This is a genomic window from Mucilaginibacter sp. P4_D1 (assembly GCF_056401935.1).
On sequence record NZ_JBFUIJ010000043.1, the window covers coordinates 1 to 56,519 of the forward strand.

Sequence of the window (56,519 nt, forward strand, 5' to 3'; positions counted from 1 at the left end):
TATTAATGCTTCGGCAGCATCATTTATGCCCAATAAATTTACGCCTGCCTTATTCACGTAAGTAACATCGGTAGCGATGCCGCTGAGTACAATAGCATCGGCGGTGTTTTCAACCAGGGCTATTAACTTTTGTTGCTCCTGCCTATCCAGTTGTTCGCGGGTAGCGTCCCTTATGATGCCGGCAAAACGCCAAAGCTCATTATCAAGCCCGAAATACGCCTTGCCCTTACATTGAATCCAATGTTTCAGGCTGCCATCCCGGTTAATTGTTCTGAATGTTATATCATAATTTCCATCCGACAGTGGATTATATGCATTCTGGACAGCTTCCCTAACCCGAAACTCATCTTCGGGATGAATGTGCCTGAAAATATCGTTGTACGTTACTTCCTCGCCAGCCGAAAAGCCGCACAATTCTTTGCAGCGATCATCCCAAATCACAACTCTTTGGGGTGGATAAAGATCCCAGGTGCCTATTTCGGCAGCATGTAAGGTAAATTGTTTACGTTCTTCGCTTTCTTTTAATTTTAACCGGGTTAATACCAGCTCGGTAACATCTGCGGCTGTATTTAAAACTCCCCAAACCTGGCCCTCGCTATTCTTTATTGGCGTAAATACAAAGTTAAAGTAAAACGTTTCAAGGTTTCCATTTACAACTATGTCAACGCGTGCTTCTGTGGCCTCGTAAGCTACCCCTGTATGGTAAACGTTGTTCAGGATATCAAAAACCGGTTGTGTTTTTAGTTCGGGCAACAATTCAAAATAACGTTTGCCAACAACGTCATCGCCTTTTGCAAATATTTTGATGATGGATTTGTTGGCAATTTTTATCAACATATCTTGCCCTATATATAAACCAACCGGGCTCGGCGACTCTTCTATGAGGATACGAAAGATATTTTCGTTGTTTAGAAAACTTTGTTCTGTAGCGTTGGTCATTTACCTGGGAAAGTGTATAAATATACTCCTTTAATTTACATGGTAATAAACTAAATACCCAGCCTTATGTTTTAATAAATCGCCGATTCGGGCTGTTGAATAACATCTTTAAGATAGTTATTTTCAGCGGCGGGATTCTTTATTTTATAAAACGATTAATTATCACGGTAATGGCCATAAAGTATTATAGCTAAGCAAGGTCGTTGCCTTATCTTCCACGTAAAAAAACAGCTACAAACCAATAAATAAATTTCTCATGATAAAACAAAGTGGGCCTGTATTGCATTATTAACCAATTAAATTGCAGATGCAGGTACGTTGATAGCACGTATAAAATAAAACGCTGTTCACAATGAGTAAAGAAAAAAAAGAAGAAAAGCCAAATTTCCCCTCGTTACCTAAAAGTCAAACGGGCATAACGGGTTTAGATGAAATAACCGGTGGTGGGCTGCCCCAGGGCAGGCCTACCTTAATATGCGGCGAAGCTGGCTGCGGTAAGACTTTAATGTCGCTTGAGTTTATCGTTCGCGGCGCAACGGAGTTTAATGAACCAGGTATTTTTATGGCATTTGAGGAGAAGGCCGAAGAATTGGCAATGAATGTAGCTTCATTAGGTTTTGATCTGATAAAGCTGCAAACCGATAATATGGTAAAGATTGATCATGTTCACATTGACCGCAGCGAGATTGAGGAAACCGGCGAATATGACCTGGAAGGCCTGTTCATTAGGCTGGGTTACTCCATTGATTCAATTGGGGCAAAAAGGGTAGTGTTAGATACACTTGAGAATTTATTTTCGGGCCTAACGGATCAAACTATCCTTCGGGCAGAACTGCGCCGGCTATTTAACTTTTTAAAAGATAAAGGTGTTACAGCCATAATAACCGGCGAAAAAGGTGAAGGACCATCTTTAACCCGTCAGGGCCTGGAAGAGTATGTTTCTGACTGCGTTATCCTGCTTGACCATCGCGTTATCAACCAAATTTCTACCCGGAGGTTACGGGTGATAAAATATCGCGGTTCGCAACATGGAACTAATGAATATCCTTTTTTAATCGACGAGGACGGTATTTCTGTATTGCCGGTTACGTCTTTAAAACTTGGAAAAGATGTGTCCTCGAGTAGGGTGTCTTCGGGTATTCCGGCACTTGATAGTATGCTTGGCGGGCACGGTTTTTTTAAGGGGAGCAGCGTTTTAGTTTCGGGCACAGCAGGCACCGGTAAAACCAGTATAGCGGCATACTTTGCCAATGAAACCTGTAATGGCGGCAACAGATGCCTGTACTTTGCTTTTGAGGAGTCGCCAAAACAGATTATCAGGAATATGAAATCTATCAATGTGGATATGCAAAAACACATTGACAATAACTTGCTGCAATTTTATGCATCCCGGCCCACTTTGTATGGCCTTGAAATGCACCTTGTGGCTATTTATAAACTTATAAAAAAATTTAAACCTGCCGCGGTTGTGCTCGATCCCATAACCAACCTTATCACTGTTGGTTCGGTAAGCGAAGTAAAATCAATGCTCATAAGGCTGATAGATTTTTTGCAGGAAGAACAAATTACAGTAATGTTTACGGCGTTAACCCTTAATACAATTATAAGCGACCAAACCGACGAAGGTGTTTCTTCGCTTGTTGATGCCTGGCTATTGGTGCGGGATATCGAGTACAATGGTGAACGGAACAGGGGTATGTATATCATGAAATCGCGCGGTATGAAACATAGTAACCAGGTGCGTGAATTTGTTATTACAGACAACGGACTAGACCTGGTTGACGTATATCTTGGGCCCGAGGGCGTACTTACCGGATCGGCGCGTGAGGCTGAGAAACTAAAAGAAAAAACCGGGCTTGCGCTACGGGACTTTGCCGTATCGCGTAAAGACAAAGAGATTATGCGTAAACGAATGATGCTGGAATCAAAAATAACCAACCTAAAAGCAGAATTTGAATCCGTTGAAGATGAGCTGAATAAAATTTATTTAGAAGAAGAATTAAAACAACAGATAATAGAAAAGAACCGGGATGAGATTACAAGGATGCGCCGGGGTACTACTGATGCTGATAAAAATAAAAGTTAAATGAAATGGAAGACGAAACAGTAAAATATGAATTGAGGTTGTACGTTGCCGGTAAAACAGCTAAATCTGTTGCCGCGCTTGCCAACCTTAAAAAATATTGCGAAGAATATTTAAAAGGCCAGTATACCATCGAGGTAATAGATTTATTGGTGCAACCCCAACTTGCAGAGGGTGACCAAATATTTGCAATACCCACCCTGGTAAGAAAGGTGCCTGAGCCTATCAGGAAAATAATTGGCGATTTATCCAACGAAGAAAAAGTGCTGGTGGGTTTAAATATCAGGCCACGCTAAAGAAAATATAATGTCTGAACAAGATCAACTGCCACCTTTGGCCCAGAATTTAAATTTTGATGACGGGAGTGTTTTTCAGTTACGCTTGTTTGTAGCCGGAGCCTCGCCAAATTCAACGCGTGCCATATCCAATTTAAAGGGTATTTGCGAACAGTATTTAACCGGTAATTATGAATTGGAAATTATAGATGTTTACCAACAACCTTTAATTGCCGAAAGTGAACAGATTATTGCCCTGCCGCTGCTAATTAAAAAAGCGCCGGGGACCGAGCGCCGGTTAATAGGCGATATGAGCAATGTCGCAAAGGTACTTCGTGGGCTTGGTTTATATACTGATTATTAATATGAATCATGCTAAATTAACATACGACGAGCTAGTACAAGGATTTCGGGAGCTTCAGTTTAAATTAGACGAAGCAAACGATACTATTGATGCTATACGGAATGGCCAGGTTGATGCACTTATTGTTAAAGACAATACCGGGCATCAATTATATACACTTAAAACAGCCGACCAGACCTACCGTGTTTTTATTGAAAAAATGAACGAGGGGGCCGTCACCCTAAATACGGAAGGTATAATTCTGTATAGCAATTCGCGTTTTGCAACCATGATGAATATGCCTTTAGAGCGGGTAATAGGATTAAGGTTTGAAACTTTTATACCCGAAATTTCTACAGAAAGATTTAATTACATGATTAATAATGGCTGGGAAGAAGATTGCAAAGGGGAGATTTTGTTGGTAGATAAAAAGGGCCATTTAACACCTTGTTTGTTGTCATGCACAACCCTCAGTCTTGACGAAGGTTTATCGCTTAGTTTGATACTTACCGATTTAACAATGCAAAAAGAAGCCGAATGGGAACTTAAAGTAAAAAATGACCAGCTTGTTGCGGCGCAGGCAGAAACTAAAAAGCTGAATAACGAACTTGAGGACACGGTAAAAGAGCGTACGAAAGACCTCCTGATAAGCAGGGAGCATTTTAAGCTGCTAAGCGATAATATTCCGCAGATGAGCTGGACAAACCTGCCCGACGGTGAAATTGATTTTTTTAACCAGCAATGGTATAATTATACCGGCTTACGTTTTAGCGAAACCGCAGGTTGGGGCTGGCGGCGCGTAGTCCATCCGGATGACCTGGCGGTAACCATAGATAAATACATACACTCATTGAAAACCGGAGATATTTTTGAAGTGGAAAACCGTTACCTGCGCTGGGACGGAAAATACCGCTGGCATTTAAACCGGGCCATGCCGTTGAAAGGTGATAACGGCGAAATTATTTTTTGGGTAGGCACCGCTACTGATATTGAAGATCAGAAACAGGAAATGGAGCGTAAAGATGAATTTATAGGTGTGGCCAGTCATGAACTTAAAACACCGTTAACCAGCTTAAAAGGCTACATTCAGCTCATCAGTGGTTATAACAAGGAACATGTGCCGCCGGTTGTTAAACAATATATTGAAAAAGCTGGGGTTGCTGTAAATAAACTACAACGCCTGGTAAATGATTTACTCGATGTAAGCAAAATACACGCGGGCAGGCTTGAATACGCTATCGAAGAAGTTAACCTGCGCGATTTGGTTTTAACATCGCTGGAGAACGCGGAGCACATGTATCCCCAGCATGAATTTGAAAACCAAGCTACCGCCCCGTTTAAAATTATCGGAAATGCTGAAAGGTTGGAACAAGTAGTTATGAATTTTATAAATAACGCTGTAAAATACTCGCAGGTAAACAAAAAAATAATCATTAAAACCGAAATCAATGAAAGCGTAGTACGCCTATCTGTTACCGATTTTGGAATCGGGTTATCTGCCGGGCAGATTGAGCGTATATTTGAACGTTTTTACCGGGTTGAAGATCAAAAATTCATGGCTAGCGGCCTGGGTATGGGGCTTTATATCAGCACCGAAATTATAAATAATCATAATGGTAAAATTGGGGTAGAGAGCGAATTGGCCAAAGGCGCAACCTTTTATTTTGAGTTGCCAATTATAGCAGGACAAACGCACGTAAATAGCTAATGGAATGAGCTTATGGCGTCGGGAAGATATAAGTATCAAACGAAACCTTGCTTTTATTGGCAGATCGTGGTTAAATGATCGAGGTACCAAAGGAACTTTTATTGGCCAACAACAGRCACAAATATTTGGATGCGACTAAATTGCGCGATCAGTTTAGTGTTAACCATGATAAAATATAAAATATTGATTATTAAATACTTATAAATTTTTTATCCAAAATGTGTTAAGTTATGTTAACCCAATTTGATGCGTTTGCGCTTAATTATTTTAGGCTAAAATTGCAGTTAACTAAAATACTTCTGATATTGGACGTGCGTTGGTTTGGTTAACAAACCAATTTATATACCCATAAACATGTCGTCCATCGATAACGGAAATGTATCAAGCATAACAAGCACCAATGGTACGGCTACCATTAGTTTCTATCATCCATCTCAAAATTCTCTTCCATCTCATTTACTGCAAAAACTTGCTAAAAGCATTCAGGAAGCAGGCGCCGATGATGCCGTAAAAATTATTGTATTAAAAAGCGGGGGCGATCGTACATTTTGTGCCGGCGCCAGCTTTGACGAATTGATGCAGATAAAAGATAAGGAACAGGGAAGTAAATTTTTTTCGGGCTTTGCCGATGTGATAAATGCATGCCGCAAATCCACTAAAATAATTATTGCACGTGTGCAGGGGAAAGCCGTTGGGGGCGGAGTAGGCCTTGCCGCGGTTGCCGATTATTGCCTGGCTACTCAATTTGCTGCAATAAAGCTAAGTGAGCTGGCGATAGGGATAGGACCATTTGTAATTTCGCCGGCGGTGGTGCGTAAAATTGGCTTACCCGCGTTTTCGCAGCTGACTATCCGGGCAACTGAATTCCAAACTGCGCAATGGGCAAAAGAAAAGGGCTTGTATAACGAAGTTTATGAAGATATAGCCGCTCTCGACTTTGCTGTTGAGGAGTTGGTAAACAAACTTGTGTCATATAATCCCGCGGCCTTAACTGCCCTTAAACAATTATTATGGGAAGGAACCAACAACTGGGATTCGTTATTAGCCGATAGGGCAGCAATTAGCGGCGAATTGGTATTATCTGATTTTACCCAGCAGGCCCTTCGTGCTTTTTTAACCCCAAAAAAATGAGTAGCTGCTGGTTTAATCAACTGGTTTTGATTTTTTTTGTTGATTAATTAAAGTGGTTATTACCCACTGAAGCCATTGTTTGTTAAAATTAGCTAAGGGCTTATTTTATTATAACTTTATCAGGATAAATTTACTTCACAAACCATATCGTCATAAAGGCATAATATTTTGGTAAATTATATAGATTGCAAGAATATTTTATTTTAAATGTACCAACCTCAAAAAAGCAAATTTATAAGCCTTGTTAGCTTATTCACCATATTGGCAGGTGTACTGGTTGTGTGCGGATGGCTTTTGAATATAGATGCACTTAAAACACTCATACCTCAATATGTAGCGGTAAAATTTAGCACGGCACTTTGCCTGAGTTTCCTGGGCTTAACTACTTTACTCATCCAACAACCTCCAAAAAAAAATATCAACCACGCTGTTATTGTTCTATCAATAATCGTTGCCTTAATTGGCCTGTTTGGGCTACTCCAATATCTGCTGCAGTTTCATATACTTACCGATAATTTTTTTGTTAATGGTGTTGATATCATAACTGGTGCCAACTATACTTATAATAGTTATACAACCATCAATACTTCCATTTGCACTTTATTGTTAGGTTTTGCCTTTGTGTTTATTGTTACTAAGCGAAAAAAAATGCAGTTGACGGGGCAATACATGCTCCATGCTGTCACCCTTATTTCAACCGTTGCTATTATCGGTTACGTATACGGTTTGTCTCTTTTTTATAACTTCAGTTATGTGAGCTCGATGCCGGTGCATACAGCATTATTGTTTTTTGGAATTTCAATAGCTGCTTCGCTTTTGCATCCTCAATACGGGCTTACTAATGTGTTTACCGGTAGCAGGGTGGGTAATCAAATGGCCCGTAAGTTGTTTTTACCGTTGGAATTGATATTTATTGTTTTAGGTTTTCTGAGGTTTAAAACACAGTATAATCACCTGGTTACACTTGAAGTTAGTATTTATATGCTAACGCTCATTATGCTTGGCATTTGCCTTACCGTAGTTGCTGTTACTGCAATATGGCTTAACCGAATCGATGAAAAACGTTCGACCGCAGAAAATGAAGTTATTTCAATTAACAGTTCGCTTGAAAAAAGGGTAGCAGAACGATCTGTTGAACTAACGGCGCTTGTAGATAAACTGGGTGAAAGCGAACGCAGGTACCGTTTACTTATTGAACATGCTTCAGATGCCATATATGTACTTAATTTCGACAACAATTTCACCGAAGTTAATGCCAGCATGTGCAAAATGACGGGCTACGCGCGCGAAGAGCTTTTGCAACTCAATTTAATAAACTTGCTTGAGCCCGAGCATCTGAAAATTGACCCTATCATATTGCGCCCTGATGACTTAACAGAAGCTACTATTAAAGAACGCCGCTTTTTGAAGAAAGACGGTACTATTTTCGACGTAGAAGTAAACGTAAAGAAATTCTCAGACGACCGTATTTTGGTTATAGCGCGTGACATTACCGCCCGTAAAGCAATGGAAACTGAATTACGACTTGCCGAGTTGAAATTCAGAACACTGGCCGAAAAATCAATGGTAGGCATTTACATCATTCAGAAAGCTAAATTTACCTACGTAAACCCTCGTTTTGCCCAGGTTTTTGGTTATAGTCAGGACGAGCTTATTAATGCCCCATCTGCAGCAATGGTTGTTAGCGAGCAACATAGGGACATCGCGTTAGAGCACATCCGTGCCCGGTTAGAAGGAGAGATTGACAGTATCGATTACGAGGCAATTGGCCAACGGGCGGATGGGTCATTGAACTGGGTAGAGTTTTATGGTAACATGGTAACAATTAATGGCGAGCCCACCATTATCGGATCAATGATAGATATAACAGAAAGGAAGGAAGCCGAGGAACTACTGCGCCAATCTGAACTGAAATATAAATTATTGTTTGATAGCAATCCATTGCCTATGTGGATGATATCGAAAGACGATCTTTCGATAATTGCAGCAAATAAAGCTGCGGCAAGACACTACGGTTATACCATTAATGAGTTTTTACAGATGAATGCCCGGGATATTAGAATTGAAGAAGATTGGGGCGCATTGGTTGATAGCTTTAATAAAAACACTTCCGACTCCGGAGATCAGGGCATTTTTAAACACCAGAAAAAAGACGGATCGATAATTAATGTTCAGATTATTACCCAGGATATTGTATTTAATGGCCGGCCGGTACGGCTGTCATTGGCAAATGATATTACCGAAAAAATTAAGTCGGAAGAGTTACTGCGGAAATCAGAAGCTAACTTGCAGACAATTTTAAACACCACCGATTCTGCTTACGCGTTGTTTGATAAAAACCTGCGTGTACTGGCATACAACACAATGGCTGCAAAATTTGCAAAAACGCAATATAATCACGGGCCGGATGACGCCAATTTGCCGGCAGATTACTTTCCCATTGAACGGTTTCCTCAGCTTGAAAGGTTTGCTGGGCAGGTGCTAACCGGGCATCATGTAAGCTATGAAATTGATTACCAGCAGCCCAACGGTGATATGATGTGGTATTACGTAAGGCTATTGCCAATTATTGACAGCAATGACCTGATATTGGGGCTGATGATATCGCTTTACGACATTACCGAGAGAAAGAATGCCGAAAGCGACTTGAAGGCTGCTTATGAACGAATTCATGATCAGATAAATAGCATAAAAACAATGGCTTGGAAACAATCTCACTTTATGCGCAGCCCTATAGCCAATTTAAAGGGACTTGCAGCCATGCTTAAAGATGACCCGGGGGATGCCACCGCTTTGGCATATATTATGGTAGAACTTGACCGCCTTGATACTGTAATAATTGAAATGGCAAACGACGCAGCTATTCATGAGGATTAAATGGTTTTAACATTCAAAATAAAAGCCCATCCGTTAATGCAGGATGGGCTTTTATGACATATTATCATTTACCTATTACCAACGGCGGTGGCCATGAAATGACCTGTAATATGTTCTGTGATAGTACGGCCTGCAATAGCTTCGGGAAGCGTAGTATCTTGGTCTTTCGTAATAAACACTGCGGTCGTAGTAAACGGGTTCAGCGTAGTAAGGGCGATAATCGTCGGCCACGATAACCTTGTGATGAGGATAACGATATCCAAAAGATGCGCCAATGGAGATACTTTGAGCTTTGGCAAATTGAAATGAAAATAATATAGCCAGGGTTATTATCGAAATTTTAATCAGTTTCATCGCTTTAAAAATTTATTAGTTAATAACTTTGTTTACATTTATATTGACTGGAAAATAAACCACGGGTTTAAATCTTTTATATTCTTTTAAGCATGTATTATATCATTTTTACGGTACTAATTTTGTCTATTGTACTAACAATTTCATACATAGTATCTTACTTTGGAAAATTACGGGCTAAAGAAAAAAACCTGGAAAAAATCAAAAACAAATGGGCAAAACCGGTAAACTCGAGGCGCAATTTTGATTTGATAAAAATTTACCTGGATGCGGATGCGGCCGCGGGCAAAATATCATCAGTAACCGCAGATGACCTCGACCTTAAAAATGTTTTCAACTATATAGACAGAACTAATTCAAAACCCGGAAAGCAGCTATTATATAAGAAATTGCATTTTCCGGAAACATCACTTGATAATTTGTCGAAACTTGATGCCAAGGTAACAGCCCTCAATGCGGATGCACCCAATCGTGAATTTTTAGAACTCGAGCTTTCAAAGCTCAGCCATAGTAATGCCTATCAAATTCCCAACTTGTTTTTAAAAACGCATACGCCATTATTTGCCCCTGTTATGGCTTTGTATGTTAAAATTGTGCCGTATTTAATTTTAGCAGCGCTTGTGTCACTTATTGTTATACCTAACCCAGTCAGCCTGATCATATTGGGCGTTCTGTTGGGTTACAACACTATATTTCATTTTGCCAGCAAGAAAAAAACAGCTGAATATTCAGATTCGCTACCACAACTGTTAATAATGCATAAAGTGGCAGTTTGGTTAGTTAGATATGCAGATATTGGCGATACCAGCGACATCAAAAAATGCCTCCTAAACCTGGCCGGTTTAAAAAGATCTTTAAGTATTGTGAATTTCGAAAGTCACCTGGTGGTTGATTCTGGCTCTCCGGGGTATGCAGTATTTCAGCTTTTTAAAGTGCTTTTTCTGCTCGAGCCACATATTTATACCAATTCAATAAACCACATCGGCAAATTCCGCGAAGACATTGAAAAGGTATACAATTTTGTTGCCGAAGTTGATGTACTGATAACCATTCAATCGGTAAGAGAAGGTTTGCCATTTTACAATAAGCCCGAATTTATCAGCCAGGATGCAAAAATGGAAATTACCGATCTATTCCATCCTTTGGTAGATAAATGCGTGCCTAATTCATTGTATACCCGGGCAGATAGGGGCGCATTGATAACCGGCTCAAACATGTCGGGCAAAACAACATTCATTAAGGCAATAGCAGTTAATACTTTGCTGGCTCAAACTATATTTACCAGCTGCGCCAAGGCTTATAAAGCACCATTCCTAAAAATACAAACCAGTATTAAAATAACCGATAGTATTGAAGAGCAGCAAAGTTTTTTCCAGGCACAGGCGCTGGCCATATTAAATATTGTTGATAGCAGCAGTGCTGCCGAAGAAATTAAAAGCCTGGTTATTATAGATGAAATATTCAGGGGTACAAATACCATTGAACGTATCGCCGCCGCAAAATCGGTTTTATCATATATCACAGCCAACGATAATTTTGTTTTTGTATCTACCCACGACCTTGAACTGGCCGAACTGCTGGATGAAGATTTTGCCATTTACTCGTTTGAAGACTCCAAATCGGGCAAAACGCTTGTATTCGATTACAAATTAAAAGAAGGCCTGCTTAAAAGCAAAAATGGTATCGCGATATTAGCATCAATGGGCTACCCGGAGTCTGTAATTGATGACGCCAATATTGTAAGCGAACGCATGATGTTGAAGTATATGGAGTAGGCAACTTACTCTCCCTCATACATCTTCAGCTTATTGCGCAGCCCGCGCATATTTTCCTGCATTTGTTCAATCCTGTCAAGCATATGTGTTATCGCCTCGATGCCGGCGATATTGATATCTAACTCGTGTAAGCTAACTATTTTCTGAAGCTTTTTTAATTCCGATTCGGGAATGAATATGGTTTGGTCAACTTCTTTAACATCAACAAGCCCTGCTTGCTGCAACGAATTTATAAACGTGAACTCCACGTTATGGTAGATACAAAATTCATTGACTGTAATTAGATTCTCCGTTTTCATAATAATCAGGATTTTGACAGTTCTTCAAACAGTTGCTTTTGTTTATCGGTAAGGTTGGTTGGTATTTTTATGTTATAGGTAAGATATAAGTCGCCAAACTCATTCTCTTTTTTATAAACCGGCATACCCTTGCCTTTCAACTTTACCTTGGCGCCATTTTGAGTTTCGGGCTTTACTTTAACTTTTACTTTTCCGGTTGGTGTTTCGGCCATAATCTCGCCACCTAATACAGCCGTATATAAATCAAGATCAATAGTATTATAAAGGTTAGCGCCATCACGTTTAAAACGGGCATCCGCCGGGATATTAAATTTAATAAACAGATCGCCGGCAGGGCCTCCATTTACGCCAGCGCCCCCATGGCCGGCAATTTTAATGGTTTGGCCATTTTCAATTCCAGCCGGGATTGTAATTCGTATGTTTTTTCCGTTAACGGTAAGCGTTTGCTTATGTGTTTGCAGAGTGTCCTGCAGGTTCAATTGAAATTCGGCATTCAAATCCTGTCCGCGGTAACCCGTGCGGCGCCCGCCACCCGCACCTCCGGCGCCACCAAACATCGATTGGAAGAAATCGGAAAAATCTTCGCCGCCGCCAAAACCACCTCCAAATCCTTCGAAACCGCCCGCCCCACTACCACGTTGCCTGTTTTGTTGCTGCCTGTTTTGCTGTTCATATGCTTCGCTATGTTGCCAGTTTTCGCCGTATTTATCGTACTTTTTGCGTTTTTCGGCATCGCTCAATACTTCATTAGCCTCGTTTATTTCCTGGAATTTTTTATTCGCTTCAGCGTCGTTGGGATTTAAGTCGGGATGATATTTGCGGGCCAGCTTGCGGTAAGCATTTTTGACGTCTTTATCCGAAGCTGCCTTGTCTATCCCTAATATTTTATAATAATCAATAAAAGCCATGATTGGTTGATGTGTAACTTATCTAATAACCGTATAAAGATAAGATGGTTTTCWAATATTGCGGCATTATAAACGGTCAACATTTGGTTATATATTTTAATTAATCAGGTGGTTGTTTTACCCCAATCACAATCCCGTCAAACACCGGGATTGTTTTACCCGGGAGACAATAGCAGTTAAAGAAAAGATACAAAGTTTAAAATAGTAGTGTAAATTTGATGCATGCAAAACCAATTTTTTCACCTGTTTAGCGATATCAAAACCAAAGAGATTGCGCCCGGCTATTTTTCAAAACTAATCCACACCGATGCCAACACCATCAATTTTATTGAGGTAAAGGCAGGGATATCTTTACCGATGCATAAACACGTACACGAACAGTCTTCGTTTGTGCTGGAGGGGAAATTTGAGCTTACTGTTGGCGGTATTCCGCAGGTATTGGATTCCGGGATGTTTGCAATCATCCCATCAAATATTGTGCATGGCGGTACCGCTGTTACTGATTGTAAACTGATTGATATTTTTAGCCCGGCCCGCGAGGATTATAAATTATTGTAAACGGTTAATTTTTTTGTTAGGGATTTATTGCTGTAAATACTAAGTTTGCCCTCCCAAAAACAAGATACTATGCCAATAACCAAAGCAACGCTTACCGATGTAGCCGAACTAAATATATTGATTAACAGTGCCTACCGGGGCGAAGAATCAAAAAAAGGCTGGACTACAGAAACCGACCTGGTTGATGGTATCAGGATAGATGAGCCGATGTTAATTGATTACCTGAATAACGATGCCATCACCATTTTAAAGTATACCAACACCGCTGGTAACATCATAGGTACTGTATACCTTGAAGTTAAAGAGGATAAGTTATATCTGGGTATGTTTAGCGTATCGCCGGCGTTGCAAAACGGGGGAGTAGGCCGAGCTTTAATTGAGGAAGCCGAAGTTATTGCAAAGCAACTTAGCCTGCACACAATCAGCATGACGGTAATCCGCAGCCGTAAGGAGTTGGTTAGCTGGTATGAACGGCGTGGGTATGTATTTACGGGCGAAATTCAACCATTTCATGATCATGGCCGTTTTGGAGCACCAAAAGAATTAATAGAACTTATTGTAATGGAAAAAACGGTTTAAACCCCGTTATTCATTAGTTGCTGAAAACTATCAATAAACCGGCCCACGTGTAGGCCATCTACCAGGGCATGGTGTACGTGTATAGATACCGGCATTGATCGTTCGCCATTCTCATGTACTGTCATTTTACCAAAAGAGATTTTGGGGCAGCTATCTTCAATACCAAACATCCGGGCGTGGGATATACTGGTAAAATCAATCCACGGTAATGATGAAAAACGGATGATGTTGGTGGCCGATGAGCGTACCAGTTCATTGGATTGTTCCACCTGCTCAACCTCTTGATTGGCGGTAACTATAAATTCATCAAGTGAAGGCGCGTATGGAAACGATCCGAAGCCAAATGTGCCATTGGCTCGCCCAACGGTCGATCCTCCGTCTACCTGATCGTGGACGTACACTTCATCGCCTTCGATACGATAAGTAAATTCAGCTATTTTTTGCGAAGCAGCTAAGGCGAGGTACATGGTGTATAAAAAGAATGATACCTTCTTTTCTTTGGCAAATGCATACGCGGCTGTACAAGTCATAGTTACGGTTACGCCGTAATAAGGCTCGTCAAATTGCTTAAAGAAAAGGAAATGTTCTTTGCGTACCCAGGTATCAAGATCTAATTTTTTCCTCATCCTTGTACCGATGATAAAATATCTGTAAGCTTATCTGCCTGCATAAATTTTTCATGACTTAAACTGGTCTCCACATGCTCATGTGCCCAGGTGGTATGGTAAGGTACATGTATAGCATATCCACCAATATTTAACACCGGCATTACATCCGATTTAAGGGAATTGCCCACCATCATAAACTCTTCAGGATTAATATCCAGGTGTTTTATAAGTTTAATATAATCATCTTCTTTTTTATCGCTCATAATCTCGATATGGTGAAAATAATGCGCCAGACCCGATTTTTTTAGTTTGCGTTCCTGGTCAAGCAGATCGCCTTTTGTGGCTACCACCAGGCGATAATCAGTTTTTAGTGTTGATAACACGTGCTCCACACCATCCAGCAGTTCAATAGGCTCATTGAGCATCTCCCGCCCATATTGTAAAATAATGTTGATGGTATCGATACCGATCTTATTGTCTGATATTTTTAAGGCGGCTTCAATCATGCTCAGGATATAGCCTTTTATGCCATAACCATAAAGGGGGAGGTTATCAACCTCCACCTTAAAAAGCTCTTTTGAGATATCATGTTCGGGCAAAAAGTCTTCCAGCAGGCTGCAAAACTTTTTCTCTGTATTCTGAAAATAAGGTTCATTAACCCAAAGGGTATCATCGGCATCAAAAGCTATAACTTTTAGKTTCATGGGATATGATAAACTAATTGCAATAATAACGATACCGCTTGAATTATTTGGCAAAATTGCATTAATGGTAGTGCAAACGCATCTAAGTTGGGTTAACATAACTTAACACATTTCAGGAAAAATATTTATAACTATTTAATAATCAGTGATTTTTAGATTTATCAAGGTTAACATTAAACTGATGTTTTGCGAAATTTAAGCGCACCTAAATTTTTGAGCCTGTTGTTGGCCCAAATAGGTACCGAACAGATTTAGATCTTTTAATAAGAAGCTGCCAATAAACGCAAAATATCGTTTTATGGTGATAAATCCCGGCTTCATGAGTTTATCCACCTTTCTGTTATTTAATTGAAGACCAGCGTTGATAAATATTTAGATACTGATGCCCTCGCGTTAAGGGCATCAGCAATATCTTTTTTAATAATATGGTAACCTTTTTTTCAAAAATAGGTCTCCATGATGCAACCTTTGTTTTTAAAACAACGTCCTATAACCAACATGATCAAAACTATTCAATTAATGGAAGAGATACTGCCCCCTTTAAAAGAATTTATTGTTGATTATTGCAGCCGCTACAAAATTCGCAGTGTAGATCCTGGCAGTCTTTGCCTTGAAACCAGCCTGGACCTCGACCTGGATATTTTCGACATTGAAATAGACCTCTTCCTGGCCGATTTTACCGATCAGTTTAAAATAGACCAATCTAAATTTACCTGGTACAAATATGGGTATCCTAAAGGATCAACCAGGGTAAGGATGATAAAAATGGTATTTGGGTATAACAGTACCTGGGTAAAACAACTGGCACACTACTGTTATAAGCCCAAGTTTAAAGTGCGTAATTTACAGGATGCTGTTATTACCGGTATGTTGGTATAGTACCTAAAACTTGCTACGTTAATTGTTTTTATGTTGAGAACAAGCTATCATCAAGCCTCGGGGAAGTAATTAGGCTGAGATTAAGATAAGATTGATAAGTCCGCTATTTTAAACAAATCCTGTAAAACCCTTAAAATCGCGTTAAAGATCAGTAGCCCTGGTGTGCGTACGCTTTACGAATTTACGGATATCGAGTACGATGCCGGCGAAGAAATAAAATATAAGTGGGAAACCTACTGCTAAAAAGGAAGAGTAAATAAAAAACAAACGGATTTTGGCTATCGAAATGTTAAATTTTTCGCCCAGGTACGTACATACACCAAAGGAGTAGCGTTCAAAAAAAGTTAATATTCTTTGTAGCATGTCAGCTGAGCTTTAATATTTTATTACCAACACCGCATTGCAGGCATTTCTTGTAATTACAATAGTTATTTTTTAGTTCGATCAGTGCCTGCGATTCAAATGCATTAGTAATTTTCACCCCTAAGTTAACAAAATCTGCGGTAATATTGTTCTTTTCGGCCGGTAAATTTTCTAAAAGTTTTAGTGCGCGGCTAATATAATATTGCTGCTGGTGGTGTTTGCCATAGCTAAACAAGAACAGGGCGAGGGTATTAATAAGCAATATATCAACGGAAGCCGCCCCCATAACTTTAGGCAATGGTTTTGAAGCTACATCAAAACGGTAATGATTGTCCCAATACTCGTTTGTTTTATTGGATGCAAAAAGGTTGCGTAAGGCATCAATATCTTTTATCTCCAATATCTTCGAGAACAGGTGATTGGCGCTAACAATCAAGGCTGCAAATTGGGCAAGCCTAATGGTTGGGAAATTGGGCGGCCTTAAGCGCATAAATTTCCATAGATGGCTTTCTATTGGTTTAAGACCGTACTTCTTTCGGAGGTAATCGTATTCTTTTTTTAGCTTAACAGGATATTCATCGTTCAGGTCGCCCTCTAAAAAACCTGCCTGGCCAAATATGAGCGCTTCAATTTGCATCGGGTTATTTTTGTTTTTGGCCAGTGTAAGCTGCGGCAGCGATTTTGCCAGCAGTTCAAAGGGCAGGGCATTTGTTTTAAACCCGAAATTGGCAGCTAAAAATTGGTAAAACGTTTCTTCCCAATCGCCCCGGTTAATGGCAAGGGCGGCTATTACTGCAGCCGATTTTTTTTCCAGCCGTTCCACCAAGACGCGGGTAAGCCAATTGTGCATAATTAATCCGTCAACTGTGYCGATACTGGCCTCGCATGGTATGATAGTTTGATTGCCGAATATCATCTGGTGATAACGGCCATATAATTCGGCCGGAACCCTGTTATTCAATTGCAGCGTTGGTACTTTTCGCCCATTGTTTAGTTTTAACGGTAAATCGTTGTTGTAAACAACATGCAAAATCACATTATTATAGGCTTCATCGGTGGTATGTCCGTGCTTTTGCCAATCGGAAGCCGAAAGATGTACCTCAACATTTCCAGCCCAAAGTGTTTCGCCGATTTTAATTCGGGCGTTATGAAAATCGGGGCCTGAATCGCTGTTGTGAACTCCGGTAGAGAATATGTCCAGCGTTTCGCCGTCTTCCGTTCTGAGATCTGAACGGTCAAACAGGCGGAATTTCCATACATAATGCAAAAAGTCTTCGGTAAAAAGCATGCTTTAAATATAGTGAGTAGTTGATTTAGTTAGATTAGGCTGATTAAGTTTTTTGTACGCTAATTTGATTATGGTACATTTATGCGTTTATCTTTTTAAGCAAAATATGACTAATACATCTCACGTTACCGTTAAAACAACAGGAGGCCGTATCAAATCAATAATTGGCGGCTCGTTAGGCAATTTGGTTGAATGGTATGATTGGTATGTATATTCGGCATTTTCACTTTATTTTTCCAATTCTTTTTTTCCTGACTCCAACGAGACGGCCCAGTTGTTAAAAAGTGCAGGTGTATTTGCACTCGGCTTTTTAATGCGGCCAATAGGTGGGTGGCTAATGGGTACATATGCCGATAAACACGGTCGTAAAAAGGCGCTAACCATATCAGTGCTCCTCATGAGCCTTGGCTCATTAATTATTACTATAACACCCGGTTATAAAACTATTGGCGTTGCGGCACCGCTGCTGCTGGTGTTGGCCCGGGTTATACAGGGCCTGAGCGTAGGCGGCGAATATGGCACAAGCGCGACTTATTTAAGCGAAATGGCCGGTCGCAAGCACCGGGGGTTTTATTCCAGCTTTCAATACGTAACCCTCATTATGGGGCAGTTACTTGCCCTGGGCTTGTTGGTTTTACTGCAAAGGATATTCTTAACTGAGCAACAGTTACATGACTGGGGTTGGCGCATCGCCTTCGGCATCGGCGCTTTCCTGGCTGTGATTACGATGTACCTGCGCCGTAGTTTGCAGGAATCGGCCTCATTCTCCGTTGAAAAAAATAAAACCAGCACAACACACGGCACTATTACCGAATTGGCCAAACACCCAAGGGCTGTGCTTACAGTTATAGGCCTCACAGCAGGAGGGACATTGGCATTTTACACCTTTACAACGTATATGCAAAAGTTCCTGGTAGATACATCTGGATTTAGCAAAGCCGAAGCTACCTTAATTTCAAGCCTTACTTTGCTGGTCTTTATGCTGATACAGCCACTTTTTGGATTGTTATCTGATAACATCGGGCGCAAACCGTTGTTGATAGGCTTTGGCGTTTTAGGTACAATAACCACTATCCCGATACTCACATTGCTGGGAGGCACAAAAGACGGCTGGATTGCCTTCGGCCTTATTTTGGCAGCGCTTATCATCGTAAGTGGGTACACTTCTATTAATGCTGTTGTAAAGGCCGAACTTTTCCCTGCAAACATACGTGCGCTTGGGGTTGGTTTTCCATACGCCATAGCGGTTTCTATATTTGGCGGCTCGGCAGAATACATTGCTTTAGGCTTTAAAACGGTGCATCACGCCCAATGGTTTTACTGGTATGTAACCGTGTGTATCGCTTTATCGCTGGTGCTTTATGTTACCATGAGGGATACACGGAAACACTCGAAGATGGAGGAGGATTAATTGATTTGAGAATTTGAAGATTTGAAAATTATTTGTCTGAACTCGAATTTAACGAATTAAGGAATTTTCCAAAATTTAAAAATTCAAATAATTCCTTAATTCATTAAAATTCCGGTTCAGACTAATTCTGTATATTCTAAGAATCCTGATTCAGACAGTTGGATTAGCTGAATAATCTTTCCACAACTCATCCAGGGTTTTACCTGTTTGTTGTTTCCATGTGTCGTCGGTAAATGTATGGTCGCGCATTTTGCTATCGAAAGTTTTCACTATTCCGGGTTTGCTTTTTTCAAGCCAGGCCAGGAAACGCGCCGTAACCCGGTAGCTATTATCATAGTTTTGAGTGGCCTTGTAAGCCGGTAACGACCAGTTTGCTGCCGGGTTATTAACGCCAAATTTGAATCGCGCATAATCGGCAATACCTTCTGTTAGCCAGCCCGGACCGGTGCTTTGGCCATAATCCTGTACAATATGCATTACTTCGTGCGTTACCACATCGATGTCCTGGGGGCGTTGGTGCATCCAGCGCGAGCTTATGGTGACAATACCGTTTGCAGTTTCGGCAACGCCTTTGTAACTGGTATCTATAATCATGGTAACTGCCTTCAGCGTTTTTTTATTGTAAGCATTTGCCAGCTCAGGATATACTTTATAAAATGTGTTTATTAGTTTGGTTTTCAGCGCAGTATCAAGTGTATTGTCATAGTTGATAAAAGTTAACTTGTAACCGTTTTTGTTGTAGTTGCTGGTTTGCTGGGCGTAGGAAGCGCCTGCCGTCAGCATTAAAAATAAGATAGATAAGATTGATGTCTTTTTCATTGTTTTGGATAAAATAGATTGAATTTCAAAACTACAATTTTAATTTAAACCCGAATATTAATACCATTCGTTTATCAGTATCGTTACATAAAAAGTTATTAATTTTGCCCGCATAACATTCATGGGGATTATCCCAATATCTATGACCGATAGCAACAATTTATACCAGTTGGCAGTTACATTACTACAGCAACTGATATCTATACCATCATTCAGTAAAGAAGAAGATCGTACAGCCGATCTGATTAACGAGTTTTTACAACAACACGGAGTAACCACCCATCGCAAGCTTAACAACATCTGGGCCTGGAACAGGCATTTTGATCCGGCAAAGCCAACCATACTGCTCAACTCACATCACGATACAGTGAAACCGAACTCTGGTTATACGCGCGACCCATACGATGCCAAGATTGAAGATGGTAAACTATTTGGCCTTGGCAGTAATGATGCGGGCGGATGCCTGGTATCGTTAATAGCCGTATTTCTTTATTTTCATGACAGGGAAAACCTGAAATATAATTTTTGCCTGGCTACCACTGCCGAAGAAGAGATCTCCGGCGTAAACGGACTTGAACTCATTATCCCCGACCTGGGTAAACTGGATTTTGGGATAGTAGGTGAACCTACCCTGATGCAGCTGGCCATTGCCGAACGTGGCTTAATGGTGCTGGATTGCACTGCTCATGGCCGCGCGGGGCATGCAGCCCGCGAGGAAGGCGAAAATGCCATCTATAAAGCACTAACAGATATTGAATGGTTCCGCAGTTTTAAGTTTCCCAAAGAATCGGAAGTTTTTGGGCCCATCAAAATGTCGGTTACTATTATCAACGCTGGTTCGCAGCACAATGTGGTACCGGCAAGTTGTGTGTTTACCGTTGATGTTCGGGTTACCGACGCCTACCGTAACGAGGAGGTTCTGGAAATCATCCGCCAGCATGTAAGCTCCGATGTAAAGCCAAGATCTATCCGCCTTAAACCATCATCAATTCCCCGGGAGCATGCTATTGTACAAGCTGGAATAGCTTTAGGCCGTACAACGTATGGGTCGCCAACTACCTCTGATCAATCGCTGCTGGATATCCCATCTATCAAAGTTGGCCCCGGCGACTCTGCAAGGTCGCATACTGCTGATGAGTTTGTATATGTAGATGAGATAAGAGAAGGTATCGAACTGTATATTAATATGTTAGAGAGTATTAGCCTCACCTAAATCCTCTCCAAAGGAGAGGACTTTTGAATTGCAGCATTTAAAGAATTAGCACCGTCGTTCCCCCTTTAGAGGGTCAGGGGGCTCGCCGCTATTGCAATGGCTACACCCAACAAAACCGCGATCATTTTACGTAAGTTGAATTTATGATCGGCGCTTGATTCAAACAATATGGTGGTGGATATGTGCAGGAAGATACCAATTACCAAGCCCATTATCCTGTTAAAGTAATGCTGCAGGTTACCAATATTACTGGTGCTTAAGGCATTACTAAAAAAGTAGCCCGCCGGCGCCATTACGGCAAATAACAAAATGAAAAACACGGTTTTATTACGGCCTTGCTTGTTGGTGAGCAGCACAGTACCTAAAGCAAATGCTGCTGGTATATGGTGCAGTGCTATGCCATAAACCAACTGATCCTGGTTGCCTTGCGCTAATGGCATACCCTCTAAAAAGGCGTGCAGGCAAAGGCTTACCATAATACCCACCGGAAAAACCACAAGGTCGTGCTGGTGTTTGTGCATGTGGCCGTGCTCAATGCCGTCGGAAAATAGCTCTAAAACAATCTGGAAAAGAAAACCGATCAGGATAAATACCCCCACATAATTATCATTGCCGTGGTAAGCATCGGGTATTAAATGCAAAACAGTTATGCCAAACAGGTAAGCCCCGCTAAACGACAGCACAAGTTTGAGCATTTTATGATTATCTCCCCTGAATAAAAAAACAGATAAGCCACCAAGAGAGGCACTTAAAAACAACAGTAAAACTTTCCAGATCTCCATTAAAAGGCAGGTTGTATTTTTTTGAAAATATAGGCAAACAGCATCCCCACAAGCGAGCCGTAAATGGCACCACAAATGACATCAACAGGGAAATGCACGCCCACGTAAACTTGGGCAAATGATACCAGTGCGGCCCAGAAAATTGCAGCAAACCATACCCAGCGCCATTTTTTTCCAAAAACAAGGCATATAAAAATAGCCATGGCAAAATGATCGGTCGCATGGGTTGAAGGGAAGCTGTAACCCGTTCCGCATGGAATGCGGTTAATATCGGTTAAGCCAACCACCGGATCGCGGCAGGGGCGAAGCCTTTGTACCTGGTGCTTAATGAGGGTAGCGCTTGTAAAATCGGCAAAGCCTGCTGTTGTTGCTAACAGGATGATGATAATAGCCCCCGCTTTTTTATATCGCCATAAAGAAAAAACAATAATGAAAATATATAGCGGAATCCAGAATTTAGGATTACGAAACCAGGGCATAACCAGGTCAAAGAACGGGTTGCCAAGATCGTGATTGATGAAATAAAATAAATGCCGGTCGAGTTGTAAGATGTAATCTGGCATTGATGCAATTGCGATTTTTTTGTTAGCGGGCAAAGTTATTAAATACTTTAAAACAAGTTTGTAAATAGGCGACCAATAAAATGGTGAAATGGCTTTTGTTTAACAATACCTGTTTGAAATAGCACGTAAATCACAAAGGGTTATTATTTGCCTGAAAACTATTTACCGCCAAGCAACTCATCCAGTTTAATTAGTAACGTTTTGTCTTTCAAATTTCTGGCGATGATTTTACCATCAGGGTTTATCAAAATATTTGCCGGTATGGTAGTTATGCCATACAAGGCTTTTACTTTTTTATTAGCATCCAGTAATTGTGTCCATAACGCTCCGTCGGCACTGATAGCATTGATCCAGGCCTTCTTGTCTTTTGCATCATCGAGAGAAATACCTACCACAGTAAAGTCTTTACTTTTAAATTTGTTGTAAGCAAGGACAACATTGGGCATTTCCTCGCGGCAGGGTAAACACCATGAGGCCCAAAAATCAACCAACGTGTATTTGCCCCTAAAGTTTGAAAGCCTGACGCGATTACCTTTATTATCGGTTAGCGTAAAGTTTTTTGCTGTTGATCCTATTGCTGTTTTAGATAGCGCTGCAATTATTTTTTTCAATTTTAGCCCTAAAGAAGTTGCTTTAAGCGAAGGGGATAAACTATTGAAGGCAGCGCTATTTTTAGCTAACATATCTTCGTTGTTTACAATCTCCTGTAACGTAACCAAGCTGACATATGATTGTGGATGGCTTTTAATAAATGACAATTGTACCGGGCTCATTTTTAACAATACCAACTTTAGCCTTGCCCTGATCGGGGCTATCATCTCAATATCTTTTACTTGCTGCGCTGTTAATGCATCATAATCAGCTTCTATTTGGTTACGCTCCCGCGAATAACTTTCTAATTGATGTGTTAGCACAGATAGATCATTATTTGTGGTTGTGCCAGATAGTTCGGCGTTATACAAAGAATCATTGGTAGTGATCATTATATTGCCTGGTTCGATATAAAAATTCTTAGCATCGCGAAGTATGGAGGCAGTATCCGGATTGTCATTCCGGCATACATAACCCGAATGAATACCTGTAGTTGTACCTGCAAATTTAAATTGATGGTTGATGACACTTACAGAGTCAATGAGTGGCTTGTTATTTACTTTATAAACCAAGTATATTTTATCGCCATCATTTAAACCACCTTTACCCGTTACTGTAAAAGATGATTGCGCCTGTACAAAAATAGGTGCAATAAGAATAAAACAAAAAAGTACAATTTTCATTTTTATAACGTTTTACCAGGTAGTAAAGCTTTTTTAATTAGTACAATCCAAACGCTTTTGTTTGCTGCGTTTTGTGATTACCGCTTAAATATACAAACATTCAATCCATCAACGTTTTGATTTTACATTTGGTTGTATGCGGGTTTAGTTAAAATCATGAGTGATAAAATGATTTTTTAGCATTTTTAGCACATCTTTTACCGGGCAAACGTTTGCAGAAAAATATAAATTGTACTAGGCTATCGGTTAAATATTTTACTTTTGTCCAACAAAAAACAATTACAATTTTGACACTTATAAAATCAATTTCGGGGATACGCGGCACCATTGGCGGTGCTGTTGGCGATGGTTTAACACCGCTGGATATTGTAAAATTCACTTCGGCTTATGGCTCATGGGCCGTTAAAAAATCGGGGATAAAAAAAATTGTGATAGGCCGTGATGCACGCATATCGGGCACCATGGTTAATAACCTGGTAGTAGGTACCTTACAAGGCCTTGGTATTGATGTAATTGACCTTGGCCTTTCAACTACGCCCACTGTTGAAGTTGCAGTTACCGGTGAGCAGGCGGCAGGCGGCATTATACTAACAGCAAGCCACAACCCTAAACAATGGAACGCGCTTAAGTTATTGAATGCCGATGGTGAATTTATAAGTGATGCTGATGGTAAAGAAGTATTAGAAATTGCCGAAAACAGCGATTTTAAATATGCCGATGTAAACGACCTTGGCAAGGTTACCCTTGACGATAGCTGGTTGCAAAAACATATCGACCTTGTACTGGCATTGCCACTGGTTGATGTGGAAGCTATAAGGAAAGCCGATTTTAATATTGTAATTGATTGTGTGAATTCTACCGGTGGTATTTTTGTACCAGCCTTGCTAAAGGCACTGGGTGTAAAAACCGTTCACCAATTATATTGTGAGCCCGATGGGAATTTTCCGCACAATCCCGAACCTTTGCCCGAGAACCTTACGGCCCTGTCAAAAGAAGTTTTGAGTAAGCGTGCCCATTTAGGTATAGCCGTTGACCCGGATGTTGATCGCCTTTGCTTTGTTTGCGAGGACGGCAATATGTTTGGTGAGGAGTATACGCTGGTTGCCGTGGCCGATTACGTGTTGCAGAATAATTTGGGTAATACGGTATCCAACCTGTCGTCAACCCGTGCGTTGCGCGATGTTACCGAAAAGGCCGGGGGCGAATATCACGCGTCGGCAGTAGGCGAGGTGAACGTGGTTAACAAAATGAAAGCGGTTAACGCCGTTATTGGCGGCGAAGGTAATGGCGGTATTATTTACCCCGAAATACACTACGGCCGCGATGCTTTAGTTGGTATTGCCTTGTTTTTAACCCACCTGGCTAAATATGGCAAGTCGGTTTCAAACCTGCGTCGGTCATATCCCGGTTATTTTATTTCTAAAAATAAGATCACTTTAACCCCAGAAATGGATATTGATGCCCTTTTGATCAAGGTTGAAGAAAAATACATGAAACAACCGCACTCAACAATTGACGGTTTGAAAATAGAATTTGATAAAGAATGGGTACATTTGCGTCGTTCAAATACTGAACCGATTATCCGTATTTACTCCGAGGGCAATTCAGAAACGGTTGCAAACGGACTGGCAAATAAGATAATCACAGATATTAAAGAAATTTTGAATTAATTATTGAATTATCGATTTAGTGAATTATTGAGTTAGACATAACCAAATCATTAAATTGTAATTTAATAAAGAGTTTTTATAAGTTAACTGACCCATTTGTTGAAGGATTGAATTGATGAATTGTTGAGTTTGCTCTTCAAATCACTAATTAAGTAATTCAATAAATCAATAATTACTATAACGATGCGTGTTTATTTTGACAATGCTGCTACTACGCCGCTTGACCCTGAAGTTTTAAAAGAAATGTATAAAGTGATGGAAAACCATTATGGTAATCCGTCGTCAATTCATTCACATGGGAGGGAGGCGCGCACGCTAATCGAAAGATCGCGCAAAACCATAGCGGGGCTGCTGCATACTTCGCCTGCTGAAATATTTTTTACCTCGAGCGGCACCGAAGCCGATAATACAGCTATCCGTTGCGGCATTATTGATCATAACATTACCCATGCCATAACCAGTCATATTGAGCATCATGCCGTATTGCATACACTGGAGGCTATGGAAAAATCGGGTATCATCAAACTAAGCTTTGTTAATATTGATAGTAAAGGCAATGTAGATTACGACCACCTGGAAGCTTTATTGAAAAATAATGCCAGGAGTTTTGTATCTATCATGCACGCCAATAACGAGATTGGCACCCTATCGGATATGAACCGCATTGGCGACCTTTGCGAGGCCTATAGCGCCATTTATCATTGCGATACGGTACAAACCATGGGGCACTATCAGCATGACCTGAGCAAGCTTAAAACTCATTTTTTGGTTTGCGCCGGTCATAAACTGCATGGGCCTAAAGGCGTTGGCTTTTTACACATCAATCACCGCATTAAAATAAAGCCCTTAATATACGGCGGCTCGCAGGAGCGTAATATGCGTGGCGGTACCGAAAATATTTACGGCATTGTTGGCCTGGCCAAAGCTTTGGAACTGGCTTACGCCGAAATGGAGCAACACCAGGCACATATCCAAGGCTTAAAATCATACATGCTGGGCAAATTAACCAGCGAAATTCCCGGCGTAAACTTTAACGGCGAAACCGATCCTGAAAAGAGCCTGTACACAGTACTTAACGTTGCTTTCCCCGAAATGGAAATGGCCGATATGTTGTTATTTAATTTAGATATCAGCGGTATATCAGCATCAGGCGGCAGCGCCTGCAGTTCGGGTACCGATATTGGCTCGCACGTACTTACCTCGATAGGTGCAAGTTCATCAAGGCCATCGGTGAGGTTCTCCTTCTCCAAATACAACACCAAAGACGAAGTTGATTTCACCGTAGCCAAGGTAAAAGAGCTTTGCTTGGTAAGCGCGTAAAATGTTGATTAATATACTATTAAGATATATCCGCTTTTCACAGTCCGCGATTGCCGCAACACGCTCATAATGGAGTGTTTGTAAGTTATTGACTGTCAATATCAAACCACCGTCATTGCGAGGCACGAAGCAATCCCCTACATGCTAAGTCCCACATAGTTCGTCATTGCTTCGTGCCTCGCAATGACGATGGCTTAGTACATTCGTTTAACTATATCCGTTCTGCACATCTAAAATCTGCATATACTGCCGAAAGTTATTTTCTTAATTAGAAAACAATATGCTATTTCAATGGGTTTATTAATTAACAACTAAAATTAAAACCTATGAATATGCATAATGAAACCTGGGAAAACCAGGATAGTGATTACCAAAATACTGGGTCAGCTTCTGTAAACAATGCCCATGCCTATAACGCTAATCGCGACTTAGAAGATGATGGCGATGATTTGGACGAAGAGTTTGATGTAACCGACGAGTATCCAAACGAAACTCCCGAAGAACGTAAAACCAGGACAGAAGGTGTAGGTAGCCATAGCCAGGTAGAAGTTGATCAGCCTACCAGAAGCGCCGATACATCTTACAGCGAACAAACTGATGTAACCCCACCAAATAAGAAAGAGTTTCCATCAGTTGGGCCAGCTAAAACCGATTTTGCCAGTCGCCCGCAGGGCCGTACAACAGGCCGTATGGTAGGGCATGAGCCGGGTACCGAAGGTATATAGTTTTAGGAGCTTGAATTATTATTAGCGATGATTATAACATCGTGCCGGCGACCAGCCGGCTTTACTAACCAAACAGAACTCGCTGCTTGAAAATAAGGAGGGGCTATCCGTACCGGTCGGCCTCTTCTTTATCGCTCTTTCGGGATAATATATAGAACAATAATGAGTTTATATTTTATATAACGAGGATAAAATCCCAGCTACAAAAGAGCGTGCCCAGACTTATCACCAACTGAATTCGTGGCCATGAATAATTTTAGAATTAATAACCTAAAATATAAAGGAGGATAAGACCATGAGAAAGTATGGAGAACTAAACCAAAACCAGGCTAACAATATGTGGATGAGGGGCACTAATGTTAATCCAGATATGACTGCGGATAGTCATACGCTTGAAAGGAATGGCCCCAACAGAAAAAACCTAAAAGTTTTACATGAGGACGGTAGCTTTGCCGTTCTGCCTGATAATGATATACCAGGAGCCGGTGCACTATCGGGCTGTATAACAAAATAAATTTTTATAACACAAAGAAAGGGTACCCAAAACGGATACCCTTTCTTTTGTTATAAGCTAACAAAGCAAAATTTGCTTTATAATTATTCAGGCTTTCACTTATATCGATGCCAGGCTAACGCCGGTAAGCTGGCCGGCAAAGGCAACAAACGCCTTTCCTTCGGTTATTTGCAATTGGTTATCAATGAGGCTTTGTAAATTAACTTTTCCGATAACAAATTTATAATCGCCAGAATAATAGCGTTCTTTTATCGAAATAAATTTCAAATCTTCTACCAATCGCTCGTCATCATACCTTAAATAGATATCAAACTCCACATCGTTGGTAAATTGAAGTCCTGTTTTTTCTTTGGCTTTTTTGTACTCGTATTGGTAGCTATAGCGCAACGCGGCTATATCTGATAGCACGGCCGAACCGGTAGGGTGGCCACCGGCGCCTTTTCCGAAAAAGAATTGCTGATCGGCAAAGGCGGCTTGTACCGTTACCCCATTGTACTCGTACTCCACGTTATATAAAAACTCGGTACTGTTAACGAATTTAGGCAATACAAACATGGCCACGTTGCTATCGTCCAATTCTTTAGCTACGGGAACCAGTTTAATTTTCAGGTTCTTTTCGCGGGCGTATTGTAAATCCTGGGCAGCAAGGTTCTGAATGCCTAAATTGAAAACCTCATCTGGCTGTACTATTACGCCATAGGCATGTGCCGCAGCAATAACCAGCTTGTATTTGGCATCGTAACCGCCTACGTCGCTGGCAGGGTCGGTTTCGGCAAAACCAAGGTCTTGCGCCTGTTTAAGGGCACTATCATAATCAAGGCCTTCAATAAAGCCTTTAGATAAGATATAATTTGATGATCCGTTAAAAATTCCGCTTATGGAGTGTAGCAGTTCATTATCATAATACTCTTCCAAGTTACGGATAATAGGGATACTACCGCAAACCGCGCCTTCGTATAATAATGAAGTGCCATGTTTGTGCTGTAGCTCAATCAGCTCTTCTAAATGAAGCGCTATCATTTTTTTACTGGCCGATACCACGTTTTTCCCGCTGCTTAATGCCCTTGATACAATTTCAAAAGCAGCCTCGGTATCGTTAATCAATTCTACAATGGTATTAATCTCCGGGTTGTTTAGCAACTCGTCTTTATCTGTTGTAAATAAATGTGCCGGCAGGGAGCGCTCTTTGTGCGGATCCTTAATAGCAAATTTTACAATTTCGATGTTTAAATTTTTTGTCTTGATGATATCATATAATCCCTGTCCAACTACGCCAAATCCAAATAATCCTATACTTAACTTTTTACTCATTACGCTGTACGTTGCAATTCTATAATTTTTCCTTTTACATCAGTTTTAAAAAATGATGTGATAATATTTGTTAATGCTTCTGTTTCAATTAAAAAACCATCGTGGCCATAAAACGAATCCAATTCGGCAAAGGCCGATTTAGGAATATGCCTGAACAGGTATTCCTGCTCTTCGATGGGGAATAACACATCTGACTTGATACCAATAACCAGCGTACGGGCTTTTATAATGCTTAATGCTTTCTCAACACCGTTACGGCCGCGGCCTACGTTGTGCGAGTCCATCACCTTGGTTAAATACCAGTAGCTGTAGGCATTAAACCGGTTCACCAGTTTTTGGCCCTGGTATTCCTGGTAGGTTGATGCCTTAAAATTATCGGTTTTGCTATCAATCTCCTCCTGCTGTGTAATACCGTAAGTTTTATAGGTACGGTAGGAGAGCAGCGCTATACTCCTGGCGGCCTTTAAGCCGTTTTGGCCGCCTTCAATAGTGTTATTGTTAAAAGTGGCGTCGGCACTTAAAGCCAAACGCTGCGACTCATTAAACGCGATGCCCCATGGCGAATGCCGTGCGTTGGTTGCTATCAAAATAAGGTTTTTGATACGGTTTGGTTGGATGATGCCCCATTCAATAGCCTGCTGGCCACCCAATGAGCCACCAATAAGGATATGAATATTGCCCACGCCCAAATGGTCGGCTAATAACTGGTGGGCCTTAACTATGTCCCWGATAGTAAACTGGGGGAATGTTAAAAAATATGGCAAACCAGTTTCCGGATTTGTGCTTGCCGGATTAGTTGTACCATATGGCGAACCCAAAATATTGGCACAAACTATAAAATGTTCTTCGGGGTTAAATTTATTTGCAGTGCCCACAAAACCTTTCCACCAATCAAAAACATCGGCATTGGCTGTCAGGGCGTGGCATACCCACACCACGTTGTCCCGCTCTTGGTTTAAGCGGCCATAAGTATGAAAGCCTATCTCCAGTTGCTGTAGTTGTTCGCCAGATTCCAGCTCAAAAGTTTGTGTGTACTTAAATATTTCTGTGTTCATTCTATCTTACTTTCAGTCGAAAGTCTTGAGTCTTAAGTTCTAAGTCGTTATTTTTTTAACTCAGAACTTAAGACTTTCGACTTAAGACTTTAAACCAATTCGGCTTGCGCCTCTTTTATTTTGGCAAATGCCTGTTCAAAATCTGCTTTTATATCGTCAATATGCTCAATACCAACCGCTACCCTTAACGATGTTGGGGTAACGCCTGCCGATAGCTGTTCTTCATCAGATAGCTGCTGATGTGTTGTGGCCGATGGCTGTATGATGAGCGTTTTAGCATCGCCCACATTGGCTAAATGACTCACCAGTTTCAGGCTATCTATTAATTTACCCGCTGCTTCTTTATCGCCATCAATCTCAAAAGATAACACAGCTCCGAAACCATTTTTCAGGTATTTTTTTGCTAATTCGTGGTATGGCGATGATGCTAATCCCGGATAGTTTACTGATGCTACCTGCGGATGCTGGTCAAGCCATTTAGCCAGTTCCAGTGTATTATCTACATGGCGTTGCACCCGTAATGATAGTGTTTCCAGTCCCTGTATATTCAGCCATGAATTAAATGGCGATTGCGAAGGGCCAAAATCGCGCAAGCCTTCTACACGGGCACGAATAATAAACTGAATGTTGCCAAACGGACCGCCAATGCCAAATACATCGGCAAAAACCAACCCGTGGTAACCTTCAGAAGGCTCGGTGAACTGCGGAAACTTGCCGTTGCCCCAGTTGTAGTTGCCGCCATCAACAATAACGCCACCAATGCTGGTACCATGACCGCCAATCCATTTGGTGGTTGATTGTACCACCACGCTTGCGCCATGCTCCAACGGACGGAATAAATAGCCGCCTGCTCCAAAAGTATTATCAACAATCAGCGGCAGATCGTGCTTTTTGGCCAATGCGCCAACTTTATCAAAATCGGCAATTGTAAAGCCAGGGTTACCTATAGTTTCCAGGTAAATGGCCTTGGTTTTATCATCTATTAAAGCTTCAAGGCTTTCGGCGGTGTCGTCTTTGGCAAAACGAACATCAATGCCTAAGCGTTTAAACGCAACTTTAAACTGATTATAAGTGCCGCCATATAAAAATGGTGAGGTCACAAAATTATCGCCGACTTGTAAGATGTTATTTAAAGCTATAAACTGGGCGGCCTGACCCGATGCGGTGGCTAAAGCCGCAACGCCACCTTCTAAAGCGGCAATGCGTTTTTCAAACACATCGGTAGTGGGGTTCATCAAACGGGTATAAATATTGCCAAACTCTTTAAGGGCAAACAGGTTGGCGCCATGCTCGGCGTTTTTAAATACGTACGATGTAGTTTGATAAAGTGGTACCGCGCGTGAACCTGTAGTAGGGTCAACTTCCTGGCCGGCGTGTAATTGTAAGGTTTCGAATTTTAAGGCTGACATAGTTGTAGATTTTTAAAAGGTTATAATTAAATTTTGTTGTTTAGATGGATTTTTGACAAGCTGATAAAATGTTTACCAGTTTTACAACACGTATGTTTCCAGGGATTGAAAAATGGACGTATTAAAGCATCAACAGCAGCAACACATACAAATGCAGCCGATAATTGGGCTAATGCGTTGTATGTTACCGTTTTGGGTATTAAAAATGTTGCTTGTAGTAATTGTAATTAAACTTTTCATGGCTATAAATTTATATCCCCCGGTGTTATTTGCCGGGACAGGAATTGGCACCTTCTTCAAAACTGAAGGGTTGCCAGCGGGTCATTGAGCCTGATCTCTCGCCGCTTCTTTATAAATCAATACCCGAACTATGCGGAGAATTGATTGACTATGGTATCGCTACCAAATAATGTCCCAAAGATAAGCGGATATTTATTTAAATACCAAATTTTATTTTTATTAAGAGGCGAAGAGTAAAGGTAAAAGGCGAAAGGTAAAAGGTTTTTGTGTCAAAATCTTTGTTGTTGCTCCGATGCCTGTATCCTCACAGGCATCTTTCCGATTAGTAGTCGAATTATCTAATCCAAGCGACAACATCTGGAATAGCGGTTTGAGAGGGCATAGACCGTGGCGAAGGATTGTTTTTAAATGCCAAATTTTATTATCTTGTATCGCCAATAAACCATTGCATGAATAAGTTTTTCGCTTTTGTAATTTTCATTTGCTGTTCAACAACCATGATGTTTGGGCAGGAGAGGGAAAAAGTAGAAAACGTAAACCAACAGGTTGTTACTGCTGATTCTCTTTTTATCAGAAAACTGGCTGATACCTATAAAACAAATCCCGCGGGGGTGCTCAATCTGCTTATTACGTCAAAACATGCAATGGAGGATATTGGCTTTGGGTATTCTGAGGTCTCAAGGATTTATGAATCAGACTACCTGCGAATAGGTTATCAGTTTATATTTTTTAAAGATTCGTTGATAAGTTATAAGTTAGATGCCGGCATACCGTATAACGCCCTCCTAAATGCCAGGTATAAAAAAATATGTTCTCCTTTATTTAAATTTAAGCAGGAAACACATTCTGAACCGGTCTATTTTAACTATGATGGGATGTCAAAACCACTAAACGACAGTGTTAAAATTGTCTCGAAAAATAAACAGCTACGGTTTTTAATGACACCTTTTTCCGGGACTACCTACGGCTATTATCTTGTAATGGGCTATTTCTTGATCCAGTTAGATAGTCGGATTAATTTCAACGCCGTAAAAAGCAAGCTAACGCCAGAAACTGATTATATGCTTCTTTTTAGCAAAAACCCTGCAGCCCGCTTGTGCGCTGTAGAGTACTACTATAAAAATCCGGGCAGGTTTGTAAATATGAAAGATAAATTCGAACAGCGGATAGCTGCCATATACAAAGATATGCCAATAATAACCACACGAATTAGTGGTCACAAAACCAATCAATATGCGGAAGAGATGGTAAATTTAGCGGTCAAAACTGCTTTTTAACGAAGATGTAGGCAGCATGAAAAGCAATAAATGAAAAAGATTTCTCACGTCAAATCTTATCCTAAATATACCTTTTTCCCTTTACCTTTCGAAAAGGGCTTGCTCCAAATCTTCCACCAAATCATCAATATGTTCTAACCCAACCGAAACCCGCAATAAATTCCTTGGTGTTTTAGTGTCGGGGCCTTCTACGGTTGCGCGGTGCTCAATTAGGCTTTCCACACCGCCTAAGCTGGTTGCTTTGGTAAATATTTTGAGTTTGTTGATGATGTTGTGCGTATCGTTTTCATCGCCCTTAATAATAAACGAAAGCATGCCGCCGAAGGCCAGCATCTGCTCTTTGGCAATCTCATGCTGCGGATGCGATGGCAGGCCGGGATATAATACTTGCTCTACTTTAGGGTGCTGCTCTAAAAACTCAGCTAACAGTTGCGCATTGTGTACATGGCCCTTAACCCGGTAAGGCAGGGTTTTAATACTTCGCACCAGCCAGTAGCAGTCGGTTGGGGAGGGGATAGCGCCACCCATTTCCTGTACCTGTCGTATTTTTGCCCACCAATCGCTTTTTTCGGCGGTGATTAATGCGCCGCCCATTAAATCGCTGTGCCCTCCAAAATATTTGGTGGCCGAGTGCATTACTATATCGGCACCCAAAGCTAATGGTTGCTGGCATATAGGCGTGGCAAAGGTATTGTCAACAACAACTTTAATGTTATTTACCCTGGCAAAGGCAACTACTTTTTTAATATCGGTGATCTTGAGCAACGGGTTTGACGGCGTCTCAACCCAAATCACCCCGGTTTCGGGCTTGATATGTTGAGTCAAAACCTCAATATCGTTAACATCAACAAAATCAAAAGTTAAAATACCCGCAAATAGGTTTTTAAGCTGATTACGCAAACCGTGGTACATATCATCCGGGCAAATAATATGTGTACCAGGGGCCAGCGACTGGAATACCGACATGCCCGCCGCGTTACCAGATGAAAATGAAGCTGCATCGGCGCCACTCTCTAATTTGGCTATAACGTTTTCAAGCAAGGCCCGGTTAGGGTTCGATGCCCTACTGTAAATATGCCCGCCGGGAAAGCCGCCATCTTTGCCACGCTCAAAAGTAGTCGACATAACAATGGGCTGTATTACGGCTTTTGATGATCCGTCTACGTGGTTGCCTGCGTGGATAGCTATAGTTTCAGTTTTCATTATTGCTGATGTTGTTGTGCCTTCAAAGTAAATAAGATTATTTGTAATGTGTTGTAGCGGGCCGTGTAAATTTTGCGTAATTGTTAAAAAACATAACATGAAAAACCTGTACCTGCTTACAATTGTCCTGTTATTAACGGCCACGGCCTGTAAAAAAGAAAACATCGCCAAACAAAGCGAATACGATGCCAGCTATAAAGCCTGGATAAGCTTCAAAAACAGCTCAAAAAACTCTTATTCCTATACAACAGTTTTTGGTTCATGGGTAGGGTTTGGTGTTACTATCAAAGTAGCCGTAAGTAATGGCAAGGTAGTTTCGCGTGATTATATCCGGATACAATCACGTAATGATGGTACCAATAAAGTTGATACCGCTGAAACCTGGCATGAGGACGCTGCCACCATAAATACACACCCAAATGATGCCGCCGAAGCACTAACCATAGATGACATTTACTTAAAGGCCCGTACCGAATGGCTTAAGGTTGATGCCTCAACCAATGATATCATATTTGAAGCCAAAAACAACGGCCTTATTTCCGACTGCGGCTATGTGCCGCGTAATTGCGCCGACGATTGCTTTAGAGGCGTGAATATTACAACCATAACCGCTTTATAAGCTAAAAGCCGAAAGCTATTCCAATTCTTGTTTTAAGCTTTTTGCTTTCAGCCTTAAGCTTTCGGCTTTCTCCAATTTGCTTTTTGCATTCAGCCTTCGGCTTTAAGCTTTCCCCACTCATAATCTTATTGTAAAGATGCCCCTTGCTTTAGGCCTTTGGCTTTAAGCTTTCCGCTTTTTTACTACATTTGTTCAAAGTTTTTTGAATGGAAGCTGAGCATAATTTACAGTTATTATTACAAAATCCCGACCTGCCTGCTGATTTAAAGCACATTGCCGAAAAGGTACAGCGCAGCGAAAGGATTACCTTTGATGAAGGTGTTACGTTATATGAGCAAGGCGATCTTGGTTACCTTGGTGTTTTAGCCAACTACATCCGCGAAAAGCGCCATGGCGATAAAACTTATTTCAACCGTAATTTCCATATCGAGCCTACCAATCTTTGTGTTTACGATTGCAAATTTTGTTCGTACTCGCGCCTGCTTAAACAAAAAGCCGAAGGCTGGGAGTATACAATGGACGAAATGTTTAACATGGTAACCAAATACGATGACGAACCGGTAACCGAAGTACATATTGTAGGTGGCGTACTACCGCAATATGATGTCCCTTTTTACCAGGAGCTTTTCAGCCGCATACGTGCCCATCGCCCCGAATTGCACATCAAGGCGTTAACGCCGGTTGAATACCACTACATTTTCAAAAAAGCCAAAATTGACTACGCCACGGGCATGCGCCTGATGATGGAGGCCGGTTTAGGCTCTATACCAGGTGGCGGCGCAGAAATCTTCCATCCCGAGGTTCGTGATCTGATTTCAAAAGATAAATGTACCGGCGACCAATGGCTGGCCATACACGAGGAATGGCACAAGTTAGGCGGCCGCTCAAACGCCACCATGCTTTACGGCCATATCGAAAAATTCCATCACCGGGTTGACCATATGGAACGTTTACGCCAGCTGCAGGATAAAACAGGTGGTTTTCAAACATTTATCCCGTTGAAATTTCGCAACCAGGATAACCAGATGTCGCACGTACCCGAATCAACTGTTGTTGAAGATTTGCGTAATTATGCTGTCGCGAGGATTTATTTGGATAATTTCGATCATATAAAGGCCTATTGGGCCATGATCAGCCGCACCACGGCGCAGCTTTCGCTTAATTTTGGGGTAGATGATATTGACGGTACGCTTGACGATACCACCAAAATTTACTCGATGGCAGGTGCCGAAGAGCAGCACCCCGGTATGAGCACCAAACAACTGGTTGAACTGATTAAGCATATAGGCAGGTACCCTATTGAGCGCGATACGCTTTATAACGTAGTTACCGATTACAATGATTTTAAATTTCCTGAAACCCAGCCAAAGCCTCAATATTACAAGCTGCCGGTAATCAATTAAGCTAAACAAAAGCCTAAAGCAGAAGGCTTAAAGCACAAAGCAAAAATAAAAGTGCTTAAGGCGGATGGCTAAAAGCTGAAAGCAAAAATGAAAGGGCTGCCTGGAGTTGTCCACATAAATAATATAACAACAATAAAAAAGCTTTAAGCCTTGTGCTTTCAGCTTTCAGCTAGAAAATGCAAAAAACCTTATACATAGTACGTCACGGCCAAACTGAGTACAACAAATTGGGAATTATCCAGGGCAGGGGGGTTGATACCGACCTAAACGATGAGGGCCGCAAACAGGCACAACAGTTTTATGCGGCTTATAAATATGTACCTTTTGATAAAGCATATATATCTGCGCTAAAACGTACAAAGCAAAGCATTCAGCCTTTTTTGGATGGCGGATTGCCTTTTGAAAGGCTTTCAGGCCTTGATGAGCTGGCCTGGGGTATACATGAGGGCCAACTGCCCACACCGGAAAACAAAGCTGCGTTTTTGCAAATTATGCGCGATTGGCTAGATGGAAACCTCGATAGCAAATTTGAAGGCGGCGAGAGCCCCAACGAAGTAGAAATCCGCCAGCGCGAAGCTTTGGAAGTGATCATGAGCCATCCCGAAGAAAAAACTGTGCTGGTTTGCATGCATGGCCGCGCCATGCGTTTATTGCTTTGTATTTTAACCGGCAAACCATTGAGCGAAATGGATAACTTCCCACATCAAAATTTGGTTTTATACAAAGTTATTTATGATGGCCAACAATTTGCTATCGTAGATTTTAACAATGCCGAACATTTAAAACAATCCTGAAAGAGAACGTTTCTTGTGAAAAAGATCAGAATATCAGCAGTAAGCTACACTAATACCAAACCCTTTATATACGGCCTTCAACATACCGGTTTTGTAGATAAAATAGAACTAAGCTTGGACACCCCAACTGACTGTGCCCAAAAACTCATTGATGACGTGGTGGATATCGGCCTTATTCCTGTGGCGGCCACATTAAGCCTGTCCAACTGGGAAATAGTATCCGATTACTGTATTGGTGCCGTTGGTGCGGTAAACTCGGTGTTTATATTCAGTAATTGCCCGGTACACGATATTAAGTACCTACAGCTTGATCCCGAATCGCGCTCATCTAATAACCTGGCGCGTGTACTGCTCAAAAACTATTGGAAAATCAGCCCGGAGTTAATTGAGGCTGCACCAAACTACAGCTTGTCGACCGATTTAGATACGGCTTTTGTTCAAATAGGCGACCGTACCTTTGGCAAAAAAGACCAGTATAAATATGTATATGATCTGGCCGAAGAATGGCAAAAGTTCACCGGTCTGCCGTTCATGTTTGCAGGCTGGATAGCCAACAAACCAATCCCGCATGATTTTATGCAGGAATTTAACGCCGCCCTGAAATACGGTCTGGATCATCGGCATGAGTTATTTAAAGAGTTGCCTATGCGTGATGACTTTGATATTGTTGATTACCTGATGGTAAAAATTGATTTCGATTTAACCGAAGAGAAGAAGAAGGCCTTATATATGTTTTTGGATTACATAAAGCGATTGAACGATTAAAAGTTTGGTTTGAACCTGAATTTACAGAATTAAAAAAGCTGATTCGAGAAATTCTAAAAATTCGCTTAATTCGAGTTCAGACAAATTAAATGATATTAAAATCACACTTAGGGATCAAAGATATAGTTTGCGATTTCAGTATCTTAACCGTTGTTTATTGAAACTAATCAAATTCAAATAAAACCATGGAACTATCTCTTCATATCATCCTCGAAAAACCCACTCCGGGGGTAGCCTTTGGCCTGCAAAAGGGATCGGGTAATAAATATGAAACTGTACAAATCCAGCAAACCGACTCGGGCGACCTGGATTTTTATTTAACGGTAACCACAAAAGGTGATAGGCTCAAAGATGCTTCGCCAAAGTTCGGCGGGCCATTTATACAGGGTCCCTATATGGGTAACTTTATTTACCTCGATATCGGCACGCTGGCCGGGCAGGTTAGCCCCTGGAACAGGAGGCTCAAAATTCCGATGGCCGGAATAACCTGGGAGATCATCGATCAGCTAAATGCGGATGCGGCTTTAATGCTTAAAACAAATGTAGCCGGAACCGCCAAAGACGGCAGCCCCAATTGTGCTACCGTAAAGCCATTTAATGGCTGGCAGGTAGTTTCAAAATAACCAATTGTTAAGTCAACAGCACTAAGTCGGAAGTCATAAGGCTATCTCATTTCTGCGTATACAACTTGTGACATTGGGCTGAAGAATAAGCGTCAATTTATCGATGACACAACATTATATTTATCAAAATTAAATCCCATCATGGAAATTCAACAGGAAACAACAACCGCTTTATTCATTAAAATAGCCATATCAAACTGGGAGTTGCAAAACACCCGCCTTAACGCGTTGCTGGATAAACTGACCGACGAGCAAATTGCCGGCTTTACCGCGCCCGATCGTAACAGCGGCACCTATCTTTTAGGGCATTTAACCGCTGTAAGCGACGGCCTTTTTACGTATTTAGGACTTGGCGAGCGGCTTTATCCGCATCTGGATGAGGTATTCCTGAAAAACTCCGATACCTCAGGGCTGGAAAAACCGCCGATAGCCGATATCAAAGCTGCCTGGCACAACGTAAACACTACCCTTAAACAAAAATTTGACGCCATGCAGCCCGAAGATTGGTTTACCAAACACAGCGCCATACCTGCCGAAGATTTTGCAAAAGAACCACATCGCAACAAACTGAATATCCTCATCAACAGAACAGTTCACCAGGGCTACCACATGGGGCAACTGGCCTATTTAATGAAAAAGTAGATAGCCCCTCCAAACCTCCCCTGAAGGGGAGGCTTTAAGAAAAAACCTCTACGCAAATCAAAAAGTTCCCCCTTCAGGGGGTTAGGGGGCTCCTCCTGACAATTCCATGATCTCAATTTGACAAACAGATGGTACTATGCCTGAATAAACAGCTGTATATTTGCTTAACGCTGTTAAATAATTTAAGGCGTAAATAAAATGGCCAGTAAAGAACGTATTCAACGCTTAAAAGACGAAACCAGGATCAATATCCTGGATGCCGCGCTCCAGATTGTTAAAGAGGAGGGATGGCAGGCTTTAAGTATGCGTAAAATTGCCGATGTAATTGAATACACCGCTCCTATCATATATGAATATTACGCTAATAAAGAAGCTATTTTGCTGGAACTTGCCCGCAAAGGCTACCTGTTATTAGCCAAAGACCTGAGGGCAGCTCACGAACAACATGCACTGCCAGAAAAACAACTGGAGGCTATGTGGCTTGCCTATTGGAATTTTGCCTTTGCCAACAAAGAGCTTTACCAGATTATGTTTGGCGTTACAACCAATTGTTGTTGCGAAGAAATAAACAAACTGGAAGAATCTGTGATGCCCTGGGATCTGTTCACCGATGTGATAGGCAAAGTGATGCATATAGACAATCCGGAGTCGGATATTATCTGTACTAAGTATTACACCTTCTGGTCGGTAGTTCATGGCTTGGTATCTATCAACTTATTAAGCCGTGGTTCATCAGATGATATCAATCGGCAGGTACTAATGGATGCCATCACCGGTATCATCAGGTCGATAAAACCTGAGTAATTTTTGCTCAAAAAGTAACAGTGTTAAATCATTTAACACTGTTAAACTAAAATTAAGTCAATATAAAACAATTAACAACATCACCATGGATATCAACTTTTACATAGCGTTAGTTAACAGTGTTAGATTATCTAACAATCAGATTAATGCTGGTTTAACAACTAAACGTTAGCGCGGTTAACAAGTACGCTCATAATAAGTTAGCCTCACCTAATCCTCTCCAAAGGAGAGGACTTTAAAAAACATGCAAATCAAGAACCCTCTCCTTTSGAGAGGGCAGGGCAGGGCTAAAATTTCAAGGTTATCATTTCAATAAAAATAGCACATATATAGTATTTCAATAATGAAAACAATTAACTCCACATATATCTACCCGCCGCAAGGCATCAAATCACTACACTATCTATCACCTTTAAAATTAAGTATTATGAAAATTATCCCATTAGCGCTTTTAGCACTTACATTATATGGCTGTTCGCCCAAGCCGCAAACACAGCAGGCGCCACCACCGCCGGCATTACCCGTTGCCGCAATAACATCGGGCACACAAACTACTTACCAGGAATATCCGGCATCAATAGAAGGTACTGTTAACGTAGAAGTTCGCCCGCAGGTAAGTGGTGCTTTAGACAAAGTATTTGTTGACGAAGGTGCTTTTGTAAGTGCCGGCCAGCCTATATTTAAAATAAATGAGCAGCCTTACCGCGCCGCCTTAAACAATGCCTTGGCAAGCTTACACGCGACCGAAGCTGCTGCAGGTAATGCGCAACTTGAAGTTGACAAGCTTACACCGCTGGTTGAAAACAAGGTAGTATCTGATTACCAGTTAAAAACCGCAAAAGCCAGCCTGCAGGTTGCTAAAGCTAATATCGAATCGGCTAAGGCAAATGTATCAACCGCACAGATCAATTTGGGCTATACTTTAATAAAAGCACCAGTTAGCGGCTACATCGGTCGTTTGCTGAAAAAACAGGGAAGCCTGGTTACTCCGCAGGATGTGGACGCTTTAACCCAGTTATCTGATGTGCATGATGTACATGTTTACTTCTCTTTGGGCGAAAAAGATTTTGTAGCCTTTAAAGAACAATACCCTGGCACAACGTTAAAAGAAAAACTGCAGCACTTGCCTACGGTGTCATTACTATTAGCCGATGGCAGCCAATATGCCAAACAAGGTAAAATAGATGTAATAGACGGCCAGTTTGATAAAAACACTGGCGCTATTACTATTAGGGCGAATTTTGCCAATCCCGATGGTTTGTTACGTGCCGGTAATACAGGTAAAGTACGTTTAAGCTTACAACATACAGATGCATTGATAGTGCCGGAGTCGGCCACTGTCGAAATGCAGGATAAAGTGTTTGTTTTCGCCCTTGCCGATAGCAATAAAGTGAAAAAAGTACCTATCAACATAGTAGGCAAAAGCGGCGAAAATTACCTTGTTAAAGATGGCCTTAAAGCCGGCGACCAGATTGTACTAAGCGGCATGGACCACTTAGCCGAAGGTATGGTAATAACACCTCAAAAGGCTACTGATAAGGTTGCTGCTTTAAAATAAGAATCAAGAGTTAAGAATCAAGAGTCAGGATTTAGGTTAAAGGTAAAAGGCCAAAGGTAAAAGGTTTAATTGGTTGTTATTGATATTATTCAATTACGAATGATATGCAGCACTGGTATAAATCCGAAATCGAACTTCCGAAATCCGAAATAAAAAATCAAAATCATGTTACAGAAATTTATAGAAAGACCAGTACTTTCAACCGTTATCTCCATATTATTGGTGATAGTAGGTGTACTTGGTTTAACAAAACTGCCCTTAGAGCGGTTCCCGAATATTGCCCCTCCGGCGGTATTGGTATCGGCTGTTTACCCTGGCGCCAATGCCGAGACTATTTTACGTTCTGTTACGCCTTCGTTAGAAGAAGCGATTAACGGTGTGGAAAATATGACCTATATGACATCTACCGCCAGTAACGACGGTACATTAGGTATTACCGTTTACTTTAAACAAGGTACCAACCCCGATCAGGCAGCTGTAAACGTTCAAAACCGTGTTTCGCAGGCCACAAGCCAGTTACCGGCCGAGGTTGTTCAATATGGTATAACCACAACCAAACAGCAAAATAGCTTCATTGGTGCTATGGCCATCTACTCAGAAGATCCTAAAAAATACGATCAAACCTTTGTGGCCAACTATGCACAGATTAACATTGTGCCCGAAATTAAACGTATTCCGGGTGTAGGATCGGCCAGTATATTTGGTGGTATTAAAGATTACTCTATGCGTGTTTGGYTTAACCCAGGCCAAATGGCAGCTTACAAAGTTACGCCTGCCGAAGTTATGGCAGCTATCCAGGACAAAAACCTTGAAGCCGCCCCGGGCAGATTTGGCGAGCGCAGCAACGAGGCATTTGAATATGTAATTAAATATAAAGGTAAACTTACCAAACCAGAAGAGTACCAGAACATAGCTATCCGCGCAAATGCAGATGGTTCTGTACTGCATTTAAAAGATGTTGCCCGAGTTGAGCTGGGTGCTTACTCTTACAACAGCGTAAGTAACCTGAACGGTCACGATGGTATTATCGTAGGTATTATACAACTGTCGGGCTCAAATGCCAATGAAATTCAAATAGGTATTGATAAGCTGATGGAAAAACTGTCAAAGGATTTCCCGGCTGGTATCAAATACAACCAGTTCTATCGTACCAAAACCGATCTTGATGAATCAATAAACCAGGTTGAACATACCTTGGTTGAGGCTTTTATATTGGTATTTATCGTAGTATTTATATTCCTTCAGGATTTCAGGTCGACATTGATCCCGGCTATAGCTGTTCCGGTAGCTATTATCGGTACATTCTTCTTCATGAATTTGTTTGGCTTCTCGGTTAACCTTTTAACCCTGTTTGCCCTGGTGCTGGCCATAGGTATTGTGGTGGATGATGCCATTGTGGTGGTGGAGGCCGTACATGCCAAAATGGAGCACGACCCAAGCCTAACCCCTAAGGCGGCAACTACCGAGGCTATGCACGAAATTACAGGCGCTATTATATCTATTACGCTGGTTATGGCTGCGGTGTTTTTACCGGTTAGCTTCATGGTAGGCTCAACAGGTATATTTTACCGCCAGTTTGCGTTAACTATGGCTATAGCTATTATTATATCGGCTGTTAACGCATTAACCTTAAGCCCGGCCCTGGCAGCACTGTTCTTGAAGAACAAGCATAGCGCAGATGGCCATGCCGCACCTAAAAAAGGTTTTGTAGATAAATTTTATGCAGGCTTCAATGGTGGTTTTAATTATATGACCAACAGGTACGTAGGTGGCTTAAAATTCCTAATCAATAAAAAGTGGCTAAGCATAGGCGGGTTAGTGTTGGTAATTGCAGCAACAGTTTACCTGGTAAACAGAACAAAAACGGGCTTTATCCCAACTGAAGACCAAGGCTTTGTGGCCATCGCTGTTAGCACGCCATCCGGTACATCATTAAGCGGTACCAATAAAATCTTTAAACAAGCCGAAGATCAGCTGAAAACTTTACCATCGGCAAGGTTTGTTACCGCGTTGTCTGGTTTTAACTTTTTAACCCAATCCAGCAGTCCATCTGCCGGTGTAATCTTCCTCTTATTAAAGCCAAATGAAGACCGGGGAGCAGTTAAAAATATTGACGAGATACAGAATATTGTTAGAGGAAGATTAGGCGGCATACCTGGCGGCACTTTCTTCGTGTTCAGTTTTCCAACGGTGCCAGGCTTTAGCAACGTAGAGGCCATGGATGTGGTACTTCAGGATAAAACCAACGGTAAGCTGGATAAATTTAGTGGTGTTGCCAATAACTTTATAGGAAAGTTGATGCAGAAACCAGCAATAGCTTATGCCTTTACATCTTACAAAGCAGATTATCCTCAGTTACAATTAGAAATTGATGACGAAAAGGCTGGTCAGCTGGGCGTAAATGTTAAAGACATTTTGCAAACAATGCAGGCTTATTTTGGTACGGCACAGGCGTCAGATTTTAACCGCTTTGGTAAATACTACCGGGTGGTAGTACAGGCTGACACTGCGGACAGAACAGATCCTTCGGCAATAGACAGGGTATTTGTTAAAAATAAAGCCGGCGAAAGTGTGCCTATCAATACACTGGTTAAACTAACCCGTGTATATGGTTCAGAAACGGCTTCACGTTATAACCTGTTCAACTCTATCGAGATTAACGCTATCCCTAAACCGGGTTATAGCTCTGGTGATGCCATTAAAGCTATACAGGAAACAGCGCAGGAGCAATTGCCTACAGGTTTTGCCTATGAGTTTGCTGGCCAAACCCGTGAGGAGATTGCTTCGGGCGGTCAGTCGGCTATTATCTTCATGCTTTGTTTGGTGTTTGTATACTTCTTATTATCAGCGCAGTATGAAAGCTATATATTACCATTGGCAGTTATCCTTTCAATCCCTACAGGTATTTTAGGTGTGTTTGTGGTATTAGGTTTAACTGGTATCGAAAACAACATTTATGTACAGGTGGCATTAATCATGCTCATCGGCTTGCTGGCCAAAAATGCCATCCTTATTGTGGAGTTTGCGGTACAGCGTCGAAAAGCTGGGCATGGTTTAATTGAGTCGGCAATTGAAGCTGCAAGGCTAAGGATACGCCCGATCATCATGACGTCGCTGGCTTTTGTATTCGGTTTATTCCCGATGAGTATTGCAACAGGGCCATCAGCACAAGGTAACCACTCTATTAGTATAGGTGCAGCCGGCGGGATGGTTTCAGGTGTAATTTTAGGATTGTTCATCATCCCGGTATTGTTTGTCATATTCCAGGGATTGCAGGAGCGAATCAGCGGTGTACCATTGGCCGTGCTGAACGGTGACGGGCCAGGCCACAAAAAAGGGCATGCAATTGACCCTAAAAAATTGGAACTACAGAATAATTAAGAATAGAATCAAGAGTTAAGAATCAAGAGTCAAGATAGAAAAGGAAAAGTTACAGAATAATAGGATTGAAGATTGCCTTCCGTCTTGATTCTTGACTCTTGACTCTTTCAAAACAACAAAAAATGAAACGTTATATAACTCCATTAGCTTTTGTATTACTTACGGCCTTTTTAAGCGCTYGTAAAGTATCAAAAGATGTGGAAACACCCAAACCAGAGCTGCCGGTTGCTTTCAGGAGCGCCGCTGCCATAACCACCGCCGATACCAGCAGCATAGCCGATATACAGTGGAAAAACTTTTTTACAGATGCAACCCTGCAAAAACTGATTGATAGCGCCATAGCCAAAAACTATGATATGCAAATAGCGGTTAAAAATATCGACGCCGCGCAGTTGCTGTTTAAACAGGTTAAATGGAACTACGTGCCAGAAGTTGCGCTTAATGTTACGGCTAATACCAGTCGCCCAAGCGATAACAGCCTAACAGGGTTAAGCATCAGCCAATACAATATAGGCACCAAACATGTAGAAGATTATTCTGCTAACCTGGCCCTTTCATGGGAAGCCGATATCTGGGGCAAAATTCGTAACCAAAGTCGCCAGGCCCTTGCAGAATACCTGCAAACAGCCGAAGCAAAAAAGGCTATTCAAACCAACATCGTTGCAAACGTATCGCAAGGTTATTACAACCTGCTGATGCTTGATGCGCAATTGGATATAGCCAAAAAGAATGTTAAACTGAATGACAGTACCATCCGGATCATTCGTTTACAATATGACGCCGGCCAGGTAACTTTACTGGCCGTACAACAGGCAGAGGCGCAACAACAGGCAGCGGCCCAGCTTGTGCCACAGTTTGAAAGGAACGTAGCCGTACAGGAAAATGCCCTGAGTATTTTGGCAGGCCGCTTACCTGATGCTGTTGAGCGCAACGGCACATTAAATGATGTTAAATTCCCTGAAACGCTAACTGCCGGGGTACCATCGGCCATCATCAGCCGCAGGCCCGATATCAGAACACAGGAACTGGCTTTAACTATTGCTAACGCCAAAGTGGGTATTACCAAATCTGAAATGTACCCGGCTTTAAGAATCACTGCAAGCGGTGGCGTTAACTCCTTTAAGGCCAGCAATTGGTTTAACATCCCGGCTTCATTGTTTGGTATAGTAGCCGGTAGCATAGCAACACCTTTGCTTGATCATAAGCAATTAAGCACCACCTACAAAGTTGCACAAATAGATCGCGAAAAAACGGTACTACAGTTCAGGCAATCCGTATTAAATGCAGTTGGCGAGGTATCTGACGCCCTGGTTAAAATTGATAAGCTGAAACAGGAACAAGCTATTGCTGCAAACCGTGTAAAAACCCTGCAGCAAGCAACAACAAACGCCAGCATGCTGTTTAAAAACGGCCTGGCCAACTACCTTGAGGTAATAACAGCCCAGGGCAATGTATTGCAAGGCGAATTGGCGCTTGCTACTATTAAAAGAGATGAACTAAGTGCTACCGCCGAACTTTACCGTTCATTAGGTGGCGGATGGAAGTAATTATTTGGTGAGCAGTTGATTAAGTTGATTGGGATAATGAGTTCCGTCAGCTTACTACTAAACATTCGTAGGCCGGTCGTATTTTAATACGACCGGTTTTTTTGCTAGAGACCTAATCATAGGGCTCCCTCGTTTAGGTGTACGCCCGGCTTCGACCAGATTGAATGCACCTGTTTCGACATATTGCAAATAAATTACCGCGATTTAGCATAAAATCCCTATCATAGCGCAGCCCCAATAATTTGACTTATTTTTTAATGAAATTTAAATTCTTAATAGCGCTGCTCCTTTTATCCGGATATCTGAAAGCACAAAACTTAAACATCATCCCGCAGCCGCGGTTGGTTGTAAGCGGCTCAGGGCAAATCAGTATCAATAATCATTCAGCCATTGGTATCAGCGATACTTCATTAACCGCTTTGGCTATTTATTTTCAAAAAGAGTTATTTAAAGCGAAAGGTTTATCACCTGCGATAAACAACGGTAATTCAAAAAGCAACATAAAACTCATTTTAACAAATACAAACCAAGCTATTGGCGCGTACGCGCTAAAGATTACGCCCGAGCAGATAACGATATCGTCCTCAAATAAAGAAGGTGTTTTTTATGGCTTAATATCGCTTTTACAGCTTATTAAAGATAATCCTAAAGAGGGTGATAATCTTACCCTTGCATCAACTGATGCAACAGACGCCCGTGAGTATCAAAACGTTGTGCTTGCATCCACAGAAATAACCGACGCACCCCGTTACCAATGGCGTGGTTTAATGCTTGACGAATCGCGGCATTTCTTTGGCAAGCAGAAGGTTAAGCAGATTTTGGATTGGATGGCCTATTACAAGCTTAACAAATTTCACTGGCACCTTACCGATGTACAGGGCTGGCGTATTGAAATAAAAAAATATCCCAGGTTAACATCAGTTGGCGGGGTAGGTGACTATAGCGATACCTCGGCCGAGGCTATTCCTATGTTTTATAGCCAGAACGATATAAAAGAGGTAGTTAGTTACGCGGCTCAGCGTTTTATCACCGTAATTCCGGAGATTGACATGCCCGGCCATGCTACGGCTGCCAACAAAGCTTATCCAGAGTACTCGGGTGGGAGCGTAGCTGGCTACCCCAACTTCACATTTAACCCGGCTAAAGAGGAAACCTACCAGTATTTAGCCAATGTCATCAAGGAAACAACAGCCCTTTTTCCGTCGAAAATGATGCACCTGGGTGGCGATGAGGTTGTTTTGGGCATTAAAGCATGGTCTTTAGATACCGCCATTGCCCGGATGATGCAGAATAAAGGTTTTGCTGACGTTGGCACGCTGGAACGTTATTTTTTTAAACGGATGACCGATACCGTAACCAATATGGGCAGTAAAATACTGGCCTGGGACGAGGCAACCCAAACCGACCTCCCGGCTGGCAAAACCATCATTTTTTGGTGGCGGCAAAACCTGCCGGGCCAGCTAAGCCTTGCGTTGCAGAAAAACTACCAGGTAGTGTTATGCCCACGCTTGCCACTATATCTCGATTTTTTACAGGATGGCACCCATATTTCGGGCCGTAACTGGAAGGGCGTATTTAACCGGTATACAGATATTTATAACTTTCCCGACAGGCAATTGGCAGCCGATCAGCTTGTGTCAAACCAAATCATTGGCGTGCAGGCCAACATCTGGACAGAGAAAATAGCTTCAGAGAAGCGCCTGGATTTTATGCTCTTCCCACGGATTGCCGGCCTGGCCGAAGCTGGATGGACTGCACCGGAGTTGAAAAACGAGACTGCATTTACCGAACGGGTACAGGCAGGTTTAAAAAACTGGGATGCCGCCGATATTTATTATTTTAACCCATTCAATCCACAGGCCCACCCGGAGGCGATTGATTTTGCACCTGTGATCAGGAAAGTGCGCATTGCCGAAAAACATGGCCGACATCATAAAATATACCTAAAAGCAAACAAAAAGGGCAAGAAGGCATCGACAAAATCTCATAAGTCGACCAAAAACAAACCGCATAAAAAAAGGAAATAGCCTGTTGGTTACTCCCTTGATATTGTTTATTACCGATTCGCAGCAGCTTTGAGCTTTTCGCCTTTAGCTTACTCCGGCTCTACCTATAAGTTGAAAGGTGGGTAGTTTTGATGCTCAGCACAAACGACTTACCAACACTTATTTTAACATTTTTATCCAGCAACATTGCCTTAACAGCATCGTCACCTTTTATGGCTTCAAACAAATCGCGCGCTACGGCCGATCCGCTGATGTTATTAGTAACCTTGCCGTTTTCCATATTGATATTGAACGTGTAACCTGATTTTCCACGATCTCCCGCAGATTCAAAATCGGTAATGTTCAGTTTGAATTGCTGATCTTCGGTCAGGCTTTTCTTCAAATGCAAACGGATAACCGGCATGTACCTTTTCCAGGTAGTTAAATACTTTCTTTCTTCCATGATATGCTTATCTATATAAAAATAAAGCCCCTGTAGGTATTCGTTTACAGGGGGCTTTTAAAATTTTTCAAGAACAGGAAAATAATAGATCCTGATCTTATTCTATGTATGTAATTTGTTGTTTTGAAACCAGGGTAATAAGGGACAGCTACTCCCGCGAATAATATTACCGCATAACAATTCAAAGCTACTTAAATTATAGTGCACACACGCAATTTATATTTTTATAGTAGACACACGTAATTGGTTGTTAATCAATTGCTACTACATCATTTTTGTATACAGCCAAAGTATATCATCAGTATAATCCGAATCTCCAGGAGCAGAAATATTCTTTTTTTGGTGCAGGCGGTTAACACTTTAGCTAAAAAAAAGTCATTTTTATTTGTAGTAGCTAAAAATTCGGAGAGCTTTCCTTTTAACTTTTACGGCGTTTACCTATATTAGGGCATGAGATGGTTTAACCGCCGGAATTAATCGCCCCGGTATTAAGCTATAAAAGGTCTCAACCAATCATTATGTTTAATAATCAAGCTATTGCGATCTTAACGGTCGCGGCTAAAAATCTATTTTATAATGATTGCTTTATTAACTGCTATTGCACTTCTTGTTGCGCTGATATTCGTTCTGCGTGGCCCCTCAACCCCGAACAATAAAACTATCACTAAGGCCCAACGGCCTGAAAGTTTTTCTAAATACCTTGTAAATAAGGATGGCTGGCTTGAAGTAGCCGACGAAGACCGAGCTAAATAATAATTTATTTTTGCCGATAGTTTAAAATGTTACAAATTTGAACATGCCCAATAAACTCATTTCGTTTTTGCAGCTATTCAGACATATTTCGCTCCAGGATCAGGAAGTTATAAGCAATGCATTTGAAGCCCGCACATTTGAAGAAGGTTATTACCTGTTTAAAGGCGGAAATGTTTGCCGCCAACGATTTTTCATTGTAGAGGGTGTGCTGCGAATTGTGATGCATAACGAAAAGGGAAACGAGGTTACCCACTATTTTTTAAAAGAAAACCAATTTTGCACCATATTAAACAGCTTTAATAACCAGGTGCCTGCGCAGGAAAGTATCCAGGCGGCATGCAAGGCATATGTGTTGGAAATAAGCCACGCCAAACTGATGGCCTTATATGAGCAGTTGCCCTATTTAAAAAGTTTGATTGATGATATAACACAGCAGGCGCTGCTTGATAAAATACAAATCAGGAATGCCTACCTTGGGCAGGATTCAACCACCCGCTACAGGCTTTTTATGATGCGGCAGGCCGATATAGCACTTCGTGTGCCATTAAGCGATGTGGCCTCTTATTTGGGCATCACGCCTCAATCGTTAAGCCGCATCAGGAAAAATATTCACTGACAATTGTTTTTATGACATGCGCCCAATAATTCAGTCTTATTTATGATTGCAAAAATTCGGTTAAAATAAAGACATTTGCCAAACTATGAACAAGGATATCTTAGCGGCAATAACTTTCCAGGCAGCTACCACCATCGAACATTTTGAACAAATTATAGCGCTTCAAAATCAAAACCTATACAAATCATTAACCGCTGAAGAGCAAGATCAGCAGGGCTTTGTTTTTGCTGAACATACCGTTGAATTATTGCGCCAAATGGCGTCGCAAATACCCCAGGTTATTGCGCTGCATCAAAATAAAGTAATTGGCTATAACCTGGCCATGACAGCTGCTATGGAAAAACAATTGCCCAGTCTTGAACCTATGTTCAGGGAATTTCATAAAAGCCAGTACCAGGGCAAAGTTTTAACTGCTTATAAATTTTTTGTAGGCGGACAGGTGTGTGTTGATAAAGATTTCAGAGGGCTGGGGCTGTTGAGGAAACTTTACAACGCAACGGCCAACCTGGTAGGTGATGATTACGAACTTTGTATTACCGAAATAGCAGTAAGAAACGTCAATTCGTTAAAAGTGCATCAAAAAATGGGTTTCGAAGTAGCCGGTACCCATCGCGATGAGTTTGATGATTGGTATGTAGTTGTTTGGGACATCAGAGGGGTTTAAAACGCCCTGATGGTATGATTGCTCATTCTCAATTGAGCGTATATCACAGTTTTTCTCTTTCCTCAGCCAAAGGTAAGGAAAGAGGGATAAAATTCAAGCAAGGGATTTTTTTTTTGAAATCCTGTCAACCCCGTAAAATCCCAAAACTGAGTTTACTTAGCAGCGACCTCATGCAACCCGCATTCTTTTTTTGATTGATCTTCCCACCACCAACGGCCGGCGCGGAAATCTTCGCCTTCAGCCACCGCACGGGTGCAAGGCATACAGCCTATGCTCGGGAAGCCTTTATCATGAAGTGAGTTGTATGGGATATTGTATTGTTTAATGTAGGTTTTAACCTCATCCAAAGTCCAATGAAAAATAGGGTGGTATTTTACCAGTTGGTTTTGTTCATCCCATTCTACATCATGCATCTCGTGGCGGTTGGCCGATTGATCGGCACGGATCCCGGTAATCCAAACCTTATTACCTTTTAAGGCGCGTTTGAGCGGTTCAATTTTACGGATGCCACAGCATTCTTTGCGGTTCTCTACCGATTCGTAAAAGCTGTTTGGCCCTTTGGTGCTCACCATTTGCTCCAAAAGCTCCTGGTTAGGGTAGTAGGCGTGAATAGGTTGTTTATACCTGTTCATCGTGCTTGCCCAAACTGAATAAGTTTCGCGGAAAAGCCTGCCTGTTTCTAATGTAAATACTTTGATCGGCAGCTTATTGGCGAAGATCATGTGGCTTATTACCTGGTCTTCCCAGCCAAAACTGGTGGAAAATACAATCTCGCCGGGATAAAGCTCAGCCAGCTTCGTAAGCGCTTCAACAGGGCCAAGACCCGGCGTAATGTTGTTTATATGTTCAAAAGCCCCGTTCATATCAGATAAACTTTGTAATAAAGGCAACAATTGATTTAATGCTTACCAAAATCACGATGATACCTACAGATACCATGATGGTTTTGGTTGAAATTTTATTAGAAATTTTTGCCGCGATGGGTGATGCCAAAGCGCTACCCAGTACTAAGCCGGCTACAGCTTGCCAATGATCGCTGCTTACCATGGCGATGAATGTGATTGACCCTGCTATCGCCACAAAAAAACGGGATAATTTTACGGTACCTAAGCAAAATATAGGGCTGCGGCCACCCGCTATTAACGTTGATAAAACGATTGAACCCCAGCCGCCACCGCCAACAGCATCAATAAAACCGCCGCCTAAGCCTAGCAATGATATGCGTTTTACTTTATCAGCCGATTTCTTTTTCTTGATATTGAATGCTTTTGAAAGTATTACAATGCCTAATATCAAAGTATAAACTGATACCACCGGCTTGGTATACATGCTGTAATGCTCAAGTGACGAGAGGATAGATGCTCCAATAACGGCACCTGCAATGCCCGGTAATACCAACAACCAAAATAATTTCCAGTTGATATTGCCCATACGGTAGTGCATCCATCCGGCAATACCACAACTCATGATTTCGGACAGGTGGACGCCCATACTTGCTGAAGCAGGAGGGATGCCCATAGAAAGAGAGAATGTAGTTGATGTAACACCATACGACATGCCAATGGCGCCATCTATCATCGCGAATATAAAGCCGGCGCCTAAAAAGTAGTAGAACTGCGGACTCACGCCTTCTACAAATGTTTTAAAAGCAGGCTCTTTGAAGTATAAAGCGGTTATAACAATGGCTAACGAGACAATAATGGTTGACCAGATAAGCCAGATAAAATTTTTGATCACGACCGATCTTGGCTTAACCAATACCGCTGTTACACTATTCAGTTGTTTAACTTTATCAGCGAAATCGCCGCTTAAAGTGTTCCGTAGCTCGCTCATTTGTTGCAGCGTGGTATCCAGTTCATCGGGCAGGCTTTCGTTTAAAACTTCTTTTAAACGTTTGGCTACCGTGGGCGATTTGCCGTTGGTTGATATGGCCAATTTCAGGTCGCCTTTTTTTACTATCGAACCTAAATAAAAATCGCAAAGTTCGGGTTTATCGGCTACGTTGATGAGCAGCTTACGGTCATGTGCCGATTGACGCACATACTTATTAAGTTCGCTATCATTAGTAGCTGCAATTACCACCTCGGCAGTATCCAGGTCGTTATCGGTAAATGATTTTTGAACAATGCTTAAACCTTCATGCCGTGCGGCAAGTTCATGAATCTCCGGCAAAAACGTTTTTGATATCACAGTTATCCTTGCAAGCTGGCTGTTGTTAAGGATGGCCGTTAGCTTCTCAAGCCCCACGTTGCCGCCGCCCACCAATACCGTATGCAGGTTATTTAGCTTCAAAAACACCGGGAACAATTGGTTGCCGCCGATATCTTCGTGCTCAATTTGTGTTAAACTATTATCCTTTGGCAACAACGTCATAAATTTCTTTAATCAACTGGTATTTAGGGTGCAATGAAACCACCTCGCCCAACACTATAATAGCCGGCGAACCGATACTATTTTCTTTTACTGCATCAACAATGGTTTCAACAGTAGCAACAACCACTTTTTCATCTGCGGTTGTGCCGCTTTGAATTACCGCTACGGGCAGCTTGCTTTTTCCTTCGATTTTGAATATTTCGGTAATGTCGGCCAATTTATTGATCCCCATAAGCACAACAACCGTTGCCCTGCTTTTGGCAGCATCATATAAATCGGGCGAAATTTTTCCGTTTGATATAGTACCGGTAATTACCCAAAAGCTTTCGCTTAAACCACGGTGCGTTACGGGAATATTTTGCAACTCCGCTACCGCTATTGAGCTGGAGATACCAGGGATAACCGAAGCGGGGATATCGCGCGAGGCAGCAAAATCTAATTCTTCAAACCCACGGCCAAATACAAATGGGTCGCCACCTTTCAATCTTACCACGTGGCCGTAATTGATAGCGTAATCAACCATTAACTGGTTCACAGCTTCCTGTGCGTAGGTATGATCGCCCGAACGTTTGCCTACATATACTTTTACAGCAGCTTCAGGTGCATAGCTCAACAATTCTTCGTTAACTAAAGCATCGTATAAAACAACATCGGCTGTTTTTAACGCTTTAATAGCCTTAACAGTGATCAGGTCGGCATCGCCGGGACCTGCACCTACCAAAGTGATTCGTGCTTGTTTAGTGTTATCCGTCATTATTGCACCAATGCCTCTCTTTGTGCTTTGCTTTTTCCTAAAAATTCTTCGGCTTGGGCTAAATATGCAGCAGCAAATTCGGCAGAAGGCTCGTTTTGATTGATCTGCAATACAAGGTCGTTAAATGATCCCTGCAAATCAAATTCACCGGTTACAACATATTGCGCATCAAACTCTTTGATAATGCCAGCCTGTGTACTGCTGTTGGTGCCTTTATCTAACAATAAAGCTTTTGCCGAACTGATGAACACGTTATATGAATGATAAATAGCGTCAGACCAGTCGCCCTGGGTAAACGAACCATTTGCCCAGCCCATTTTTTCTTCCGATTCAAACAGCAGGGTAGCAACCAAGTCAATTACCACACCGGCACATTCGCCCACACCAATGGCAGATACATAGGTTTCCTGGTGGCCCCAATCAACAAATTCGTCATCGGTAAGCGTAGTTAAATCGGCAAGCGGTTTCAGCATGCGGTAAAAATAATCTTTACCCTGGCGGTCATAATATTCAAGAAAGGTTTCTCCTTCTGGCGAAAACTCTTTGTAATCGTCAAGGATCTTTCTTAATACGTCGGTAGCACGTTTTGATGGTACTTTAACAATTCTTTCGGCCGCGCGGCCTACGCCATCACCAACAGTACCGCCACCAAGCATCACCTGCACCGATGGTAATACCTTTGTACCAGCTTTAAGTGAACTGCCATGGAACCCGATGTGCGCCAAACCATGCTGGCCACAGGAGTTCATACATCCACTTATTTTTATTTTAATCTCGCGGTTAAAAATAAAGTCCTCGTATTCATTAAAAATCAAATCTTCCAGCACACGCGCCATGGTCATACTGTTACTGATGCCCAGGTTACAGGTATCCGTACCAGGGCAGGTGGTTACATCGGCCACGGTATCAAAACCGGGTGCGGCAAGTTCAAGTTTAGCCAAACCTTCATATAAAGCAGGCAACGCTTCCTTACTAACAAATTTTAACAGTAAACCCTGGTTCTGTGTAATGCGAATTTCGTTGGCTACCAAGGGCTCTAAAACCTTTATCAACGCACGGGCAGTATCAGATGGGATATCACCAACGGGTACTTTAATGTATACCCCGTAAAAACCTTTTTGCTTTTGCTCAAAAACATTGGTAACCAGCCACTGCTCGTAGCGGAATGGGTTGCTGATTTCTACAGCAGGGTATTCAGCCGTTGCAGGAAGCGATGGCAAAGCAACGGAATCGCGGTTAACAGGATAGCTTTTTACCTTGATAGCAGTTCTTTCAATTTTGGCCAGGCGCAAAACTTCTTCCAATCCAATCTTCTGGATCAGGTACTTCATGCGGGCCTTATTGCGGTTGTTACGTTCGCCATAGCGGTCAAACACACGAATAATGGCTTCGATATAAGGAATCAGCTGATCTTCTGGTAAAAACTCTTCAACTATACTTGCCAATATAGGTTGTGCACCTAAGCCGCCACCTAAAAGTATCTTGAAGCCACGTTCGCCGTTGGCATTTATTTTAGGGATGGCGCCAATATCATGAATGTATGAGAACGCAGTGTCAGCATCGCTTGATGAAAACGAAATTTTAAATTTACGGCCCATTTCCTGGCAAACAGGGTTACGCAAAAAGTACTCGAAAGTAGCATGTGCATAAGGCGAAACGTCAAACGGCTCCAACGGATCAATGCCGGCAGTAGGTGAGGCGGTAACATTCCGTACGGTATTGCCGCAGGCTTCACGCAGGGTAATATCATCCTGCTCCAGTTTGGCCCAAAGTTCGGGCGTACGATCCAGGCTTACATAATGAATCTGTATATCCTGGCGTGTAGTCAGGTGCAAATTACGGCTTCCGTACTCGTCAGATATATCGGCAATTTTAAGCAGCTGCTTAAAGGTTACCTTACCAAATGGCAGTTTAATACGCACCATTTGTACACCTGGCTGGCGTTGGCCATATACACCACGGGCCAAACGAAGGCTCCTGAATTTTTCGTCGTGTATTTTACCTTCGCGAAAAGCCCTGATCTTTTTTTCCAGGTCAATAATATCCTGCTCAACTATCGGATTCTCCAGTTCTGTTCTGAAGCTTTGCATAAGCTATATTTTAATCAATTATAAAAAAGCCCCTTTGGCTTTGGCTAAAGAGGCGTATGTGGGTAATACAAATTATAGCCGTGTTCTGTCGCCGGTTAAACAGCAGTACATATGGATATAAATGTGTGTATTAATAAGACTCATTATGTTTTATATCACAAATATATACATAGTATAGGGAAATGGTAGAATTTAATTGAAAAAACTGTTATTTGACAGTTTTATGAT

52 protein-coding genes and 1 riboswitch are annotated in these 56,519 nt (G+C 41.7%); of the genes, 31 read left to right on the plus strand and 21 right to left on the minus strand.

Annotated features, from left to right (window positions below):
• A partial coding sequence (locus AC1DV1_RS25255; RefSeq protein WP_477365375.1) for a PAS domain-containing protein occupies nucleotides 1-939 on the minus strand: 939 nt, incomplete at its 3' end.
• Nucleotides 940-1,291: 352 nt separating this feature from the next.
• Here AC1DV1_RS25255 and kaiC point away from each other — a divergent pair.
• The 6 genes from kaiC (at nucleotide 1,292) to AC1DV1_RS25285 (ending at nucleotide 9,356) form a co-directional block, all read left to right on the plus strand.
• On the plus strand, nucleotides 1,292-3,025 hold the full coding sequence (gene kaiC, locus AC1DV1_RS25260) for a circadian clock protein KaiC (RefSeq protein WP_477365378.1): 1,734 nt from the start codon (nucleotides 1,292-1,294) through the stop codon (nucleotides 3,023-3,025).
• Nucleotides 3,026-3,030: 5 nt separating this feature from the next.
• Nucleotides 3,031-3,318, plus strand: coding sequence for a circadian clock KaiB family protein (locus tag AC1DV1_RS25265; protein ID WP_477365381.1), 288 nt, complete (start codon nucleotides 3,031-3,033; stop codon nucleotides 3,316-3,318).
• A 10-nt stretch (nucleotides 3,319-3,328) separates the two neighbouring features.
• On the plus strand, nucleotides 3,329-3,661 hold the full coding sequence (locus tag AC1DV1_RS25270) for a circadian clock KaiB family protein (protein WP_477365384.1): 333 nt from the start codon (nucleotides 3,329-3,331) through the stop codon (nucleotides 3,659-3,661).
• Between the two features lies 1 nt (nucleotide 3,662).
• Nucleotides 3,663-5,348, plus strand: a complete 1,686-nt coding sequence (locus tag AC1DV1_RS25275; RefSeq protein WP_477365387.1) for a PAS domain-containing sensor histidine kinase — start codon at nucleotides 3,663-3,665, stop codon at nucleotides 5,346-5,348.
• 354 nt (nucleotides 5,349-5,702) lie between these two features.
• Nucleotides 5,703-6,479: an enoyl-CoA hydratase/isomerase family protein gene (locus AC1DV1_RS25280; protein WP_477365390.1), complete on the plus strand. Its 777-nt coding sequence runs from the start codon at nucleotides 5,703-5,705 to the stop codon at nucleotides 6,477-6,479.
• 207 nt (nucleotides 6,480-6,686) lie between these two features.
• Nucleotides 6,687-9,356 carry a PAS domain-containing protein gene (locus tag AC1DV1_RS25285; protein ID WP_477365393.1) on the plus strand — a complete coding sequence of 890 codons (2,670 nt, stop codon included), beginning with the start codon at nucleotides 6,687-6,689 and terminating at the stop codon, nucleotides 9,354-9,356.
• Nucleotides 9,357-9,431: 75 nt separating this feature from the next.
• Here the strand turns inward: AC1DV1_RS25285 and AC1DV1_RS25290 are convergent, their stop codons facing one another.
• Nucleotides 9,432-9,710 carry a hypothetical protein gene (locus AC1DV1_RS25290; RefSeq protein WP_477365398.1) on the minus strand — a complete coding sequence of 93 codons (279 nt, stop codon included), beginning with the start codon at nucleotides 9,708-9,710 and terminating at the stop codon, nucleotides 9,432-9,434.
• A 92-nt stretch (nucleotides 9,711-9,802) separates the two neighbouring features.
• Between AC1DV1_RS25290 and AC1DV1_RS25295 the strand changes: the two genes are divergently transcribed.
• Nucleotides 9,803-11,485 carry a MutS-related protein gene (locus AC1DV1_RS25295; RefSeq protein ID WP_477365401.1) on the plus strand — a complete coding sequence of 561 codons (1,683 nt, stop codon included), beginning with the start codon at nucleotides 9,803-9,805 and terminating at the stop codon, nucleotides 11,483-11,485.
• 5 nt (nucleotides 11,486-11,490) lie between these two features.
• Here AC1DV1_RS25295 and AC1DV1_RS25300 read toward each other — a convergent pair whose 3' ends face one another.
• Together AC1DV1_RS25300 and AC1DV1_RS25305 are read right to left on the minus strand one after the other, a co-directional pair.
• Nucleotides 11,491-11,784 (minus strand): chaperone modulator CbpM, encoded by a 294-nt coding sequence (locus tag AC1DV1_RS25300; RefSeq protein ID WP_477365404.1) that lies wholly within the window; start codon nucleotides 11,782-11,784, stop codon nucleotides 11,491-11,493.
• A 5-nt stretch (nucleotides 11,785-11,789) separates the two neighbouring features.
• Entirely contained in the window at nucleotides 11,790-12,692 is a 903-nt protein-coding gene (locus AC1DV1_RS25305; RefSeq protein WP_477365407.1) for a DnaJ C-terminal domain-containing protein, read from the minus strand.
• A 222-nt stretch (nucleotides 12,693-12,914) separates the two neighbouring features.
• Here AC1DV1_RS25305 and AC1DV1_RS25310 point away from each other — a divergent pair, with 222 nt between their 5' ends.
• Both AC1DV1_RS25310 and AC1DV1_RS25315 read left to right on the plus strand, forming a co-directional pair.
• A complete protein-coding gene (locus AC1DV1_RS25310) occupies nucleotides 12,915-13,250 on the plus strand; it encodes a cupin domain-containing protein (protein ID WP_477365410.1) in 336 nt (111 codons plus the stop codon).
• A gap of 69 nt (nucleotides 13,251-13,319) precedes the next feature.
• On the plus strand, nucleotides 13,320-13,829 hold the full coding sequence (locus tag AC1DV1_RS25315) for a GNAT family N-acetyltransferase (RefSeq protein WP_477365413.1): 510 nt from the start codon (nucleotides 13,320-13,322) through the stop codon (nucleotides 13,827-13,829).
• Here the strand turns inward: AC1DV1_RS25315 and AC1DV1_RS25320 are convergent.
• Both AC1DV1_RS25320 and AC1DV1_RS25325 read right to left on the minus strand, forming a co-directional pair.
• Nucleotides 13,826-14,455 (minus strand): CatA-like O-acetyltransferase, encoded by a 630-nt coding sequence (locus AC1DV1_RS25320; RefSeq protein ID WP_477365416.1) that lies wholly within the window; start codon nucleotides 14,453-14,455, stop codon nucleotides 13,826-13,828. The genes AC1DV1_RS25315 and AC1DV1_RS25320 overlap by 4 nt on opposite strands.
• Entirely contained in the window at nucleotides 14,452-15,141 is a 690-nt protein-coding gene (locus AC1DV1_RS25325; RefSeq protein WP_477365419.1) for an HAD family hydrolase, read from the minus strand. Before AC1DV1_RS25325 ends, AC1DV1_RS25320 begins: the two co-directional genes overlap by 4 nt.
• 498 nt (nucleotides 15,142-15,639) lie before the next feature.
• Here AC1DV1_RS25325 and AC1DV1_RS25330 point away from each other — a divergent pair, with 498 nt between their 5' ends.
• Nucleotides 15,640-16,020: a DUF1493 family protein gene (locus tag AC1DV1_RS25330; RefSeq protein WP_158643021.1), complete on the plus strand. Its 381-nt coding sequence runs from the start codon at nucleotides 15,640-15,642 to the stop codon at nucleotides 16,018-16,020.
• Between the two features lie 141 nt (nucleotides 16,021-16,161).
• Here the strand turns inward: AC1DV1_RS25330 and AC1DV1_RS25335 are convergent, their stop codons facing one another.
• Nucleotides 16,162-16,383: a PspC domain-containing protein gene (locus AC1DV1_RS25335; RefSeq protein WP_439697915.1), complete on the minus strand. Its 222-nt coding sequence runs from the start codon at nucleotides 16,381-16,383 to the stop codon at nucleotides 16,162-16,164.
• A gap of 1 nt (nucleotide 16,384) precedes the next feature.
• Nucleotides 16,385-17,671: a DUF2851 family protein gene (locus AC1DV1_RS25340; protein WP_477365422.1), complete on the minus strand. Its 1,287-nt coding sequence runs from the start codon at nucleotides 17,669-17,671 to the stop codon at nucleotides 16,385-16,387.
• A gap of 106 nt (nucleotides 17,672-17,777) precedes the next feature.
• Here AC1DV1_RS25340 and AC1DV1_RS25345 point away from each other — a divergent pair, with 106 nt between their 5' ends.
• The gene (locus AC1DV1_RS25345) at nucleotides 17,778-19,082 is read left to right on the plus strand and encodes an MFS transporter (protein ID WP_477365425.1); all 1,305 of its coding nucleotides are present in this window, start codon (nucleotides 17,778-17,780) and stop codon (nucleotides 19,080-19,082) included.
• Between the two features lie 150 nt (nucleotides 19,083-19,232).
• Here AC1DV1_RS25345 and AC1DV1_RS25350 read toward each other — a convergent pair whose 3' ends face one another.
• Nucleotides 19,233-19,901 (minus strand): basic secretory protein-like protein, encoded by a 669-nt coding sequence (locus AC1DV1_RS25350; protein WP_477365428.1) that lies wholly within the window; start codon nucleotides 19,899-19,901, stop codon nucleotides 19,233-19,235.
• A gap of 121 nt (nucleotides 19,902-20,022) precedes the next feature.
• On the opposite strand from AC1DV1_RS25350, the gene AC1DV1_RS25355 reads away from it, so the two are divergent.
• Complete coding sequence (locus AC1DV1_RS25355) at nucleotides 20,023-21,114, plus strand: M20 family metallo-hydrolase (protein WP_477365431.1); 1,092 nt, start codon at nucleotides 20,023-20,025, stop codon at nucleotides 21,112-21,114.
• A 65-nt stretch (nucleotides 21,115-21,179) separates the two neighbouring features.
• Here AC1DV1_RS25355 and AC1DV1_RS25360 read toward each other — a convergent pair whose 3' ends face one another.
• The 3 genes from AC1DV1_RS25360 to AC1DV1_RS25370 form a co-directional block, all read right to left on the minus strand.
• A complete protein-coding gene (locus AC1DV1_RS25360) occupies nucleotides 21,180-21,896 on the minus strand; it encodes a ZIP family metal transporter (protein ID WP_477365434.1) in 717 nt (238 codons plus the stop codon).
• Complete coding sequence (locus AC1DV1_RS25365) at nucleotides 21,896-22,459, minus strand: phosphatase PAP2 family protein (protein ID WP_477365437.1); 564 nt, start codon at nucleotides 22,457-22,459, stop codon at nucleotides 21,896-21,898. The genes AC1DV1_RS25360 and AC1DV1_RS25365 overlap by 1 nt, the downstream gene beginning before the upstream one ends.
• A 158-nt stretch (nucleotides 22,460-22,617) precedes the next feature.
• A complete protein-coding gene (locus AC1DV1_RS25370) occupies nucleotides 22,618-23,733 on the minus strand; it encodes a redoxin domain-containing protein (RefSeq protein WP_477365439.1) in 1,116 nt (371 codons plus the stop codon).
• Between the two features lie 287 nt (nucleotides 23,734-24,020).
• Here AC1DV1_RS25370 and glmM point away from each other — a divergent pair, with 287 nt between their 5' ends.
• The 4 genes from glmM (at nucleotide 24,021) to AC1DV1_RS25390 (ending at nucleotide 27,962) form a co-directional block, all read left to right on the plus strand.
• Nucleotides 24,021-25,403 carry a phosphoglucosamine mutase gene (gene glmM / locus AC1DV1_RS25375; RefSeq protein WP_477365442.1) on the plus strand — a complete coding sequence of 461 codons (1,383 nt, stop codon included), beginning with the start codon at nucleotides 24,021-24,023 and terminating at the stop codon, nucleotides 25,401-25,403.
• Nucleotides 25,404-25,586: 183 nt separating this feature from the next.
• Nucleotides 25,587-26,723: a cysteine desulfurase family protein gene (locus AC1DV1_RS25380; protein ID WP_477365445.1), complete on the plus strand. Its 1,137-nt coding sequence runs from the start codon at nucleotides 25,587-25,589 to the stop codon at nucleotides 26,721-26,723.
• A gap of 326 nt (nucleotides 26,724-27,049) precedes the next feature.
• Nucleotides 27,050-27,448 (plus strand): hypothetical protein, encoded by a 399-nt coding sequence (locus AC1DV1_RS25385; protein ID WP_477365448.1) that lies wholly within the window; start codon nucleotides 27,050-27,052, stop codon nucleotides 27,446-27,448.
• Nucleotides 27,449-27,743: 295 nt separating this feature from the next.
• Nucleotides 27,744-27,962 carry a hypothetical protein gene (locus AC1DV1_RS25390; protein WP_477365451.1) on the plus strand — a complete coding sequence of 73 codons (219 nt, stop codon included), beginning with the start codon at nucleotides 27,744-27,746 and terminating at the stop codon, nucleotides 27,960-27,962.
• A 99-nt stretch (nucleotides 27,963-28,061) separates the two neighbouring features.
• Here the strand turns inward: AC1DV1_RS25390 and AC1DV1_RS25395 are convergent, their stop codons facing one another.
• From AC1DV1_RS25395 to AC1DV1_RS25405, 3 genes are all read right to left on the minus strand, one after another.
• Nucleotides 28,062-29,273 carry a homoserine dehydrogenase gene (locus AC1DV1_RS25395; protein WP_477365454.1) on the minus strand — a complete coding sequence of 404 codons (1,212 nt, stop codon included), beginning with the start codon at nucleotides 29,271-29,273 and terminating at the stop codon, nucleotides 28,062-28,064.
• Entirely contained in the window at nucleotides 29,273-30,328 is a 1,056-nt protein-coding gene (locus AC1DV1_RS25400) for a homoserine O-acetyltransferase family protein (protein WP_477365458.1), read from the minus strand. Before AC1DV1_RS25400 ends, AC1DV1_RS25395 begins: the two co-directional genes overlap by 1 nt.
• 89 nt (nucleotides 30,329-30,417) lie before the next feature.
• A complete protein-coding gene (locus AC1DV1_RS25405; protein WP_477365461.1) occupies nucleotides 30,418-31,737 on the minus strand; it encodes an O-acetylhomoserine aminocarboxypropyltransferase/cysteine synthase family protein in 1,320 nt (439 codons plus the stop codon).
• A gap of 247 nt (nucleotides 31,738-31,984) precedes the next feature.
• Nucleotides 31,985-32,095, minus strand: a riboswitch (SAM riboswitch).
• A 331-nt stretch (nucleotides 32,096-32,426) separates the two neighbouring features.
• On the opposite strand from AC1DV1_RS25405, the gene AC1DV1_RS25410 reads away from it, so the two are divergent.
• A complete protein-coding gene (locus AC1DV1_RS25410) occupies nucleotides 32,427-33,254 on the plus strand; it encodes a hypothetical protein (RefSeq protein ID WP_477365464.1) in 828 nt (275 codons plus the stop codon).
• Nucleotides 33,255-33,335: 81 nt separating this feature from the next.
• Here the strand turns inward: AC1DV1_RS25410 and AC1DV1_RS25415 are convergent, their stop codons facing one another.
• Nucleotides 33,336-34,457: a trans-sulfuration enzyme family protein gene (locus AC1DV1_RS25415; protein WP_477365467.1), complete on the minus strand. Its 1,122-nt coding sequence runs from the start codon at nucleotides 34,455-34,457 to the stop codon at nucleotides 33,336-33,338.
• 97 nt (nucleotides 34,458-34,554) lie between these two features.
• Here AC1DV1_RS25415 and AC1DV1_RS25420 point away from each other — a divergent pair, with 97 nt between their 5' ends.
• The 11 genes from AC1DV1_RS25420 (at nucleotide 34,555) to AC1DV1_RS25470 (ending at nucleotide 48,620) form a co-directional block, all read left to right on the plus strand.
• A complete protein-coding gene (locus AC1DV1_RS25420) occupies nucleotides 34,555-35,076 on the plus strand; it encodes a hypothetical protein (protein WP_477365470.1) in 522 nt (173 codons plus the stop codon).
• A gap of 206 nt (nucleotides 35,077-35,282) precedes the next feature.
• Nucleotides 35,283-36,479 (plus strand): aminofutalosine synthase MqnE, encoded by a 1,197-nt coding sequence (gene mqnE, locus AC1DV1_RS25425; protein ID WP_477365473.1) that lies wholly within the window; start codon nucleotides 35,283-35,285, stop codon nucleotides 36,477-36,479.
• 176 nt (nucleotides 36,480-36,655) lie between these two features.
• Complete coding sequence (locus AC1DV1_RS25430) at nucleotides 36,656-37,273, plus strand: histidine phosphatase family protein (protein ID WP_477365476.1); 618 nt, start codon at nucleotides 36,656-36,658, stop codon at nucleotides 37,271-37,273.
• A 15-nt stretch (nucleotides 37,274-37,288) separates the two neighbouring features.
• The gene (locus AC1DV1_RS25435; RefSeq protein ID WP_477365479.1) at nucleotides 37,289-38,038 is read left to right on the plus strand and encodes a menaquinone biosynthetic enzyme MqnA/MqnD family protein; all 750 of its coding nucleotides are present in this window, start codon (nucleotides 37,289-37,291) and stop codon (nucleotides 38,036-38,038) included.
• Nucleotides 38,039-38,223: 185 nt separating this feature from the next.
• A complete protein-coding gene (locus tag AC1DV1_RS25440) occupies nucleotides 38,224-38,661 on the plus strand; it encodes a DUF5990 family protein (RefSeq protein ID WP_477365482.1) in 438 nt (145 codons plus the stop codon).
• Nucleotides 38,662-38,802: 141 nt separating this feature from the next.
• Nucleotides 38,803-39,303: a DinB family protein gene (locus AC1DV1_RS25445; protein ID WP_477365485.1), complete on the plus strand. Its 501-nt coding sequence runs from the start codon at nucleotides 38,803-38,805 to the stop codon at nucleotides 39,301-39,303.
• Nucleotides 39,304-39,501: 198 nt separating this feature from the next.
• Nucleotides 39,502-40,107, plus strand: coding sequence for a TetR/AcrR family transcriptional regulator (locus AC1DV1_RS25450; RefSeq protein ID WP_477365488.1), 606 nt, complete (start codon nucleotides 39,502-39,504; stop codon nucleotides 40,105-40,107).
• Nucleotides 40,108-40,534: 427 nt separating this feature from the next.
• Nucleotides 40,535-41,665 carry an efflux RND transporter periplasmic adaptor subunit gene (locus AC1DV1_RS25455; protein ID WP_477365491.1) on the plus strand — a complete coding sequence of 377 codons (1,131 nt, stop codon included), beginning with the start codon at nucleotides 40,535-40,537 and terminating at the stop codon, nucleotides 41,663-41,665.
• A gap of 165 nt (nucleotides 41,666-41,830) precedes the next feature.
• Entirely contained in the window at nucleotides 41,831-45,046 is a 3,216-nt protein-coding gene (locus AC1DV1_RS25460; RefSeq protein WP_477365494.1) for an efflux RND transporter permease subunit, read from the plus strand.
• A gap of 122 nt (nucleotides 45,047-45,168) precedes the next feature.
• Nucleotides 45,169-46,593, plus strand: coding sequence for an efflux transporter outer membrane subunit (locus AC1DV1_RS25465; protein WP_477365497.1), 1,425 nt, complete (start codon nucleotides 45,169-45,171; stop codon nucleotides 46,591-46,593).
• Nucleotides 46,594-46,850: 257 nt separating this feature from the next.
• Nucleotides 46,851-48,620, plus strand: a complete 1,770-nt coding sequence (locus tag AC1DV1_RS25470; RefSeq protein WP_477365500.1) for a beta-N-acetylhexosaminidase — start codon at nucleotides 46,851-46,853, stop codon at nucleotides 48,618-48,620.
• A gap of 79 nt (nucleotides 48,621-48,699) precedes the next feature.
• Here AC1DV1_RS25470 and AC1DV1_RS25475 read toward each other — a convergent pair whose 3' ends face one another.
• Entirely contained in the window at nucleotides 48,700-49,041 is a 342-nt protein-coding gene (locus AC1DV1_RS25475) for a hypothetical protein (RefSeq protein ID WP_090647651.1), read from the minus strand.
• Between the two features lie 576 nt (nucleotides 49,042-49,617).
• Here AC1DV1_RS25475 and AC1DV1_RS25480 point away from each other — a divergent pair.
• The 3 genes from AC1DV1_RS25480 (at nucleotide 49,618) to AC1DV1_RS25490 (ending at nucleotide 51,074) form a co-directional block, all read left to right on the plus strand.
• On the plus strand, nucleotides 49,618-49,794 hold the full coding sequence (locus tag AC1DV1_RS25480; RefSeq protein ID WP_477365503.1) for a hypothetical protein: 177 nt from the start codon (nucleotides 49,618-49,620) through the stop codon (nucleotides 49,792-49,794).
• 43 nt (nucleotides 49,795-49,837) lie between these two features.
• The gene (locus AC1DV1_RS25485; RefSeq protein WP_477365505.1) at nucleotides 49,838-50,410 is read left to right on the plus strand and encodes a Crp/Fnr family transcriptional regulator; all 573 of its coding nucleotides are present in this window, start codon (nucleotides 49,838-49,840) and stop codon (nucleotides 50,408-50,410) included.
• Between the two features lie 85 nt (nucleotides 50,411-50,495).
• Nucleotides 50,496-51,074 carry an N-acetyltransferase family protein gene (locus AC1DV1_RS25490; protein WP_477365508.1) on the plus strand — a complete coding sequence of 193 codons (579 nt, stop codon included), beginning with the start codon at nucleotides 50,496-50,498 and terminating at the stop codon, nucleotides 51,072-51,074.
• A gap of 152 nt (nucleotides 51,075-51,226) precedes the next feature.
• Here the strand turns inward: AC1DV1_RS25490 and AC1DV1_RS25495 are convergent, their stop codons facing one another.
• The 4 genes from AC1DV1_RS25495 to AC1DV1_RS25510 are packed head-to-tail and all read right to left on the minus strand — an operon-like array spanning nucleotide 51,227 to nucleotide 56,291.
• The gene (locus AC1DV1_RS25495; protein ID WP_477365511.1) at nucleotides 51,227-51,937 is read right to left on the minus strand and encodes a phosphoadenylyl-sulfate reductase; all 711 of its coding nucleotides are present in this window, start codon (nucleotides 51,935-51,937) and stop codon (nucleotides 51,227-51,229) included.
• 1 nt (nucleotide 51,938) lies between these two features.
• Complete coding sequence (locus AC1DV1_RS25500) at nucleotides 51,939-53,447, minus strand: TSUP family transporter (RefSeq protein ID WP_477365514.1); 1,509 nt, start codon at nucleotides 53,445-53,447, stop codon at nucleotides 51,939-51,941.
• A complete protein-coding gene (gene cobA / locus AC1DV1_RS25505; protein ID WP_477365517.1) occupies nucleotides 53,425-54,201 on the minus strand; it encodes a uroporphyrinogen-III C-methyltransferase in 777 nt (258 codons plus the stop codon). The genes AC1DV1_RS25500 and cobA overlap by 23 nt, the downstream gene beginning before the upstream one ends.
• Nucleotides 54,201-56,291, minus strand: a complete 2,091-nt coding sequence (locus AC1DV1_RS25510) for a nitrite reductase (RefSeq protein WP_477365520.1) — start codon at nucleotides 56,289-56,291, stop codon at nucleotides 54,201-54,203. The genes cobA and AC1DV1_RS25510 overlap by 1 nt, the downstream gene beginning before the upstream one ends.
• Nucleotides 56,292-56,519 lie beyond the last annotated feature (228 nt).

Bases quoted from the DNA above. Each gene is read 5' to 3' on its own strand.
- AC1DV1_RS25405 (WP_477365461.1), bottom strand. From the start codon at position 31,737: ATGTCAGCCTTAAAATTCGAAACCTTACAATTACACGCCGGCCAGGAA.
- AC1DV1_RS25415 (WP_477365467.1), bottom strand. From the start codon at position 34,457: ATGAAAACTGAAACTATAGCTATCCACGCAGGCAACCACGTAGACGGA.
- AC1DV1_RS25270 (WP_477365384.1), top strand. From the start codon at position 3,329: ATGTCTGAACAAGATCAACTGCCACCTTTGGCCCAGAATTTAAATTTT.
- AC1DV1_RS25430 (WP_477365476.1), top strand. From the start codon at position 36,656: ATGCAAAAAACCTTATACATAGTACGTCACGGCCAAACTGAGTACAAC.
- AC1DV1_RS25360 (WP_477365434.1), bottom strand. From the start codon at position 21,896: ATGGAGATCTGGAAAGTTTTACTGTTGTTTTTAAGTGCCTCTCTTGGT.
- AC1DV1_RS25410 (WP_477365464.1), top strand. From the start codon at position 32,427: ATGAATAAGTTTTTCGCTTTTGTAATTTTCATTTGCTGTTCAACAACC.
- AC1DV1_RS25265 (WP_477365381.1), top strand. From the start codon at position 3,031: ATGGAAGACGAAACAGTAAAATATGAATTGAGGTTGTACGTTGCCGGT.
- AC1DV1_RS25480 (WP_477365503.1), top strand. From the start codon at position 49,618: ATGATTGCTTTATTAACTGCTATTGCACTTCTTGTTGCGCTGATATTC.
- AC1DV1_RS25295 (WP_477365401.1), top strand. From the start codon at position 9,803: ATGTATTATATCATTTTTACGGTACTAATTTTGTCTATTGTACTAACA.
- AC1DV1_RS25275 (WP_477365387.1), top strand. From the start codon at position 3,663: ATGAATCATGCTAAATTAACATACGACGAGCTAGTACAAGGATTTCGG.
- AC1DV1_RS25490 (WP_477365508.1), top strand. From the start codon at position 50,496: ATGAACAAGGATATCTTAGCGGCAATAACTTTCCAGGCAGCTACCACC.
- AC1DV1_RS25370 (WP_477365439.1), bottom strand. From the start codon at position 23,733: ATGAAAATTGTACTTTTTTGTTTTATTCTTATTGCACCTATTTTTGTA.
- AC1DV1_RS25395 (WP_477365454.1), bottom strand. From the start codon at position 29,273: ATGAGTAAAAAGTTAAGTATAGGATTATTTGGATTTGGCGTAGTTGGA.
- AC1DV1_RS25355 (WP_477365431.1), top strand. From the start codon at position 20,023: ATGGGGATTATCCCAATATCTATGACCGATAGCAACAATTTATACCAG.
- AC1DV1_RS25420 (WP_477365470.1), top strand. From the start codon at position 34,555: ATGAAAAACCTGTACCTGCTTACAATTGTCCTGTTATTAACGGCCACG.
- AC1DV1_RS25475 (WP_090647651.1), bottom strand. From the start codon at position 49,041: ATGGAAGAAAGAAAGTATTTAACTACCTGGAAAAGGTACATGCCGGTT.
- AC1DV1_RS25365 (WP_477365437.1), bottom strand. From the start codon at position 22,459: ATGCCAGATTACATCTTACAACTCGACCGGCATTTATTTTATTTCATC.
- AC1DV1_RS25500 (WP_477365514.1), bottom strand. From the start codon at position 53,447: ATGACGTTGTTGCCAAAGGATAATAGTTTAACACAAATTGAGCACGAA.
- AC1DV1_RS25495 (WP_477365511.1), bottom strand. From the start codon at position 51,937: ATGAACGGGGCTTTTGAACATATAAACAACATTACGCCGGGTCTTGGC.
- AC1DV1_RS25385 (WP_477365448.1), top strand. From the start codon at position 27,050: ATGAATATGCATAATGAAACCTGGGAAAACCAGGATAGTGATTACCAA.
- AC1DV1_RS25350 (WP_477365428.1), bottom strand. From the start codon at position 19,901: ATGAAAAAGACATCAATCTTATCTATCTTATTTTTAATGCTGACGGCA.
- AC1DV1_RS25320 (WP_477365416.1), bottom strand. From the start codon at position 14,455: ATGAGGAAAAAATTAGATCTTGATACCTGGGTACGCAAAGAACATTTC.
- AC1DV1_RS25290 (WP_477365398.1), bottom strand. From the start codon at position 9,710: ATGAAACTGATTAAAATTTCGATAATAACCCTGGCTATATTATTTTCA.
- AC1DV1_RS25445 (WP_477365485.1), top strand. From the start codon at position 38,803: ATGGAAATTCAACAGGAAACAACAACCGCTTTATTCATTAAAATAGCC.
- mqnE (WP_477365473.1), top strand. From the start codon at position 35,283: ATGGAAGCTGAGCATAATTTACAGTTATTATTACAAAATCCCGACCTG.
- AC1DV1_RS25315 (WP_477365413.1), top strand. From the start codon at position 13,320: ATGCCAATAACCAAAGCAACGCTTACCGATGTAGCCGAACTAAATATA.
- kaiC (WP_477365378.1), top strand. From the start codon at position 1,292: ATGAGTAAAGAAAAAAAAGAAGAAAAGCCAAATTTCCCCTCGTTACCT.
- AC1DV1_RS25330 (WP_158643021.1), top strand. From the start codon at position 15,640: ATGATCAAAACTATTCAATTAATGGAAGAGATACTGCCCCCTTTAAAA.
- AC1DV1_RS25335 (WP_439697915.1), bottom strand. From the start codon at position 16,383: ATGCTACAAAGAATATTAACTTTTTTTGAACGCTACTCCTTTGGTGTA.
- AC1DV1_RS25280 (WP_477365390.1), top strand. From the start codon at position 5,703: ATGTCGTCCATCGATAACGGAAATGTATCAAGCATAACAAGCACCAAT.
- AC1DV1_RS25470 (WP_477365500.1), top strand. From the start codon at position 46,851: ATGAAATTTAAATTCTTAATAGCGCTGCTCCTTTTATCCGGATATCTG.
- AC1DV1_RS25450 (WP_477365488.1), top strand. From the start codon at position 39,502: ATGGCCAGTAAAGAACGTATTCAACGCTTAAAAGACGAAACCAGGATC.
- AC1DV1_RS25485 (WP_477365505.1), top strand. From the start codon at position 49,838: ATGCCCAATAAACTCATTTCGTTTTTGCAGCTATTCAGACATATTTCG.
- AC1DV1_RS25440 (WP_477365482.1), top strand. From the start codon at position 38,224: ATGGAACTATCTCTTCATATCATCCTCGAAAAACCCACTCCGGGGGTA.
- AC1DV1_RS25390 (WP_477365451.1), top strand. From the start codon at position 27,744: ATGAGAAAGTATGGAGAACTAAACCAAAACCAGGCTAACAATATGTGG.
- AC1DV1_RS25345 (WP_477365425.1), top strand. From the start codon at position 17,778: ATGACTAATACATCTCACGTTACCGTTAAAACAACAGGAGGCCGTATC.
- AC1DV1_RS25285 (WP_477365393.1), top strand. From the start codon at position 6,687: ATGTACCAACCTCAAAAAAGCAAATTTATAAGCCTTGTTAGCTTATTC.
- AC1DV1_RS25455 (WP_477365491.1), top strand. From the start codon at position 40,535: ATGAAAATTATCCCATTAGCGCTTTTAGCACTTACATTATATGGCTGT.
- AC1DV1_RS25305 (WP_477365407.1), bottom strand. From the start codon at position 12,692: ATGGCTTTTATTGATTATTATAAAATATTAGGGATAGACAAGGCAGCT.
- AC1DV1_RS25310 (WP_477365410.1), top strand. From the start codon at position 12,915: ATGCAAAACCAATTTTTTCACCTGTTTAGCGATATCAAAACCAAAGAG.
- AC1DV1_RS25510 (WP_477365520.1), bottom strand. From the start codon at position 56,291: ATGCAAAGCTTCAGAACAGAACTGGAGAATCCGATAGTTGAGCAGGAT.
- AC1DV1_RS25380 (WP_477365445.1), top strand. From the start codon at position 25,587: ATGCGTGTTTATTTTGACAATGCTGCTACTACGCCGCTTGACCCTGAA.
- cobA (WP_477365517.1), bottom strand. From the start codon at position 54,201: ATGACGGATAACACTAAACAAGCACGAATCACTTTGGTAGGTGCAGGT.
- AC1DV1_RS25300 (WP_477365404.1), bottom strand. From the start codon at position 11,784: ATGAAAACGGAGAATCTAATTACAGTCAATGAATTTTGTATCTACCAT.